Origin of the sequence: Kitasatospora sp. NPDC127067, from assembly GCF_042724755.1 — a bacterium.
In the GTDB taxonomy this organism is placed as follows: domain Bacteria; phylum Actinomycetota; class Actinomycetes; order Streptomycetales; family Streptomycetaceae; genus Kitasatospora; species Kitasatospora lactacystinica.
This window is the reverse complement of record NZ_JBHXEM010000058.1, coordinates 2,203-52,556: the sequence shown is the minus strand read 5'-3', so window position 1 is coordinate 52,556 and position 50,354 is coordinate 2,203. Positions and strand designations below refer to the sequence as shown.

Here is a 50,354-nt window from a genome sequence, read left to right as displayed (position 1 = left end):
CGTTCGAATCCGAAGCAGCGAACCTGTTCTTCCAACTCGTCTCGAACCGCTACGAAAGGGCCAGCGTCATCGTCACCTCGAACAAGCCCTTCGGCCGCTGGGGAGAGACCTTCGGCGACGAGACCGTCGCCGCCGCCATGATCGACCGACTCGTCCACCACGCCGAGGTCCACTCCCTCAAAGGCGAGTCCTACCGCATGCGCGGCCGCAACGAACTCGGCCGCACCCCGACCAGCAACGACTGACAAGATCAACAGAAGACGCGAGGGTCAGAACTCAACCGACGAGAAAGGGTCACCGTTCAACCGCCGCCGACACCACGGCGTGGAGACGCATCCGAAGCGGATCGCCGCCTGCCCGGCCGAACGCTGACGATCGAGGTCTGGACGTGTCCTGAGGACACTCGTGCCGAGCGGCGTCGGTCGGCACGTCAGGAGATTGCCCTGTCCATCCAAGTCCGGTCGCTGAAGAACCTGCCAGGGGCGCGGGGAATCGGTGCTTGGGTCGCTGAGTCGCTGGCCGACATGTCGTTCATTGAACGACACTCCCGGGGCGAGGGAAGGGAGCCGATAGCCCGGCCTGGTTCAGCACCTGACGTACAGGCCGGAGCAGCGACCCAAGCGACTGTCGACCGGGGTCACTGCTCTACCTGGGACGACGCCCCTCTTCGGGGCCGGCTCTGCACAGGTCATCCCCCGAGAACGGTCGCTGGAGCTACCGAAGCGACCCAAGCGACTCGCCCCTGGCCTTCGGCCGGTCCTGACACGCCCGACACGCCGGGCAGAACGCCCCGAGAGACTCAGTCGCTTTCGGTCGCTGGGCTTCAGTCGCTCCACAAAACACCAGGTCAGAGGCCATTTACCTGCTCAAACAGCGACCGAAGCGACCCAAGCTCGGGTATATGAAGACATTCCCGTGTGCGTGTGTGCGTCATAGACCCGGGCTACAGTCGCTTCAGTCGCTGTTTGCTGTAGGAATCGCTCCTGACCTGCGAAAACGTCAGAGCGACCAAACCAGCGACTGAACGGGCTCAGTCGCTCCCCCAGGACTCGGTCGCTGAGTTTGTTCGCAAGCCCCCGTAGTAACGGTTCGCACGTCCCCGCTCGGCTAGTCTGTGTGAGCTATCTTCTGAACTTCGGTCGCTTCAGTCGCTGATCTGGGTCCTGCCAGTGCCCTGACCTGGCTTTTTGCCCTCAGCGACCGAACGAGCGACTGAAGTCCGAGCAGCTACCGAACAAGGGGAAGGGACCAGCGTGACGGCGCCGATGGCCGTGGGGAGCGACCGAGCGGGCCGCCAGCCGGATGCGCTGGCCGTTGCCCGGTGGTGTGCCGCCCAGGGATGGCCCGTCCATCCGCTCGCCCCCGGACGCAAGACCCCGCCCGCCAACTGCCGCCCCTGCCAGGAGTCCCCCCACTCCCCCACCGACTGCCCCTGCCCCGCCGCAGGCCGCTGGTGCCACGGCTTCCACGCAGCGACTCTGGACCAGGACGTCCTCACCGCCTGGTGGCGGATCAACCCGGACTTCGGCACCGCAGTTGCCTGCGGCCCGGCCGGCCTGGTGGTCATCGACGTCGACAGCCACACCGACGTAGTCCCCGCCCGCGACCGCATCCTGCCCGGGATCCCGATCCACGAGGACGTCGACCTCGACGGGCTGGAGAACGGTTACCACACCCTGGCCCTGCTGGCCGCCCTCCGCAGGGCTCCAGACCCGACCACGGACGAGGGCACCCTGCGCGTACGCACCCCCTCCGGGGGCCTGCACATCTGGTACCAGGACCACGCCGACCGCCGGTTCGCCTGCTCCACCGGATCCTCCGCGGGCCGCGCCCTGGCCTGGCAGGTCGACGTCCGGGCGCACGGAGGCTACATCGTCGCCCCCGGGACCGCGACCGCGGCAGGCACCTACACCCCGCTCCCCGGAGCCAGGACCCCTGCCCCACTGCCCGAGTGGCTCGCCGAGGAACTCGTCCGCACCGGACACCTCCAGGACCGGCCCGGCCGACCGAGCGTGCCTCAGCCGGCCGTCCCCGACCGCGCCCGCCAGGCCGTCGTCGCCGCGGGCGGGGGCAAGAAAGGCGCGGAGAAGGTGCTCGACACCGTGCTCCAGGACGTCACCGACTGCGCCAACACCCCCGAGGGCGCCGGCTTCACCGGCAAGCTCAACCGTGCCGCCTACACCGTGGGAGGCCTGGTCTCGGCCGGCCACCTCACCCACGCCGTCGCCGAGCAGCTCCTCCTCGACGCGGCCCGCACCGCCCGTCCCGCCCAGGACAGGCACAACTCCGCCGTCATCCGTTCCGGCCTGGCAGCCGGCACCCGGCAGCCCCTCCACATCGGGAAGGTCCGCGGATGACCGACAGCACCCGCCGCAAGAGGACGGTCTTCGACCCCGTGGCCACGGCGCAACAGATCCTGGACTACCCGCCCGTCCCGGGCCCCGCCCACCCCCCGTGGCACGGCACCGCCGTCCAGGAGAGCCTCCTCGACCCGGCGCCGACGACAGCGGCTCCCGTGGTTCCGCAGGCGGCGCCGGAGCCCGCAAAGGCCTCCGCGGCAGGCCCGCAGGCGACCGCCCACGGCCTGCTGCCCGACTCGCTCTCCGACCGCGGCAACGCCAAGCTCTTCGTCCACCTCTACGGAAGCGACTACCGCCACGTCCCCGGCCTCGGCTGGTACCGGTGGTCCGCCCACCGCTGGCAGCTCGACGAGGACGACACCGTCCTGTGGGCGGCCGGCGAGATGGCCGAGAGCATCGCCACCCACGACTCACGCGGCCTCTACACCAACACCGACCTGCGCCGGCACCGCCGCCGGGCCCTGTCCACCTCCGGCATGAACGCCATGCTCACCCAGGCCAAGTCCGCCCCCGGCATGGTGCTCAACGCGGCCCTCCTCGACGCCGACGCGTACGCCCTGTGCACCCCCGGCGGCGTCGTCGACCTGCGCACCGGCGCGATCGTCCCGCCGGACCCGAAGGTCCACCACCACTCGCGCTCCACCACCCTGGCCCCGGCCCGGATGCCCACCCCGCGCTGGAACCGCTTCCTGACCGACACCTTCGGCGACGACAAGGAAGGCCGCCAGACCCGCGACTTCCTCCACCTGCTGCTCGGCTACTCCATCAGCGGCGACGTCGGCGCCCAGGTCATGCCCTTCCTCTACGGCCAGGGCAAGAACGGCAAGTCCGTCCTGCTCGACGTCATGATCCAGCTCCTCGGCGACTACGCCGACGCGGCCCCGCCCGGCTTCCTCATGGCCAAGACCTTCGACGGCCACCCCACCGACCTCGCCGAGCTCCACGGCCGCCGCATCATCGTCTGCTCCGAGCTCAAGCCCGGCGACCGCTTCGACGAGGCCCGGGTCAAGCTGCTCACCGGCGGTGACAAGATCAAGGCCCGCCGGATGCGCCAGGACTTCTTCTCCTTCGAGCCCACCCACAAGCTCTGGCTGCTCGGCAACCACCGCCCCGAGGTCGGCACCGGCGGCTTCGCCTTCTGGCGGCGCATGCGCCTGATCCCGTTCGAACGGGTCGTGCCCGAGGAGCGCAAGATCGACAACCTGGCCCACGTCCTCGTCGCCGAGGAAGGACCCGGGATCCTGGCCTGGCTCATCGAGGGCGCCCGCCGCTACTTCGCCGGGGAGAAGGACCTCGCCGGCCCCCAGGCCGTCCAGACCGCCACCACCGCCTACGCCGAGACCGAGGACCACGTCGGCCGCTTCCTCAAGGAGGCGTGCGTCACAGGCGAGGGCATGCGTGCCGAACAGTCCCAGCTCTTCGGTGCCTACACCCGTTGGTGCGGCTTCGAGGGGGCCAATCCCGTATCCGGGCGTGCCTTCGCCGCACGAGTTCGAGAGACACTGGGTATGACATCTCCCAAGGAGATGGTCCTGTCCAACAGCCGCAAGTACTACCCGGGCATCGGCCTGATCACCGACGACACAGAGGAGCACAACGCGTGAGCGCGCTGATCGACCCGGCCGAGCTCGCCCACGAAACCGACCTCGTCTGGCTGGAGGACACCTCCGACCTCGACTACGTCCGTCAGTCGCTGGACCGCCTCACCACCCGCCGCGGCCGCCCGGCCTACCACCGCGACGGCCGCATGGTCGGCTACGCGATCCTCGGCCCCGACGCCAAGTCCTCGCGGGCCTCCGGCACCTTCCGCCGCCGCGTCTTCTGGCTCCTGCCGCACGACCGCGACCAGGACCCCGAGGGCCTCTACACCACCGGCGCCCCCTCCGAGGCCGTGGACCCGCGCACCGTCGCCCCGGGCGTCAAGGGCTACAAGACCGAGCGCTCCGAGGGCGGCCCGGCCTCCCCCGCCATGCTCGAACTGGGGATAACGCTTCCGAAGGCCTGACGGCCGGCCCGGCGACGCGGGGGCGGGAGAGGGGCGGCTCGATTCAGAGCCGCCCCTCTGCCATGTACCGAAGCGGAACTCGGCGGATCGGACTCGGCGGCCGGCCCACGAGGGCAGGTGCTGGGAAGCCGCTCCCCGCGGCGAGAGGCCGCAGTTCGGTTTATGGGAGGCCGTGCCGGTGTCCCGCTCCTGCGTCACCGAGTCGTACTGATCGCCCGCCTACGCCGTCGGCACACGGGCCGACCTGCCATCGACCCGGGATGATCTCCGCCTACGAAAAATCTTGCCAGAGCCGCAAACATCCTCATCACGGCACGTATGACGACCGTACCGGCGCCCCGATCCTCGATGGCCGACGCAACGGCCGGCGGTTCTACTGCTCCGGCGGTACGACAGGCCCGGGCAGGTCGAGGACCCGGGCGAGGGCTGCGGTGACGGGAGCCCGGTGGCCGGGCGGTAGGTGCCGGTGGGTCCAGTCGGTGGCCAGCGTGAGGAAGCCGGCCAGGTCGCGTTCGGCATCGGCGAGCAGGCGGCGGAGTTCGGTGACGGACAGTTCGATCACGGGGCTGTCGCTCTGCTCGGCGTCGACCGTGAGCCGGACGGTGTCGCCGAAGCGCTCCGCGACCGGTGACACGGGGTCGTGGCCGAACCAGAGCACGCCGTCCTTGTCGACGAGTTGGTGCCAGGTACGCCAGTCCTCCAGGCCGTCGCAGCAGCCCGGCAGGAACGTGGTGCCGGTGGAGTCGTCGGTGACCCGCAGGCCGCCGGCTGCGAAAAGGGTGTCGAAGGTCAGCAGTCCGTGGAGGAAAGAACCAAGTGGATCGGCAGGCCGGGGCGGGCGGTCGTTGTCGGTTCCGTCCTCGGGGTCGATGTCGTTGCAGCCGGCGATGCGCATCACGGCCGTCCCGACTTCGGCGGGCAAGAGCCCGCCGCTGAGGGGCAGGAAGGCGCCTGGCCCGACCTCGGCGACGGGCCAGAGGTCGAAGCCGTCAGGGACGCGGGTCTCTAGGACGGGCTGTATCACGATCACCCGGCGAAGTGTGCCGCATCACCTGCCCGTGATGCCTCCCGATTACGCCGGGCCGCTTCGCATCCGGCGAGCGTGAATCAGCACGGGAACTGAGCCCTTTCGGGGCCCGGACCATCACGACGGGACCGGACGCATCGACCGAGACCACCGACACATCGGCCAAGCGCGGCAACAGCGGAAGCAGTTCAACGGAACACCGTCAGAGGCTGCCCATCACCGGCAGGAAATGATCTCCGGCTACGAAAATCCTGCCAGAGCCACGTTCAGACGTCCGCTGACACCGACCACTGCTCGCTTGGGGCGTGGGGCAAAAGCGCTGGCTGCGGGCGCAGGAGGCAGCGACTCCCGCGCCGTTGCCGGGGACCAGCAGGTGCCTCCCGTTCTCGTGACGAACTGACTTCACGACTCGGGTTCTGGTCCAACTTCTGGCCGACTTCTGTGGTCGGTTGCGGTGAGTGATCTGCTTGGTTGCTCCCGGCAACTCCCCCTGGACCAGCGTGCTTCAGCTCCTTCCGCAGGCCGACAGCCAGTCGACAACGACTCCTTGACCCGAACACCGAGCTCGCACCCGCAACCGCGAAGGGACGGTCAGGGGCGCTGGGATGGTCCCGAGCGGCCCCCCCACATCGCCTCACGGGCGCTCACGACTGGTACGCGGCGTGGTGATACCGGCGCAGCCGGGGGCTACGGATCGTGGGCAGCCGGACCAGCGTGTGCATAAACGCGTCGTCATGGGGTTTCAGGGGGTACCAGGGGCGCGATGGCAGTGGGTAGTCGTCGCGCAGGACTCCCTCCGGGAGTACCCCGGTGGCGGGTGTCGGTGAGGTTTCCTCCCCGGGGCCGGCGAGGTACGCCCAGACTCCGCTGTCCAGCGGCACTACCGTGGCCTCGCGGTCGGGTGGGCGCCACGGCTCGCCCGTGCCGGGGTGGCGGGGGACGAGGAGGACATCGGGGCGGAGCCGGGGCTCGGGGATGCCCGGACCGGCCAGTCCCACCGAGCGGGGGGCGGGCCCGGATGGGAGGTAGCGGGCCACGGCGTGGCCGAGCAACTCGGCGACGGGGCCGGCGGGGAGGATCACCGGGTGGTTCTCGGTGGCCGCCACCAGGTGGGCCAGCGCTACGCCGATTGCGGCCTCCCAGCGGCGGCTCCACGACCCGTCGGGTTCGACGGGCGGGACGCGGTGCTCGGCTCGCTCCAGGTCTGCCCAACCGGGAAGCGGGCCGTCCGGGAGCCCCGAGGGACGGCGGACGACCGTGTCGGGCTCCAGCCACACGCTCTGCCACGAGCCGCAGTCGTCGATCCGGGTCGCCACCGCCCGTCCGCACCCCGCACAGGCCAGATTCGGCCCGGCCCGGCCGTCCACGCCCAGGCAGTAGCCGTCGCACTTCTCCAGGATCAGAATCATCGACCGGGAGTCACCGGGCGCGATGACGATCCTGCCCCGCGCGCCGAAGGAGATGGAGTACACCGGGGCGTACACCCCCTGCCGGGCAGCCGCTTCCTCTCCGACGTCCTGCCACAACCGCCAGGGCGGCCCGGTGGGCCGGGGGTGGACGGCGTACGTCCCCGGCTCCATCAGCGGAGGATGAAGCTCCTCCCAGGCACCGTGGTCGGTGTGGACGGGGAGCGCCACCCGGGACACCGGTGCCGTCAGCCCGGTGCCGCAGCCAGCACACGCGAACACGTCCAAACAAGCTCCCCCCGCTGCGGCCCACCCGGATTGTGCCTCGCCCGCGGCAGAGGATCCAACCGATTTCGGAGCGGCTCCAGGGCTTCCAGGGGCGCTTCGTCTCCGCGTTGATGACAGGTGGTCGGCGCCCCCGGGCCGACGAACGCACCAGGCCGGAGCACCAGGTGGCTCCTTCGACGTCCTGCGAGGCCTTCAGTTCTGTCCGATACCCGCGTCGCGGAGGCGGCGTTCGGTGAGCCTGATCACCCCCCGAGTTCGGTTTCCATCGCGGCGCGGACCGGCTCGTCGGTGGGTAGGTGAGGGCTCATGGGTTCTCCGTCTTGGTGTCCGGGTCGATGCTGGCCGTCGGAGGCGGCCCGGGCTCGCGCACGTTCGTGTCGGTTTCCCGCCGGACAACGGTTCCACCTGCTGGTTCTCTGAGGGGCATGTCCAACGCAAGCAAGTCCTCGCTCTTCCGATCCCTCCACACGCCCGCTCGCCCACTCGCACTGGCGAACGCCTGGGACGTCGCCAGCGCCCGCGTCATCGAAGCCGCGGGGGCGACCGCGATCGCCACCACCAGCGCCGGGGTGGCCTGGTCGCTCGGCGCCCCGGACGGGGACCGCGTCCCCCGGGGCCCCGTGCTGGACGCCATCGCCCGCATCGCGTCGGCGGTCACCGTCCCGGTGACCGCCGACATCGAAGGCGGCTACGGACAGAACCCCGCCGAGGTCGCGGAGACCGTCACACGGGTACTGGAAGCCGGCGTGGTGGGCATCAACATCGAGGACGGCACCCGCTCCCCCGGCACGCTCGTCGACCGGCTCGCGGCCGCCCGCGGTGCAGCGCAGAGGGCGGACGTCGACCTGTTCGTCAACGCCCGCATCGACACCTACCTGCTCGGACTGGGCGACCCCGCCACCCGGCTGCAGGACACGCTGGAACGGGCGCGCTCCTACATCGACGCCGGCGCCGACGGCATCTTCGTCCCCGGCGTCACGGACCCCGGCGTCATCAAGGACCTGGCCGCAGGGCTGACGGTCCCCCTCAACATCATGGCGGGTCCGGGCACCGTGCCGGCGGACGAGCTGGGTGCCCTCGGCGTGGCCCGTGTCAGCCTCGGTTCGAGCGTGGCGCAGGCCGCCTACGCTGTGGCACGGCATGCGGCACTCGAACTGCACCGCGTCGGCGGCTACGACCACCTCCGGCAGACCATCGACTACCCGGAGCTCAACAGCCTGTTCACCGCGACCCGCTGACCACCCCCGGCTGCACGCCCGTGGCAGCCCGGAACCTTCCGCCCCCGGCACGACGGACGCGGTGCGCCCGGTCCCGCGGACTGACCGCACCCCGCCCCCTGTCCCGATGGCAGGGCGGAAGTGCTGCCGCTCCCGGTCATGGACCTGCTGCTGACGATCAGGTCCAGTGCTCCCGACGGCAGCGGCCGGGATCCCGTCGAAGACCGGGACACCCACGAGGACACCGGCATCCGGATCGGCCGGAGCTACGACTCACAGCTCTGTCGCTGCCCCGTCCCGTTCGACCACCCGCACCGCAAAGTCGTGCCGTACAGGCCGGGGGTTCCTCGGGCCGCCGCGCTCCTGCCCGCTGGGCGCCCGCGCGCGGCGAGGGCCGTGCACCGGATCGATGCCCTGCTCCCTCGGCTCTCCCCGCGAGTGAGTGCCGTCAGCCGGCAGTGGTGGTTTTGGGGAGTGCGCGGTGGGCGTACCAGGCCTCGCGGGCCTGGGCGCGGGTACCGGTCGGGTTCGTACGGTGCCAGGCGCTGGTGAAGCGGTTGAACTCGAACTGCTCCCCGATCTCGCGGGGCCGGAGCGTCTCCGGGCGCGTGGCATGCCAGTGGGCCACCGCATCGGCCACGGGCAGGCCGGCTCCCCGGGCGATGAAGTCGCGCATGAAGGCGTCGAAGTGGAAGCCGGGGCCGATCGTGCCGACTCCGTCACCTCTCCCCCACCGGTTGCAGGCGCTGCTCCGAGGCCGAGGGCGGACGATTTTCCGCGGAAAATTCCACGGCCCCCGGAGAGACGGCGTCGTCGGTGCACGCAAGGACGCCCGCGTCTGGCCCGCGGTCCGTCCCGGCGGTGCTCGACTCGGGCGTGCGCGGCGTAGAACTGTGGGGCCCGCGTGCGTTCGGTCTGCGGTACCCCACGGGCCGAACCCGGTTCCGTCACCTTCACTCCGGAAGGGGAGCGAAGGAGGGCGACAGCCCGCTGAGTGGTTCGCGTGATGGTCTGCCCGTCAGGCCTCGGCGCGACTTTCTCCTGACAACAGCAGGGCCTTCCCCGGCTGCCACCCGCGGCACCGAGGAAGGCGTTCCGTCACACGTCCCGTTCACCGAACACGCGGACCACCCATTCGTCGAGCCGGATGCCGAACGCCACCGCCGAATCGATCCCCGAAGCCGGAAACGTCCCGGCGTCGTCCATGCCGGCGAGATAGTCGACGTCGGCCCAGCCGCCTCGGAACAGCACCACCGACAGCTGGGTCTCCTCGGGACCGGAGACAACAACCCCCACCGAGTCGGGATCGGCCACCCGCGTCCTGTCCGTCTCAAGGCGCTGCGGCCACGGCGCCGTCCCGTCGCGCCACGTCATCTCGCCCACCACCAGACCAGCGGCCCGCCAACCGGGCGTCCGCGCAGCCACCTCCGCAGCCGCCTCGTCGAGATCCACGATCGTCTCCATGGCATGGATCATGGCCCGACCCAGTCGCGGTCCTCCACCGAATTTCGCTCGTACGACACGCGGGTGCTGCCATGCATGACTGGTTGACGGTCAGATCTGATGCCCCGGGTGCCGTGCATTCCAGGCTCGGACGATGGCGGCTCGCTGGTCCTCAAGACCGACGACGTCTCCGGGCTCGGCCGGGGCGAAGATGTCGACGATCTCAGGGGCCTCGCCTTGAAGGTCCGGAAAGCGGACGTACGCCTGCCGTCCGTTACTGAACTGGCGCAACTGTCCCGACGGATGAACGTCAGGACGGGAGCCCTGGCAGCAGAGCAGGCGGCCGTCGCGCTCCAGCTGCCGCCGGGCCTGGGCGAGGCAGTCGAGGTAGTCGGTTCCGCTGATCTCGGTGAGAACACCGTCGTCGAGGAGCGCGATGAGTGCGCTGGAAGACGGACCGATGCGAAGGACGACAGGTCGGAGGGAGCCGTCCGGGTCCACGGTCCGAAGGCGCACTTCTTCGATCCAGCTCGCCGGGGAGATGCTGCTGTCCGAGGTGCGGTCCTTGCCGAGCCCACTGTTCATGCCGACCATGATCGCCGCGGGAAGCCGACTCGGGAAGGGTTGGGCAGTCGGGAGGAGGAGGACCCCGGATCCGCTCCTCGGCCGGCGGTGTCGCTCCGCGGATGCAGCCGGACGATTTTCCGCGGAAAATTCCCAGCCGCAGAATGCGCACCGTCAGCGCCGGACTGTCGAACCGATCGGCCGGGCCAGCTCCCCGTTCACCGGCGTCCGACCGTGGGAGTCAGCGGTGCTTCGGTGAGTCGTGCGCTTCCCGGCTCTACCGTCCGGTGGCGACCGGTCATGCCTCCCCGGTACACCTCGTCGGCCCGAACCCCGGGACTGCGCGACCGCTCGGTGCCCCTGGACCGGCGGATCCATCCGGGACCGGCGGAACGGCCGGGAGGCAGCGGACCCGCTGCACCGCTGCCCCGGTCGGCCTGGTCATCGGGGACTGGTGGAGGATTCCGATTTTCCGCGGAAAATCCTGCATCACCCTCGAACCCTCCCTGGGGCGAGGGCTTCCGGGGCGCCGAATTTTCCGCGGAAAATTCGGCGCGCGGATCGCGGGTCACCCTCGGCGGACCTGAGCCGGTACGGAGAGGTGGGCCAGGCGCGCCGACGTCCCCTCGGATGTCACGGGTGTGTGGTCGCGGGAGCGAGTACCCGTGCTCAACTCCGGGACCTGGCCCCACTCCCCCGGCGGTGTCAGCCGAGCATCCGGCGCGCCGTCTCGCGCAGCTGGTCGTCACGGTGCCGCCGGGCCGGGTAGCAGGTGCCGTACTCGCGCAGCAGTCGGCGTTCGCTGGTCGCCCAGTGCAGCAGCTGCGGCTGCAGGTCGGACGGATAGGGAGGCCCGATCCGGTGGACTGCCTGGAGGGCCCGCACACCCACGGGGCGGGACGGATCCAGCAGCGAGGTCAGAACCGGGAGCGCGACGGACGGATCGCCGGTGATCCGCCAGTGGGCCTCGGCGGCGTGCAGTCGGGTCCAGTCGTAGCCGTCGTCGAGGTAGCACTCGATCAGCGGCAGCAGGGGAGTGGCCGCATCGCCCAGGCGCCCTGCCTCCTCCAGCCGCCGACTGTCCTCGGCGAGCTGGTGTGCCAGCAGGCGCAGGACGGCACCCGGCTCGTCGGTGAGGAGGGCGGTGGTGACGGCTGCCGCGGCCGCGAGCTCGTCATCGGTTGCGCGGGCGAGGGCTTCCAGAGGGCCGAGGAGCCCGGCGTCCCGGATCGCCCAGTCCCCGAAGCGGCGAACGAGGGTCTGGGTAGGGCGGTCGCGCAGCAGGCGCGTGAGGTCGGGCAGATGGGTGCGGACCTCCTCGACGGAGAGAGCGTCGTAGAGGCTGTCCAGGTGGGTGGCGTCCCGGTGCCGCAGGGCGAGGCGCTGGTGCTCGGGGTCGCGGGTACGGAGAGCGAATGCGGCCAGTGCCTCCGGCGCCGGTTCGGGAACGTGGGTGAGGAGCCGCGGATCGCCGAGCTGACCGAGGATCGTCTGGGCGCGGCGGCCGGCGAGGGTGTCGGCGTGGACGTGGGGGAGGAGGTTGTCGGCGAGCGCCGGGTCGGGGCGGGAAGCCCCGAACAGGCACTGGGAGATCACGTCGAGCAGGCCGCCGAGGTCCCAGAGGTCGTGCTCGTGGCGGAGGGCTTCGGTGAGCAGACTGACGGTCTCGTCCTCGCGGTCGCGCCACATCGCCGACAGGTGTCGGGCTCGGCGCGTGCCGCGGCCCTGGTGGTCCCCGTGGGTGATCCAGCCGCGGGCCACTGCCGCCAGAGCGTCCGCGTCCTCGGTCAGGATCCAGGTGCGTTCGTCGGTGTTGCCGATCCCCGGGACGAACTCACCGGCACTGAAGTCGAAGCCGGGGTCGCCCCCGGCCTCGGCCAGGACGGCGACCACGTCGGCCGGGTAGGGCGCCTCTGAACGTTCCAGCAGGGCCAGAGCGCCGGCGGCGCGGACGGCCGACACAGGGTCCGTCAGGGCCGATCGGAGGCGGCGGCGGGCGGCATCGCCGTCCGGGTCGAGCAGCGTCAGGACGGTGAGTGCCTCGGCGCGGACAGCGGCGGCAGGGTCGGAGGTGTAGCAGGCGGTCAGCTCGCGCAGGACAACGGGGACGGTGTCGCCGGTGGCACGGCGGGCGACGCGCACCATGTTGCGGCGCACCACCGGGTCGTCGTCGCGCAGAAGATGCAGTAGCCCGGCCACCTCGGCCGCGATCCGGGCACACCCCTGTACCTCGTCGTCGTACTCCGGCTCGGCCTCGGTGCCGCCGCACCCGGCCAGGGCGGCGAGCAGGTCCGCCCGTTCGTGGCGGCTGTGCGTCGCTGCGTGGGCGAGGAAGGGAACGGCCTCCACCGCGGCCGGTGACACCGACCCCTGGTGCAGTGCCCGGCCGAAGAACGCGGACAGCGCCTTGTCCGCCTGGTGCCGGTCGTCGGAGTACAGGGCGCGTATCCAGCCGGGGACGTCGCTGCCGTCGCCGAAGGCGTGTCCCAGCGACGGCCAGTCGATCATGTGCAGCTCTTCAGGTGATCTCACATCGGCACACTCTAAGGACGGGCACGGACAGTGCCCGCAGACCGCGAATCCGGCCGTGATTCCGGCCGTGATTCCGGCCGCGACGAGGGCCCGACGAGGGCCCGGCGAGGGCCCGGCGAGTGCGGCCCGGATCGGCTCGACGCGATTCCACTCCCTGCGCCGAGGGGCCGTCGGTTTCGCCGCCTCACCGATTTTCCGCGGAAAATTCTGCGGCCCTCCTTCGGCCGAGGTCGTCCGTCCCCGTCATCGGTCGGCCCGCCGACCGGCCATCAGGAGAGCCAGCCGGCACCCGGGGGATTCATCTCGGGAGCCTCCAGACGGTTGAATGCCCGGGTGGTGAACTGGACAGGGATGTATGACTGCCGGGGGAACGTCGATCGCGTTCCCGAGCTTCTGGACCGTGCGGAGCGCGAAGGCGGTGCCGAGGCGTGGACGGAGCTCGGGTACCGGCTGTGCCTGGAGGACGACCTCGTCTTCCCCGCGAGCTTCGCAGCGCTTCCCCGCCTCGTGCGGCTCGCGTCGAGCGATCAGCGGGCGCGCGCACTGGCCGGCACGATCGTTCGGCGCGCGGCAGGGCACCACGGCTGCGACGATCTGTTCGCCGACTGCGCCGGGACGATCGCCGAGTTCCGCGTGCTGCTGGACCGGTACCTGACGTCGCGGCCGGACGACTACCTCGCGGCGTTCCTCGACCTGCTGGCGGTCAACGCGCAGTACCACTGGAGCGCCGCCCTAGGGGACTTCACCGACGACTTCTACCACCTGGCCTGCCCCCACTGCGGTGCGGAGGTGACGATCGCCATCGGCGACTACGGGCGCTACGCGGCGATCCGGGACTGGAACCTGGGCGACGTGGAGCGACGCGACCTGCGGCCGGCGGCAGGTGAGGAACTCTCGGGGACCGGCCGCTGGATGCACGACACTGCCGTCCGGGACGGGCAGGAGGAACTCGCCGCCGGGATCCGGTATCTGTTCGGCCGTGCCGAATGCCCACGCTGTGCCAGCGTGTTCAACATCGCGGACGAGTACACGTCCGCCGAGTGCCCCGCCCCGTAGCGATCGGCCGTCCGAGCGCCGGGTCCTCACCGGCGCCGGCAGAACGACAGGGGCAGGCGGCAACAGCAGCGAGAGCCGTGCCGAACAGTCGCCCTGCCGGGCAGCTCACGGCAGGCGGGCACGATTTTCCGCGGAAAATTCCTCGCGCCCAGTGCTGCCACGACAGTGACGTGTCCGGCCTCCATCCGCACGGACGCCTCAACCGGGACCCGGGCACCCCGGCTCTGCCCGGGGCCTTCCGGATGCCTTGGAATTTTCCGCGGAAAATCCTGAGGCATCCGAAGGGCAGCGGGGCAAGGCGATCCGAGCAGCCGCGGAGCACTGTGCGGATGCTCAGGGTCGAGACGCGGGAGCTTCCGTCGCAGCCGGTTCCGCGGGGCGTCCACCGGGGCGGGCCGATGCACTCCTGGCCCGGGCTACAGGCCCCGGACCTCAGACGTCACGGCGCCATCGGTCGCCGGCGAACCGGCTCAGCGCGACCTCCAGATCGAGCGGCACCACCTCGGTGGGGCCCAGCTCCCACACCCGGACCCAGCCGTCCGAGGTGGTACGGAACCGCGGCGACTCCCGTCCCGGCATCGGCCTCATCACGAGGTAGTACGAGCTGATCAGACCGAAGGAGCCGGACTCCCTGTTCCTGTGGGCCCGGATCCTGAGCACCCGTACCTCCGCCACGTCCTCCCACCGCAGCCGCAGCTTGCGGCCACCGTCGAGCTCCACGCCCGTGCCGTCGATGCGCAGTCGCGTCGCGACAGCCCGCAGGGCCAGTGCCCCCAGGACCAGGACGCAGAGCGCGCCGAGCAGTACAGGCCCTTGGCGCACCAGCAGCAGCCAGGTCCGATACCAGTCGTCACGGAAGCCCGATCCCGAGGACATCGGGGAGACCACCAGGAGGAACACGACGACCGGCGTCAACAGATCGAACGCCAACGCCCGCAGAGCCCCGAGGCTCCGCACGCTGCTCCTGAGCACCACCTCGCGCGGTCCTGCGGAACCGGCGGGCGCACGGTCCGGCGCCCCGTTGGTGAGCCGCGAGAGCAACTCGGCGTGCCGGAACTGGTAGACCCCGCCGACTCGCCGCAGCACGCCCAACCGACGGCCGTCCTCAAGGAAGCCCAGCAGGTCCCGTGGCAGACGTCGCCCACCCGCCAGGACGAGGCACGTGGCGGTCCAGCGGCCCCATCGGCTGAGGGCCATCAGCACCGCGGCCGAGCACGACCAGCTGATGACGAGGCCGCCACCGATGAGCAGCGGATCGCCGTCGAGCCAGTGGAAGAACGCCACTGAGGTGCCTGCGACGGCCGGCGCGACCAGTGCGGATTCGACCAGGGCGATCCTGCGCTCGTCGCGCAGCAACTGCTTCGGCCTGGCCGCCATGTCGAACTCGGTCGACCGCGTCAGGAGCACACCGGAGAGGAGGGGAAGCAGGAAGACGCACAGGCTTGCCGATGTGGTGCCGGGCAGGGCCACACCGACGGCTGTCGAGGCAGCGGCCGACGCGGCCAGGAGCACCCGGCCGCCGATTCCCGCCGCCGGCCTTCGTGGGCGGTTGTCGAAGCCGCTGAACAAGTGCCTGGTGATGACCCGTCCGAACGCCGTGGCGATGATGGCGACCGCGGCGACGGCCCCGAGCGCCTGGCCCACCCCCGGGATCCCGAGCCCGGGCCGCGGGGGAGCGGCCCCCAGGAGGGCGGCCAGTCCCGCGATCGCGTAGCCGGCCGCAGTGCCGCAGACGCCCACGACGATGAGGACGACGGCGCCCCAGACGCCCGGCTCGGTCAGCAGGCTCCGCAGCTGCCACCACGCGATGTCCTGAGTGCGCCGGCGGTGGAGGTCATCGGCCAGGAAGCGGAAGTACGCGGGTGCGCGGTCGGGCCTCCAACGGCGCACCGGCCCGGGGAGGTAGGACGGTCGCGGCCCCTGCGCGCAGACGGCCGGGATCAGCCCGTCCAGGAGATGGCCCTCGATGTCCGCCTGCGTGGGCAGCAGCGTCGCATCGAGCAGCTCCCGAGGATCGGACTCCTTCGGTGCGTACACCGTCGCCGCGAGCCAGAGCATCAGCGGAGAGGACAGAGCGACGGCGACCGGGCCCTCGGGGTCGCCCTCCATGGCGTCGAAGAGAGCCTGCCAGGGGCCGAGACGGTCCTGATGGCACATCTGGGCGAGGTAGGCCCTGCCGGCCTGCGGCGGGACGGGACGGGCACGCAGAACGGGCACACCGCGCAGCACCGGCGAGGAATCCACGGCATGCCGGTACGCCTCCGGCCGGGACGTCAGGACCAGGGGGTCCTTGGTGCCGAGCGCGCGCTTCAGTGCGTCCACCGCGTTCGTGCGAGCCAGCGGCAGCAGTTCGTCGAAGCCGTCGAGCACGGGAACGATCCGCCGACTCCGCACCAGGGACTCGACGGTGGGCCGATCCAGACCTGCCACGAGATCCCCGTAGTCCTCGCCGATACGCCTGATGACCCAGTCCTGGATGCTGATCCCCGGCTCCCAGTCGGACATCGACAGGATCACCGGGACGCTCTCCCGCGAGCCGGGGACCCTGGCTCTGGCTTCCAGCAGCTCGACCACGATCAGGACGACCAGGGAAGACTTCCCTGCCCCGCCAGGCCCGGTGACCACCAACTGGTGCGGTGCGAGCGCCCGGAGCCGAGAGACCACGTCCTCGAACCCGAGCTGCTCGGGCAGCCCCCTGCGCGAGTCGCTCCCGTGAGGTTGCTCCAACTCCCACGGAACCAGCATCGGAACCCGCTCCCGCAGACCGCGGACGTTGGCCTCGTCACGCCATTGCTCCAGGACCTCGCGGGCCAGCCCGTCCAGGGCGACTTCCTCTGCGCCGGTGAGGGCTGGCCCTTCGCCTCGGGGAGCGGGGGCAGAGCCGAGATAGACGGCGCCGATGTTCCTCGCCTGGATCAAGTTCCGAGGCGATCCCTCGTTGTGGTTGTGCACCTCTTCAGTCACGCCGACATGCTGTCAGGCCGGCGCCTGTGCACGAGGGGCTTCCTGCGGCTCCTCGATGGTGCCGAGGACCGGTTGGAGGCAGATGACCTCGGCTGACTGTGGAATTCCACGCAGGGCGAATTCCGCAGCCAACGCGGAGAACACAAAAGACTCATGTAAACGATCTATAGACATCGCGTGGCCGGGCGTGCCCTCGACGTCGTCGGGTCCGCGGCCACGGGATGCGGAGCACTCGTGCCGGTCCGCCGGGACTGATGCGCCGGTGTCGACGAGCGGCTTCCGACCACGGTGTACGTGCGGTTCGCCTGCCGCGAGCGCGACCTCCACCCGTCGGGCGACGGGGAGGAACCCCCGCGAGCGCGGGGCCGACTCCTTGACCAGGTTTCCGTCCCCGACTCGTAGCTGTCGCAGCGGGTCGAGCTCCGTACGCGCTTCGGGGTGTCCCTGCGCGGGCGGGAGACGAGCCGGAACGGACGGTAGCCGCGCCGGGGCAGTCACAGGCAGCGGAGCAGGGCCGGACGGTTCCTCGTGCGGACGGCGGGGAGCCAGGCGGTGGTGGGTCCTGGCAGGCGGATGCGGCACCAGAGGGTGGAGAGGAGGTCGGCGTCGCGGCCGCTGGTGTGGTAGTCGTCGGGAAGCAGCACGTTGACGGCTGGGTCCCAGCCGATCTCGGCGGTCCGGAAGCGGTAGTACCACATCCGGGCGTCGCCCTCGTTGCGGTCGGAGATGTGCAGGCCGAAGCCGTCGTCGGCCGCGTGAGCGGCAGAGGCAGTCGCGAGGACGCTCGCGCCGCCGAGCGCCAGCGCGGTGCCGAGCCCGCCGGCGGACTTGAGGATGCTCCTGCGGGTGGGGTGGTTTGCGGTCACCGTGACCCCCTGAAGGCGCGTGATGACGGCCCGTCCTGCGGTCCGGCAGGCTGATCCGCTGTTCGTGTGGTGTCAGAATGGGGGCTTGTCATCCCGTCATCCCAGAAGCCGGGCACAACCGCGTCACGGCCAGGCCGTCGCCCGGCCGCTGAGCGCCTACGACCACCGACCGACTTCGGAACCACTCGACCGGGCCTTCGGGGCCCAGGCGTTCGGGAGCGGAGAAGGGTCAAGGAGATCGAGTGAGTGGAGGAGGCTCTTTCCGGTCTCGTTGAGCTGGGGTAGGTTGCCGCGGTCGAAGGGTCGGCGATCGGCCGGATTGCGGGCCAGTGCGGCGGGTGAGGTGGCTGGGGAGAGCCGGTAGTGCCGCCAGCGGACGAGCTGCCCGCGGTACGTGACCTCGAGCAGGTCCGGCTTGTGCCAGGCGACGAAGGACCAGTGGCCATCGTCGTGGCAAGCCCAGGCACCGACCGGGCCTGCCAGGCCGGTGCGGCCGAGGGCGTCCAGGGCGGCCCTGGTGGGGCTGGACCAATTGCCCCGGACGGACAGCAGGTTGGTGGCGTGCTGCTGCGCGACGACACCTGTCCGGTCGTCGCTGAGTTCCCGGACGGCCTTGGCCACCGGGTCCTGGAGGAGTTGGTTGGCGAGTTCCAGGACGTGGTCCGGCTCCACCATGACGCCGAACCGCCCTGCCAGTTCCGGTGTGACGTATCCCGCGATCCGCTCCTCCGTCGCGGCCAGGAGCAGCTCGGCCAGCGCCGAGGCCAGCCGCTTGTACTGGCCGGTCTCGGCCTCGCCGACGGCCTGGTACTCCAGTACGGCCAGCACCAGCGCCGCCAGCGACGCCGCCGATTCGGCCTCCTCCGGCAGGAGCTGGTACGGGTCGAGCCGGTCCAGCGGGGTGGTCACGTCGGCCAGTGTGCTGTACCAGGACCGGTCGTTGGCCGGCCACGCGTCCTTGGCCAGGAAGTCGAGCAGTACTCGGACCAGCAGCAGCCTCGGAACGAGCGGCAGATCCGCCCGCGCCCGCCGGAGCCGTGCGGCCATCTTCCGTCGGCTGGCCCGGAGGGCTTCCTCGGCGTTCTCGGTCGATTCGTCCGCTGGGGGCTGCTCCTCGGTCTCGACGTCGTCGCTCTCCAGGCCGGCTTCCTCCTCCGGGGTGAACACCTCGAACCAGGAGCGCCCGCCCGGGTCGGCCTCCGGCGCGTCCGGCTCGGGCGACGCGTCCAGGGGCCCGTCGGCGGCCTGCCGTCCGAGGGCGAAGAGGGTCAGCGGGAGTCCGAGCTCCGGTTCGCCCGAACCCGGGCCGGCGGAGACCGGTGCCCCCGAGCGGGTCGGGGAGCCGCCGCCGGTGGAGGGTTCGGGCTGGACGTCGAGCAGACTGTCGAGAAGTTCTTCCAGCAGCGCGTGGTGACGGAAGAGGTTCCCGGGCTGGGGCGGCGCGGGTTCGCGCTTCTCGGCCGCCGGCCGTTGGACGGTCTGCGCGACGTCCGTCACGGGGACGCGGTCCGGGCTGCCGAGGATGCCCACCCGGCTGCCCGGCTCGGCGTCCACCGGGAAGCGGTGCTCCGTGGCTCCGGCCGGCACAGTGCCAAGGGCTGTCCATTCCTCGGGTGGCCGGCTGTAGTGGGAGAGCCGCAGCTCGACACCCCGCTCGGCGGGCCGGGCCAGCCAGACGCGCAGGCCGCCCTGGTCGCGGACTGCGCCCAGGAGCCTGGGCAGGCGGGCGGGCGGTGCGTCGTCGGCTGCCCGCCGCGGCGGGGCGAGGTGCACGACGGCCTCCGGGGCGACCGGCTCTCCCGGGGGTGCGAGCGACCGATCGGCTGGTGCGATCACGCCGATCTCGCAGTTGCCTCCGTCCGGCACCGCGCGCAGCAGGGCGGCGGCGGAGAGGTTCGGGCTGCCCGTGAGCGCCCAGCGCTGCCCGTCGACGGCCCACTCGATCAGCTTCCCGTGCCGGTACCGGCCGTCGAACGGGCTCCTGCGGGCCTCGCGCCGCAGCTCGCCTCCGTGCTGCCGCAGGAGCGCGCTCACCGCCGGTCCGTCCAGCTCGGTGCCGTGTTCCTGGTAGCAGACCGTCAGCCGGCGCGGCTTCAGGTGAGCGACGAGCCGAGCCAGTGCGGTGGCCCCGGGGTCGTGGAACGGAGCCGAGACGGTCAGCTCCGCCACCGGCCCCTCCGGCAGCTGCTCGATGATCGGCCGGTGCAGCGAGGAGACGAACCGGGCCTCCTGCTCGACCACCGGGGCGGCCGCGACGCGCTGGTCCAGCAGGTCGGCCGTGCGGTTCAGAGCGGTGGCGAGGGGCGGCATCATCGCGACCGGGCTGCACGGGAGTTCGCGCAGCCAGGCGGCCAGGTCTGAGAAGAGTGCGGGGGTGCCCTGGGCGGTCGAGCGCAGCACCGTCCACAGCTCGTGGTTGGTGCACCAGCCCGCCACGGTCGTGTTGCCCGAGCCGATCGCGACGGTGGCCCGCTCGGGCCCGGCCACGACGAAGAGCTTCGGGTGGAAGGCGGCAGGGGCGGCTGCGGGCCCGGCGAGGTAGTCGCGGCCGGGCAGGCGCGCCCAGCGCGGGTCGAGCACCAGGTGGTCGGCGTCCCCGAGGACCGTCACGCGGGCCCCGGCGGCCCTGGCCGGGCCGAGCGCGAACTTCTCCAGCAGCTGCAGGTCGACGGTGTAGCTGAGCAGCAGCAGCTCACTCGCCTGGCAGTCGCGATGGTCCTCCTCCTCGTGTATGAGCTCCAGCGGCGAGGCGATGGACGTGTCGGCGGTGGACGTGTCGTCAGGCACAGAGTTCCCGCCCGAGCTCGGTGACGCGCCAGCTCTGCGCGTCGACGGTCAGAACGCCGCAGCCGGCCAGCACGTAGGCCAGGCGGTTGAGGCGCAGGATCACCCGTGAGGTCCCCTCGGGGCCCCGGGTGAAGAGGAAGGAGTCGCGCTGCTGGAGCTTGGTGGGCAGCCTGAGCCGCCCGTCGGGCGCGGGCCGGGACTTGGCCAGCGCGACCCGGGCGGAGCGGCGCAGCAGGATGACGGCGAGTTCGCGGGCGCACTCGGCGAGCGGGAGGCTGCGGCGGTCCGTCAGGTAGGCGGCGAACCAGCGCGGGTGGAGCTCCTGGCCGTGCTCGTTCGGCGGTCCGTTGTACGCCCGGGCGGTGTCCCCGGTGAGCTCCTCGGCCCAGCGCGCACCCTGGGCAAGCACCGCGAACTCCTTCTCCGGCCGGATCTCGCTCCCGGTGGAGCCGAAGCGGGCGGTGCCGGAGTTCGGTGTGGCACCGATTCCCGGGGTCGGCAGCGCATCCCAGAACTCGCCGACCGTGCCCGGCGGCATGGCCCGCGCGAACCGGTCGGCCCACTCAGCCTGGTGGACGCCCTCCGCGGCCTGCCCGACCAGCCAGGACCAGAGCCTGCGCCAGGCCGTCACCGAGTAGTTCCGCAGCGCCAGCCCGCGCCAGTCGGCCGCGCAGACGTACCCGGCCAGCTCGCCGCCCTCGCTCATCCGGGGATCGAGGGCCAGGAACTCACCCACTGCCTCCTCCACTGGACGCTCCGACGGGTGACCGTCCAGGACCCGCGTGAGCAGCCGGACGGTCTCCCGCCGCCGGGAGGCGACCTCGTCCGAGCCGTCCTCGGACGCTCGGCACAGCAGCTCCGCCAGCCACCGCCCGTCCGGCTGCGCGCCGCCCCGGCAGACACAGAGCTGCTCCACGTAGGGCTCGACGTCGGCCATCCGCAGCTCCTCTCCCCGGGCCAGATCCAGCACCGGTTCGAGGCCTTCCCGGACGGGGCTGCGGTCCAGCCGCGGCCCGGGCGCGGGGCGGCCCGCGGAGCCACGGACGGCCGTCAGGATGCCGAGTTCACGCTCGGAGGTCTGGTACGGCGGCAGGAAGCCCCATTTGCTGCGGGTGTAGCCGCCTTCGGCGGGTCGGACGGCCGCCGCGAACTCCACCGCCGAGGCGGTGAAGAGCCCACGCAGCCGGCCCTCGCCATGAGCCTGCGGGAGGCCGTACAGGCCGTGGTCCTCCCCGTGAAGGTGGGAGGCGGCGGCGAGCACCACCTCGCAGCGGCGCAGCAGCTCCTGCGTTTCGGTGTTGCCCAGCGCTCGTTCCTCGGCCTCGGTGGCGACGAGGGCGTGCAGCGCGTAGTAGCGGGCGTGCGGGGTCACCGTGGTCACCCCGGGAACCAGGCGGGCGACTTGCCGCAGCACGTACCGCTCCACCGCCAGGGGGTACTTCCCGTCGATGAGCCGCAACCCGCTCGCCGACCAGGCCGCGCCGACCCGATGCGCCTGCTCCTGCACCGCCACCTCCCTGACACGGCAACCTTCGCCGCGTGTTGCTGTGTGATCCTATGTCCGGGCTGTCCGACGGTTAACGGCCGGGCCGGAGGACTGTGCTCCACTTCCCAACTGATGTGGCCTGCGCCCTGGCCTTCGCCCTTGCCACAGCGGCCAAGGGCCGGAATCCCGCGATGATCGCACTCTTCACGGCCAGCCTGCTCATGACGGCTTCTCGCGACAAGCACCGTTGCAGCGAGCGATGGCCCAGCGCCGACGGCGCTGGGTGACTTCCTTCGTCAGATGCTTCGGCTGCTGATTTGTGCGGCGACGAGTTCGCTCAGGGGGCGCAGAGACTCGGGAACCAGCCGCGGCAGCAACGGGATCGCCTGGGTCCAACAGCCGTCGGCGAGCAGCTCCTGGAGAAGGCCCTGGGCTGCCGCCCTGTCTGTGTCCGTGCGGCCGTGACGGCCTCCCCCAGCGTGAGCGAGCGTGAGGCAGAGCTGAGCAGTGCTGTCCCGGGGCTCCTCGACGGGCAGGACTGCGGGCGCCTCGGCCAGGACGTGGGCGGCAGCAGCCAGCGCAACGGCACGCGCCGTCGGTGTCGGTGCTGCATTCGCGATGCGCAGGGCATCGGCGGCACCGCCGTCCAGGGCGCTGAGCAGGGCGAGTTCGGCGTGGGGAGCCCGTTCGGGGCGTAGGGAGCGCAGCCATTCGTCCAGTTCACCTGCGGCGCGTCCCGGTGCGGGTGCATAGTCGAGTCGCCGCAGCAGGGCCAGGAGCACCGTCTCCTCCCGGTCCCAGGTCTGTCGAGGCCCGTTCACGAACTTCGAGGCGAGCCGGATCGCTTCGCTGAGCTCCGGATCCGGTCGCGTCGGATCGGGGACTGCGAGCAGCAGTTCTGCCAGCGCCGGAAGTTGGCCGACCGGGCGGCCGGCGCCGATGCGCCGTCGTACCAGCTGGATCGCTGGCCCGATCAGTTCAGCGGCCCGTTCCGGATCGTGCCGTGCCACGCCGGCGGCGACGAGAACCAGCGCGCGTCGAGCCCGCCTGCCCCGCACCGAAGAGGAAGCCTTGGCGTCCGCCGACTCCTCCATCCGGGCCACCAACAGTGCCGCTTCCGCGTCCCCTGCATGGGCCAGGGCCTGTGCGACGACTCCTCGCACGGCGAAGTGCGGAGTGCGATGGGTCAGCCGGGCGGCCTCGTGGGCGTACGCAACCGCCTCGGTCGAGCGACCGCCGAGAGAGCATCCCATGGACAGCGCGGCAAGATGACGAGTGCGGTCGCCCGGCTCCGTCGAGAAGCTGATCAGCTGTTCGGCCTGTCCGAACTCACCGGCCGTACCGAGCGCCCGGACCAATTCCTCGGTCGAGCGGGCGCTCAGAACGATCGGAGTGTCGGGGAGCGAGGAGCGGACAGCGGCCTCCACCTGCTCGCGCCCGAGCTCGACGTTGCCGTCGTGCACCAGCTGTTCCGCGTACTGGAGCCGGGTGACCGGACCGATGAGGGGTTCGTGGTTCCCGAGCGCCGGGTTTCGGCCCGGGAGGGTGGACGGCGGGGGTTCTTCGTTCGCTTGGGCACGAGGCCGTGCACTTCGGGTCGGGGGAGCCTGAGCGAGGTTCCGTTTGGTCTCCCGCTCATCCTTCAAGGCCTTCGCGCTCGCTTCCACCTTCGCCCGGTGGACCCGTCGTTCCTCCTTCTTCGCCGCGAGGTGGGCGGCGTGCTCTGCTGCCACCTGTTCGTCGACTGTTGAGAGAAAGGCCTCCGCCCGCTCCAGTTGGTCGTCGCCTAGAACGCCGGTGCGAACCCCCTGGCCAAGGGCGGTCACCAGCAGCTTGGCGTCCAGGTGAGGTGTGAGGCCGGTGCCGGCCGCGGTCTCGGCGCGGACCATACGGTCCATCGTGCCGGAGAACTCGCGTCCCCGGTGGGCCCGCTCGGCTGGCGAGTCCAGCCTGACCAGGGCAGTGTGCAGTCGGTCCCGCGCGGTCTTGAGCACGTCCCAGGCCTTCGACCGGCGGCCCATGGTCGCCAAGGCCTGGGCCGCGATTGCGAGAACGTCCACCACGATCAGCCCGTCGGACAGGTCGATGGCCTCACAGAGCTCTTCGATGCGGTTCAGGTTCGCGACGTTGCGTGAGCTGGAGGCGCGGGCGATGGTCGCCCAGATGTCCACAGCCATGGCCTGGGCCCGAGGGTTGGCCTCGCTCAGCTCCTCCGCGTGCTCTTCCAGGGCTTCCACGAAGCGTTCGCAGCCGCCTGCGGAGAGGAGGACCGATCCGTCGGCGAGCGCGTCCATGTCGGCCGCGTCGCTGAGCACCACGGCTCGGAACAGCGTCTTTGCCTCATCCCTCCTGCCGATCGTGTCCAACGCGCGCGCTGCCTCGGCCACTTCCGCACAGGCGTCCTCGAAGAAGCCACCGGCCCGCGGAGTGAACCGGCCCGCCCGGACCATGCAGTCGGCTGCCTCTCGCGCGATCGCCGTGGCATCGGGGTGCCAGGCGCGTGCCGCTTCGACGGCGACTTCGGCCAGCCGGGCGGCCCGCACCACGAGTTCCGGCTCCGAGCGGGCCACACTGCAGGCGCGGGCGACGTCCCCCAACCGTACGAGAAGCACCGGAGCCCGAGGCGGGACCGGTCCGACCCGGCGCTGCACGAGGTCCAGCGCCGCGGCCAGCCGGACGGCGGTCCCGGCCTCCTGCTGTTCAGGGTCCGATACCTCGACCGCCTTGAGCTCGGATTTGAGACGACGTAGTTGGTCGAGCATGACCTGAGGGCCCAGCGCGTCCTCCACCCGCAGCAATCGCAGCGGGTCGAGCAGGAACCGTCCGCGCTCACCGACCGTGTCCAGAATCTGCGGATACTCGGTCAGCAGATACGTCGGAGAGCCCTCGGGCCAGCCGGCCTCACGCCAGCGCTCCGCCCACGCGTGCAGCCGACGAGTGCAGCGCTCTACGGTGGCCTGGTCCCACTCCCGCCGGATGGCGTGCGGCATGTCGGGGTGGCTCAGCAGGTGGGCCCCGGCCGATTCCTCGTTCGTGACGATGCAGCGCTGCTCCCTGCTGTGCAGCAGGCCGGTCACGTCCTCGACGGAGGCCCCGGTCAGCTCCGCAAGGTCGGCCGCGCGCAAGCCGCTCCCGTCGTCCGTGATGGCGAGCAGGTCGGTGACGGCCCGGCCCAGGTCGGTTGTACGCAGCCGCTCCAGGTCCGCGAAGCCTGCCTGCTCGACATCCTCCGACCAGTCGCCGGCGGTAAGCGGGCGAAGGCACTCGCGCCCGCGCAGCGGATGCCCTTCGGGGACGTCGGCGGGCAGCGGCCCGCTCCGCCGACTGGAAACGATGACACGGACGTTCGCAGGGGGAATGGCCGGGAGAAGTGCGGCGATGCTCGACACCCCGGTTCCACCAGTTGCCCCAGCCGTAGGCCAGGCGCGGTCTTCGTCCAAGCCGTCGACCACAAGGAGGAGCTGCCGCTTCTGCTTTCGACTATGACTCGCGGCCTTGGTGAGCAGGCGAGTGAACTCCGCCTCGTCGGACGACTTCCTCCGGGGCGCGGGCACCTGGAGCTGTCGGCGCAGGGCGGCGAGGAATCCGGTACGGGTGTTCCTCCCGTGCTCCTCGGACAGGACACAGAACAAGAGGTCGGCGTCCTTCGGTGGCTGCCTCGTGTAGTCGGTGAGCAGCGCTGTCTTTCCCACGGGAAGCTGCGCGTGCCACCACAGATACGAGGCCGCCTGCGGACTCCGATCGCGGACGAAGGCGTCCATAGCGGCGCGCTCGCGCTTCCTGCCGCGCTTCTCCGAGTCGGCTCTCCACTCGTGCCGGCCCCTGGCAGTCTCCCCTTGGGCAGCACGGAGAGCCGCTTCCCACTCGTCGCGCGGCTGGAGGTGCTGGCCGTCCGGGTCCTGCAGGTGCTCGATCAGGCCCCAGAACAAGTCTGTCGCGTGAGGAGCGGCCTCACCGCGGCACCAGCGCCGGAGGACCGACTCCTGCAACGCGCCGTCCGGGACGAGTTGCGCGGCGGCCCGCCTACTGATGCCGCGGGCCTCGATCAACTCCTGCAGCATCGCACCGAGGCGCCTACGTGCCGCCCCGGGCGCCGTACTACTGACCATTTCTGCTCCCGCGCTGGTGAATAAAGGGCCCCTGACCAGCGGAAACCCCGTCCGGACGTGGAGGCGCACCGGCACGCCGTCAGAAGCTCGGCCCATCGACCGCGGGCCACAGACGGCCCCCGACAGAAGGATCTCCCCATGAGCGTGCTTTCCATGCTGACCCAGGACGCAACCGCGGCCGCCGTGCTGGCCGCCGCAGCCGGCCTGCTGTACGGGGTCGTCCTCGCGATCGTGGCCCTCGCCTCGGTCCTGGCTCGGACCCCGGACCGCCGCCGCGACGCCCGCTCCACTCTGGTCATTCTCGCCAGGCGCCGCCAGACCAGGTGAGCGGGCGCCCGGAGCGCGCGGAGGGGCGCCCGCTGCCCACTGCGCGCGCCCGGCGCGGTGCCAAGTGCCATTTCCTCTGCATCTGTGGGGGCTGTCCGGTGCCCCGCCATCCCGGACCGGGATGGCGGGGCAATCCGGTCGATCGAGCCACACGATCCGATCCCGGGTGTTAGCGTCGGGCTCTGCGCGGGAGTGACAACTCCCTTGCCAGAAAACGGCGATCATATGAAGTGATGGGCAGAGCCTTGCCGCCAACGCACCCTCCGGCCGCAGTCGAGCAGCGCCTCAGCTGGGACCCGCGGCGAGAGCCGTGCATTCCCTCCGTGACGCCCGAAGGTGCCAGGGTTGCGCTCTCCTTGTGTGAACTCCTCGATCGAGCAGATTATTTGACGACGATCGACTGTCCGACGCCGGGCGAGACTGTTGCTGTCATCGAGTTCGTCATGGCCATCTGCTTCGCTTCCGGTGCGTGTCCGAACACGCCCGAGGAGTGGCGGGAGTGGATCCGTGACGAACGCAGCCTCCGCTCCGCGGCCGAGTGGCTGGTTGCTGAGCCGGACCAGCACTGGGACCTGTTCCACCCCGATACGCCTCTCGGTCAGAACTCCCTTCTGGCCTCCTCCTTCGAAGAGAGCGGCACGGGGACAGCACAGTTGGTCATCGAGCGGGCCGGTGACTACAACCAGTTCTTCGACCACCACCACCTCGAGGACGGCGAGCCGCTGCCGGCAGCGGACGCGTTCCGGGCCATGCTCGCCCAGCACGTGTACGGCACATACGGCAGGGCGAGGATCACCGGCCGGATCCTCGGGCCTACCGTCACCAACTTGTCCACCGGGCGGTTGCAGGGACGGATCCGGGTCGTCCCCCTCGGCCGTACGTTCGGCGAGACCCTGCGGCTCAACCTCTATCCGCCAGAAGGAGAACCGGGCCGGCTCAACACCTCCTGGACCAGTGGTTCCGTCAACCGCCGGAACTTCGCCGTGCGGGCCCGCCCCCGAGTGCCGGAGAGCCCCGCCGACCTGCACAGCGCCCTCGGCCGCTCCGTCCTGCTGCGACCGAAGCGCGATGCGGACGGTGGGATCGTCGTCGACCGCGTGCTGATCGGAGCCGGCGAGGTCCTCGAACTCGATCCGGGAAAGCACATGCAGGACGCCGTGTTCAGCCGGACCACCGGGGGAGAGCTCAAGCCCCTGTGGCCGTCGCCCACGCGTGCTCTCTGGCAGGAAGCACACGCCCTGTACAGCGCGGTGAAGGACGCGCAGCCCGGCCTGTACGCACGACTGCGCTCGCTGCCGCGCAAGCGGGACTCCCAGGGCGCGCCCTACCACCTGTGGGCTGTCGGCCTCGTCTCCAACAAGACGCTGCCGGTCTCCTGGACGGACGGCTACTTCCCCTACGCCCCGGCGATGGAGGCGCAGCTCTACCGTGCGTCCCGGCGGGGCTCACGCATCGCCGAGTACCTGGCGTGGAGTCTCAAACGGGCGGCGATCCTCGCCTCGGAGAAGGTCCACTCAGCGGCGCGGCCGGCCGACGAGGCCCGCCACATGTCCCGGTTCGACGCGCGGTGGATGTTCTGGCCCGAGGCTGCCAAGCCCTTCGACCAGTTGCTGGAGGCAGTGATCGACGAGGGGTACGACAACCCGGGAGACCCGGTCGCGGCCCTGCTCCTGGAGTACACGCAGACCCTCACCGACGTGGCCCGCACCCACCTCGTCTACCGCCTCGACACCCTCCCGCCCAACGAGCGGGGCTTCCAGGCCAGGGCCGCTGCCCTGAAGCGTTTCGAGGACGACATCAGCCATCCGACGAAGGCCCCGGCCGAATTCCGGGGGGAGACCGCCCATGACTGAGGACAGTCCTCGAGACGGGTACCCCGTCGAGGACGCTTTCCCGCACGACAGCACCGCACTGGTGGCCTGGCTCACCACCCTGGTGCGCAACCGCGAGTACGGCACTCTGGCCAACCTGCGCCGTGCCAGGGGCCGGACGAACGCGCACATCCGGGCCGGCTGGTACGGCGGTGAGAACCACCGCGATCTGTTCGAGCGGATGGCCTTCCTCTTCGCGCTCTACCACCAGGGCCGTTCGACGCCGGCCTACGGCTACGGAAGTCTCGGTACGGCGGCCGCGCGCATCGGTGACAGCGTGGGGCGGGGACCGGGCGACCCGGGCGCGCAGCGGCTCGTGGACCGGGTGGTCGTCAGCCGGAGGGTGCCGTGGCGGCACCTGCAGCACACGATCGTCCGGCTGCGGTCCTGCGACCAGCTCCCACCGTCCTGGACGCAGCTCACCGATGACCTGATCCTCTGGAACGACCGCCAGGCGCGCATCGCCTACCAGTGGTCGGTCGACTTCCACGCCCCGGTCCACCGGGGCCGGACGGCCGACGGCACGCGGCAGAGCCGGTAGACCCGGCAGGACCGGCAGAACCAGTAGGCCGAGCACGACACGTACACGATCCCGACCGACCATAAGGACACGACCGCGTGACCGCAGACTCCCAAAGCCCGTTCCTCTCGCTCCACCTCCTGGAGACGCTCGTCGCCGTCCTCCCGGTCAGGGACGAGAACGGTCAGCCCAAGTCCCTCGTGTACGGCGGGTTCGAACGGCACATGATCACCAGCCAGGCCCGGCGGCGCGCGGAGCGGGTCTACGCCCGCAACCGCGCCAACGCCGGCATCGGCGCTCTCAAGGGCCGGAGCATGGGTACCCGGACAAGGGAGTGGGCACTGCTCACGGCGGCCGAACTGTCCTCCGAGCACGGCTGGGAGAAGGAGGAGGCCCTGATCACGGCCCGCGCCGTGATCGAGGCGAGCGGCCTGAAGTTCGGCGACCCGGCCAAGAAGACGGTGGCCAACCTGACCAAGGTGCTGATCTTCGCGCCCGCCGACGCGGGCACCAGGATCGCCCGGCACATCGCCGAGAGCGCCGACGAGCTCCGGCCGTGGCGCGACAGCTACCTCGCCGGCCAGCAGAAGACCGCGAAGAAACCCCGCCGCGGAGCGGCGAAGAACGGCGAGGAGCAGGAGAACGACGACGCGCAGGCAGCCACGGAGTCCGGCAGCACGAGCCTCCCCCCGCTCCCCAAGAGCACGCGCAACGCCGTCCTGCTCGCCATCGCGCCCCGTGACGCCGTGGACATCGCCCTCTACGGGCGCTTCCTCGCCGAAATCGCCGACTCGCCCAACGTCGACGGGGCGGTGCAGACCAGCCATGCCTTCACGGTGCACGCCGCGGAGCAGATCGAGGACTTCTACGCGGCGGCCGACGACGCGAAGCTCGACCGCAAGCGCAACGCCCTCAGCTTCCTCGACACGGCGGACGACGCGGGCGCGGGCATGACCGGTTACCAGTCGTTGATCTCCGGGACCTTCTACCGGCACGCCGTCCTGGACCGCCGACAGCTCCGCGCCAACCTCCAGCAGGCCGGAATGGACGCGGAGGAGGCAGAGGAAGCGGCGCCCGCCGCCGAGGCGGAGTTCGTCAACGCCTTCGTCGAGGCCGTCCCGGAGGCGAAGAAGAACTCCACCGCCTCCACCGGCTCGCTGCCGGCACTCGTGCTCGCCTTCGAGGGCGAGCGCCCGTACAACTACGCCGCCGCCTTCCAGAACCCGGTGGACGAGAACCCCGAGAGCAGCGGCGGCGAGGGCCCGGCCGGCCAGGCGGCCGTCCGCCGTCTGATGCGGCACCACCTCTTTGTCAGCAAGCGCCGCGACGACCTGCGGTCCGCGCGCGTCCTCACCTACGCCCCGGAGATCGAGGACCTCCTGGAGACGGTCGACCTCGCCGGGGCCGTGGATGTCGTGGACTCCATCGAGGACCTCACGCCGTGACCGACGCCCCTGCGACGACCGCTCCCACCGTGACGACCGGTTCCACCGCGACCACTGATGCACCGCAGCACGTTCTGCTCATCAGGTTGGCCGGGCCGCTGCAGTCCTGGGGCATCAAAGGCCGGTTCGCGCAGCGCGACACCCACACCCGGCCCACCAAGTCCGGAGTCATCGGCCTCTGTGCGGCAGCCCTCGGCCTCGACCGGGAGGATCCGCTCGACGAACTCGCGTCCGTCCTCTTCGGCGTCCGCGCCGACCGCCCCGGAACGCCCATGCGGGACTACCACACCGTCGGGGGCGGAAGGTATCCCGTCCGCCCCCGCGACCTCGTGACCGACCACCGCCGGGCCGCGGCCGTCGAGGTGCTCGGGGAGCAGAGGGAGGGTACGACCGCATCCTTCGGCAGCCACGCGCTGGCATCCTGGTACGGCGCGCCGAAGCGGATCGCGGCGGACGCCGGTTCCGGGGCGCTGGTCGCAGGTGACGTGAGCCGCCACGCCATGATCACCGAGCGCTGGTACCTGTCCGACGCGGCCTTCCTCGTCGGCCTCCAGCACTCCGACCGGGCACTGCTCGAACGGATCGCCCACGCACTGGAGCACCCGAAGCACCTGCTCTGGCTGGGCCGCAAATCCTGCCCACCCTCGGGCGACCTCTTCGTCGGCCTCGCCCCGGGCACCCTCTCGGAGGTCTTCGAAACCCGGGCGTTGCTCCCGGCGGCCGACGACGGGCAAGCGCCGCCGAACGTCGCCCGGACCCGGTGGGCCTGGATCGAGAGCCCGCACCCGCTGCCGGGCGTCGGGCCGGTCCGCGACCAGCCCGAACGGTTCCTGGCGAGCGGCCCCGTCCACCGGCAGCGCTGGGAGTCCCGGCATCGCATCACCATCGCCCCGCACGCCACCGAATGGGACATCATCCCGTGAACACCCCCCGCACCACCGAGCCCCTCCCCGCCAGCGCGGCAGCCAGATTCGTCGCCACGCACACCCTGATCACCCTGGACGCCAGGCACCCCTTCACCGCCAAGTCGCTGATCGACGCCCAGGACATGCACCGGATCGTCATGAGCGGCTTCCGCGGCTGGGTCGACGACGGAAGCCGGGACGCCCGCGCCCAGATGAAGGTGCTCTCCAGCTGGACCGTCGACCTGAGCACCGCCCGACTCTCCCTGGTCGTCCAGTCCGCCGTCCCCGGCGACTGGAGCGGCCTGCCCCGGGCGGCGCTGGTCGAACCGCCGCACAGCCTGGTGGTGGACCGCACCTTCCGCACCGGGGAGCGGCTCGACTTCCGCACGGTCGTCAACCCGGTCAGCAGCCGGCCGTCCGGGTCTCCCACACCCGGACGCGGCAGTGGAAGGGGCGTGCGGGTGCCGCACACCCGCCCGGAACACGTGAAGGCATGGTTCGCCCGCCGCCTCCAGCCGGCCGGCGAACCCGCGGTGGCCCCGGACGGCGTCGTCCGGCTCGGCGTCGACTCGGACATAGAACGACTCGCCCTCCGCATCCTGCCGAAGGTCTCCAGCCACGGCCCCCACCGGGGCCTGCTCATCAGCCGGGCCGAGATCCGCGGCACCCTGACCGTCACGGACCCACAAGCACTCACGGCCGCCCTCACCCACGGCTTCGGCCATGCCCGCGCCTACAGCTGCGGCCTGATCCTGGTCCGATGACTGCCTGGTTGGTGCTCACCGTCCGGTCGGACTCGGCGCCGGAGCAACCAGTTGTCATGACGGCCGGTCGATCCGTGGGTCGACCGGCCGACCTCCATATGGCCAACTGAGGTCGACGCTGCTCACCATGGGCTCGAGAGCATCCGGATCGTCGAGCGCGAACGGACCAGGCCCAGGACATCTGCGAGCCGCTCAAGCGATGGAATCGCGTCACCCCCTGAGATCGTGGCTGAGGGGATTGTTCCATGGGCCGCCAGCATCTCCGCAGGACAGCACTGCAACCGCATCTGGGGTCGCGCCGGTGCCTCCGAGTGCCGAATCCGTCCGATACCAGCCCCCGGGAGACCTCGTGCGGGCGACCCGGGCCGGCCTACCGTGGCGGGGTGAGCGACGAGACGAACGGGTGCACCGGGCGAGTCCTGGTCCTGGTGCTGCCCGAGGTGAACCTGCTGGACCTCGGTGGTCCTGTGCAGGTGTTCGACGCCGCGGCGCATTTCGGCGGCGGCTACCGGCTGGAGTACGTCGGCGAGGCAGACGGTCTGCGGTCCGCCCAGGGCCTGCGGCTGGCCGGTCTGGCACCGCTGCCGACGACCCGGCCGACGGCCGGCGATCTGGTGCTCGTACCGGGGCCCCGGTTGACCGGATCCGACCGGCTGGTCGAGCCCGCCGTGGTGCGCTGGGTCCGCGAGGCCTACGACGCGGGTGCCCGGGTGGCGTCGGTGTGCAGCGGTGCCGCCGTCCTGGGGGAAGCGGGACTGCTGGACGGCAGGGCGTGCACGACCCACTGGTCGCTCACCTCGGCGATGCGCGAGCGGTACCCGCGGGCCCGGGTCCGCGAGGCCGCGCTCTACGTGCACGACGGGCGGATCAGCACCAGTGCGGGGATCTCGTCGGGGATCGACCTCGCGCTGTCCCTGGTCGAGCGGGACCGCGGCCCGGAACTGGCCGCGCGGGTCGCCCGCGAACTGGTGCTGTACCTGCGGCGGGACGGGGACGCGACGCAGATCAGTCCGTTCCTGCTGCACCGCGACCACGTCCAGCCCGCGGTGCACCGGGTGCAGGACCACCTGGCCCAGCACCTGGACGCCGCCTTCACCCTGCGGGAACTCGCCGGCCTCGCCGGGCTGTCCCCGCGCGGTCTGACGCGGGCCTTCACCGCGGTCACCGGCATCACCCCGTTCGCCTACCAGCGGCAACTGCGGCTGGAGCGGGCCCGCTCCCTGCTGTCCGGTACCGATCTGACGGTGGAGGCGGTCGCGGCCCGCTGCGGCTTCCGCGACGCGCGGCAGCTGCGCCGGGTGGTCGCCGACGCCTTCGGAGCCCCTCCCTCGCGGCTGCGCGCACCGCTGCGGCCGACCGCCTGACGGACCCGGCCCTGCGTGAGGGCCGTCGCCCTCCCTCCCCCGGCCTCTTCCGCTTTCGCGTTTCCACGGGTTTCCCCGTTTCCATGAAGTCGTTTCCACGAGGGCCGGCGGCACCACGCTGCCGATCGGTGCCCGGATTGTCGAGGTATGTGTTGTCCGAAGTGAGTTCCGAGGTGGGTTCTGGTTCCGAGGCGCGCAAGGGGCACCGGGCCCTGCGCCGTATCGGCTGGGTACTGCTGGCCACGGCGCTGTCTGCGGCGTCCTTCGCGGGGATCGCCTTCGCGGGGGTGAGCGCGTCGATGGCCGACAGCTTCGCCGCCGCCCCCCGCGGATCCGGTGCCAGGGCGTGGCCGGCCGCCCGGCCGGTGCCACCCGGCCGGATCACGGTGGCGGTCGCGGTCGGCAACGCGGGCTCGGTGGCCACCGACGTACTCGCGCCCTACCAGGTGTTCGCCGAGTCGCGGGAGATGTTCGTCTACACGGTGGCCGCCGAACGCCGTGTCAGCCCGCTGTCCGGCGGCGCTCATTTGCTGCCCGACCACACGCTGGCCGAGGTGGCGGACGGCACCCTTCCGGAACCCGACGTGGTGGTCGTGCCCGCGGTGACCGACCCCACCGGCGCGGGCGAGGAGGGCCTGCGCCGGTGGATCGTCGAACGCCACCGCAAGGGCGCCTGGATCCTCGGGGTGTGCGCGGGCTCCGAGCTGCTGGCCGCCTCCGGTCTGCTCGACGGCCGCGACGCCACGTCGTTCTGGTCCAACATCGGCTCCCTGGAACGCAGTTATCCGAAGGTCAACTGGAAGCGCGGGCAGCGCTACGTCGAGGACGGGCGGGTGACCACCACCGCGGGCGTCACCTCCGGCACCGTGGGCGCCCTGCGGGTGGTCGAGGAGCTGGCCGGCGAGACGGAAGCGACCCGTATCGGCACCGGGCTGTCCTACCCCGGCTGGACTCCGGACGGACCGACCGCGATACCGGCCAACCACCTCACCCTCGGCGACCTGCCGTACGCCCTCAACGCCGCGTTCCCGTGGCTGCGACCCACCACGGCCATCGGCCTGGTCGACGGGGTCGAGGAGATCGACGCGGCCGCGGCCGTCGAAGGGTACGGCGGAGTCTCCTTCGCCACCCGGACGGTAGTGATCGGCGCCGGCGACACCGTCACCACCCGCCACGGTCTGGTCCTCGTCACCCGGCCGGCGACGGGGGACGCCCACGGCGCGGACCGCTTCGTGGTGCCCGGCGTCAGGGACGCCTCCGGCCTCGGCACCGTGCTGAGCGGCTGGGCCCGCCGCAACGGGCTCACCGCCGAACTGCCCGGCGGGGGAAGGCGGTCCGGGGAGTTCGGCTTCGATCCCGTCCTGCGGGACCTCGCCGAGCACAGCGACCGCCGTACGGCGCTGGCCACCGCGAAGTTCTCCGAGTACCCCTCGGCCCATCTGGAACTGACGGGCGCGCCCTGGCCCTGGCGGTCCACCCTGCTGGCCGCGGCGACGGTCGTCCTGAGCGTGGGAGTGGGGCTAGCACCGACGGCGACACGCCGGGCGATGCGACGGCGACGCCTCCCACGGCGTCCGGCGGCGTAGTCCCCGGACGCCGTGAGCACGCTGGCGCGCAGCGGTGCTGCGGGAAAGGGGCGTGGTTCCGGTTCTCGTCGGGAGGCGCACTCCGCCGGGCGGTTCCGGGGTTGGTGGGCGTCCGGGGCCCGCCCGTGACACCTTGCCGATCACGGAAGCCCGGGCCTGCCTCGGGACGCTGGTGCGGCGTGCCTCCCACGCCCGCGAGCGCATCACCATCACCGACCATGGCCAGCCCGCCGCGGTCCTCATCAGCCCCCAGGAGCTGGCCGACCTGGAGGACGCCCTCGCCCTGGCCCCGTACCGGGCCCGGCAGGCGGCCGGCACGGCCACGGCCGGGCCCGTCGAATCCCCGACGGGCCCGGCCTTCGCCGTCGCGGAGAAGAACGGTCGGCGGCGGATGGAGAACCCTCCGTCCCGGAAACCTCGTCGCCGAGGTGCGCGCCCTCCTGCAGGCCTGCGACCGCTCGGCAAGGCGAGCGCAGGGACGGTCCTGGAGTTCGGGGCCCAGGGGTAGCGGGCGTCACCGGTGACATCCAAGGGGGTGGCGTCACCGGTGACGCCACCCCCTTGGATGTCAGCCGGGTGTCGGTGGTTGGTGTGGGGAGCCCGGCTGGGGCTGGTCTGGTGCGCGGCTCAGGTGTTCAGGTGGGGCGCTGGTCGATGATGATGCGGAGTCGGGGCCGGTCGGGTTCGGGGGTTTCGGTGGTAGCGGTGACCGGCTGGGTTTTGCGGACCTCGTGGGCGATGGCGGTGTAATAGGCCAGGGCCAGGGCGCGGTCTTCGATACGGGCCAGGTCGCTGCCGGCGAGCCAGTAGGCGCTGTAGAGGGCCTTGATGACGGCCATGAGGCTGGGGCCGGGCAGCAGGACGACGACCATGTCGGTCTTCTCCTGGGTGATGCCGGCGGGGAACTGGAAGTGCGGGCTGGCGGCCGCGGCGCGGGAGCCGATGAACTGCCAGGCGTGGGGGTGGCAGACCAGTTCGGCGGAGCCCACGCACGCCGCGCTGGTCAGGGTGTGGAAGAGGTCGGCCTCCAGGCGGCTTGTGCCGATCAGGGTGTCCGGCGCAGGCGCCGTGGTGGAGGCCGGGCGGGCGGTGGTTGCCTCGGTAGCGGGCAGCAGGTCGCCGACGGCCGCGGTGAGTTCGGCGACCATGCCCGCCTCGGACGTGGGGCCGACCGGCTCGTTGCTCGGCTCGTCGGCGATCTGGTCGGGCACGGTGGTCTCCTTCATGGGCAAGGTCGGCTGGACGGTGCGGTCGGTGAAGGTCGGCTGGCCGGCCGCAGTGACGGCCTGCCCGTCGGTGGCGGTCGCGGCCGGCTCCTGGCCGTTCCAGGCACTGTCGCGTCCGGGCAACGGGCCAGGGCCGGCGGGAACGGCGGGTGTACTGCTCCCGTGGAAGAACGGCGGCGGATCCGGGTCCCGGCCGGGGTCGGCGGCCCGCTGCGCCGACCGCCCGGCGCGGGCGTCGTCCAGTTGCCGGCGCAGGTCCCGAATCTCCTGGCGGGCCTCGAGCAGCTCCTTGCGGTCGCGGCCCACAGCGCGGCGCAGCTCGTCGCGGACGTCCTGTAGCTCCCCGGTGACGGCGGCTGTGAGCTCGGTGCGCAGTGCGGTGTGGTCGGCCCGCAGGGCCGCGTTGTCGGTGCGCAGCTCCTTGAGGCCTTCGCGCAGGATCTGCCCGACTTCGGTCCGTAGGAGCTCGACCTGCCGGGTGGTGCCCATCATCTGCCTCCCCCTTTTCGATGTGGCACGGCGCTGACCGTGCCGGGTCAAGAGTGGCGGCCGGCCGACGGGGTGGTGGGTGCTCGGGCGAAGGTGACCCGATCCAAGGCATCACTGTCCGGAACCAGATCGTCACACTGTTCGACGGGTGTGACGGAGCGCCATGGTTTTGCGGGTGATCGTTTAGAACCACTCCCTGGTCAGCGCGGTGGCGGTGAACCGCAGTTTGCGAGGGCGGAGCACGAGACCTTGCGAGGGTCCGCCTCCCCGTACACCGGGGAGGCGGGCCCTCTTTGCATGCCCCGGACCAAGGAGGGGCCGATGCCGGTGCAGGTCCGGGCGCAGATCAACCAGTCGAGAGTTCGCCCGAGGTCGGCCCGGCCGGATGGATGCCTCGGCCGTGCATGCGGTCGAACCATGTCGGATCGATTGCCGGATGAAGTACGGTGGCGCGCAGGCGGCGCCTGGTGAACCGTTGGCCGGCGTTGGGTTGGGGGGCAACGTGTCGTTCACTGTGGCAGCTTCTGCGGTGCTCCTCGTGCTGGCCTGGTTGTGCCTGGGCGGATTACGGGGCCTCAGGCGCCTTCTGGGTCGGCCTTGGCGGGCCTACCGTTCCTGGAACCATCGCCGCTACCTTGCCGGCCTTCCCGCTCCTTCGGTTGTTCCGGAGCATGTGCCCGCACGGGCACGTGAGCTGTTCTCCGTCATCTGCGCACGCACCGGTCCCCAGCGGCACGTCTCTCTCGGGGACTACTTCGCCGCCCGCGGCTGGAACGAGGCGGACGTTCGCCTGGTCACACGCGAACTGCTCAACCGGGGGCTGGTGATCGGTCACCCGAGCTCCCGTCAGTACTACGCGCCCACGCCCCTGGGCGCCGACTTGTACGGAAGGGATCTCATGAGCGACCCGCAAGGCATCAACATCCACGCCACCCACGGTTCTACGGTCTTCGGGGTCAACGTCCACAGTGAAGGCGCGACCGTCCAGGTGGGCGCCGGAAACCACGCGGCCCCCCGACCGTTCGACTTTCCCACCCTGGTGGGGGCGCTCCGTGAGGACGCAGCCACTGCCCAGGAAATCGAGGCGCTCGCCGCCCGCGGCCACGCGGACGACCTCGAGGAGGCCGTCGCGACCAACGACCCGGCGCGTATCGACCGGGTGATCGGCCGTGTCAACGCCTTGCTCGTCGCAGCCACCTCCGCCTTCGCCATGACGCGAGGACTCCTGCCGCCGCTCTAGCCGCCGAATCCGCCGACGGCGGGCTACTGCTGTTCGCCAGCCCTCCCGGCGCCCTCGCCCGGCCACGCCTGAGCTCGACCGAGGCCCCCGTAACCGTGTAGCCCGCAGGAGCAGGGCGCGGAACGTCGTGTCCTGCTCCTGCGGGCTACGACGCGGCCCGGTGGCGGCGTCCGGTCTGTTCGAGGGCGTGCTGGAGCTCGTCGCGGGTCATGGTGGAGCGGTGGGGGATGTCGAGGTCGGTGGCGCGCTGGTAGAGCTCGGCTTTGGTGAGCTGGGACAGCTGCCGCTTGCCGGTGGCGCTGGTGCGCTTAGCCGCGGTCTTGTCGGAGGTGGAGCGGGCGCTGGTGCTCTTCTTGCCGCCGGTCGGCTTGGGAGTGCCGGCGGCTGACGAGGCCCGGGCCTGGCGGGCGGGCTTCTTCTCCGCCGGCCCGTCGCCTTCGTTCTTGCGTGCGCTGTCGAGGCTGCGGCGCAGGGCGTCCATGAGGTCGACGACGTTGGTGGCCTCGGGGGCGGGCCCTGCGGAGAGGGCGATCTCGCGGCCGGCAAGCTGTCCTCGACGAGCTTCCTGACCTGGTCCTCGTAGGTGTCGTGCCACTCGTCGGGCTTCCACTCGATGGAGAGCATGCCGATGAGCTGCTCGGCCGTCTTGACCTCCTGCGCGGTCGGCTTGGCCTTCTCCGGCAGGTTGTCGACTTCCGTACGGGGGTCGCGGACCTCGTCGGCGAAGTGCATCGTGTGGAGCTCCAGGAGGCCGTTCTCGGAGCGGACGGCGGTGAGGTACTCCTTGCCGCGCATCGCGAACATGGCCAGGCCGGCCTTGCCGGCGTGCTTCAGGGCCTCGACGAGGAGGGCGTAGACCTTCTGGTACTCCCGGCCGCGGGGGCCGAGGTAGTAGGTGCGGTCGAAGTAGATCGGGTCGACGTCGGCGAGGTCGACGAAGCCGGCGATGTCGATGGTGCGGGAGCGGCCGGGGGAGATCTGTTCCAGCTCGTCCGGCTCGACGACGACGTACTCGCCCTCGGTGACCTCGAAGCCCTTCACGATGTCCGAGAACTCGACCTCCTTGCCGGTGCGCTCGTTGACCCGTTTGTTGCGCACCCGGTCCGAGGTACCGCGCTCCAGCTGGTGGAAGCGTACGTCGTGCGAGGACGTCGCGGTGTACAGGGCGACGGGCACGGTGACCAGGCCGAACGTGAGCACCCCGGTCCACATGGGCCTGGCCATGGCGGTCTCCTTCGAACGCCGGGAATCGCCCGCTCGGCGAACACCGGACGGACATCGCCAGCCTCCCCGCCGCCCCGCCGACGCGCATGCGGTGTTGGGCCGCCGGACACCGCCGCTCCGCTGGGCCCCGTTCGGAGGCGACACGGCGCCCTACCGGGCATCTGGGCGGCCTCGCACACCCGAACCGGTCCCCGGCCAGCGCACCGTCCGCGTCAGCCGGACCGCGCGCCGGCGCCGTTCTACCCCTCGAAGCGGTGCAGCCGCTCAGCCGCCTCCCGCACGGCCTCGCCCGCCGACGCGGCCTCGCGGCCGGCCGCGCCGACGGCGGACCCGGCCGTGCGCACCCGCTCGCCGGCCCGCGCGAGCGCACCCTGCGCGTTCGTCGCGCTCTCGCGCCCGGGCGAGCGCGGCCCCTGCCCGATCGGCCTCACCCTGAGCCCGCTCCCGGGCCGCCTCGGCGTCGTGCAGTTCCTGCTCGGCGTCGGCGGCCTCGACTTGGGGGTTGTGGCCGACACCGTCGAGGACGGCGGCGGCCATCCGCGGGTGGTGGTCGAGCAGGGCGAGCTGATCGCGCCAGCCGACCAGGGCGTCCTGGCGGGTGGTGACCAGCAGGTGGTGGCCGCGGTGCTGCGGATCCCGGTGCTCGGGCCGGTGCGGCAGCAGGAAGTCGGCTTCGAGCTCGGCGGCGGCCGCCCGGTCGTGCGCCTCCCAGCCCGGCCGGACGCACCGCGCGAAGAGCTCCCGACTCGCCTCCGTGCGACGGGCCATGACGTACCGGAACACCTCGCGACGGCGACCGGGGCCCCGCCGGTACCAGCAGCGCCGAGCCCAGCACCTGTTCCCACCCGGTGGTCGACGGTGCGGCCGTGGGTCAGGACGATCGGGGTGCCGTCATCGAAGGCGGTGTGGTGGGGGTCGGCCGACCGGCTCCCGATGCGCGGGCTTCGGGGAGCACCGGCCGCACCGGGGCTCCCGGAAGCTCCTGGACCGGCCGCGCCGAAGGCGGGCTACCGTCCCGCGCCCAGGGCCGCGACGAAGCGGTCCAGCCGGGAGGTGACCTGCCGCAGGGCGTCGATCGAGCCCACGGGGTCGTCGGGCAGTTCGAGGCCGTGGTCGGCGGCGGGCAGTTCGAGGACCTCGTGGCCGGTCGCGTCGGCGGTCGGGCGGCTCCACAGCCTGTCGGCGGCGCCGCCGACGAGCAGGGTCGGCGCCCCGGTGCGGTGGAGGGCGCGGACCACGTGGTCGACGGTCAGGACCGGGGTCAGCCAGGCCGCCGGGAGGCCCCGGTCGGCGGCGACGGAGGCGGCGAAGGAGCCGAGGGACTTGCCGACGACCAGGCGGCAGGCGCCGTGCTCGGCGTCGACGGCCCGGACCGCCTGCCGCTCGACCCAGGCGATCCGCTCCTCCGGCTCGAACTCGCGGAACCCGTCGGGAAGTTGCCACCACAGTTCCTGGACGGTCCAACCGTGCCGGAGGAGCACCGCGCGGGCGAAGTGGAGGAGGGGCCTGGCGGGTGTGTACCCGACTCCGGGAAGGACGAGCGCGACGCGGTCGGGGGCGCCCGCGAAGCGGGTGGGGGCGGCGAGCGCAGAGGGGTCCGGCATGGGCGCAGACTACGGGGCCAGCCTGTGTGACGCGCTGTCAACCCCGACCATCGTCAGGGGCCCCGCTTGACTTTCGGGTCGGGTGGAAAGGGCTCTTCGGCTTCTACCGTCCGGACCATGACGTACACGGACAGGAATGCGGGGAAGACCGGCACGACGAGGGCCGCGGCCAGGCCCAGGCCCAGGCCCAGGCCCAGGCCCGTCCTCGCCGCGGCCATGCTCGGTGCGGGGGCCGGGGTGGTGGCGTGGCTGGCGCCGGCGCGCAGTGGCGGGGCGGGGCTGGCTCGGGCGTCGGCCGGGTGGTCGGCCGACGGCTACCGGCGGACGGTGGAGGCCGTCGGCGACGCCCCGCATGCGGTGGCCTCGCTGCCGGGGCCGGCCACCGAGATCGGGCTGCTGGTACTGGGGCTGCTGCTGGCGTTCTGCTGGTGGACGGCCCGAACCAGGCGGGCCACCGGGGCGGTCGCGGGGGTGGCGCTGGTCGGGCTCGGCACGGTGCTGGCCTACGGGGCGAGCGAGGTGCTGAAGGTGCTGCTCGACGAGGAGCGGCCCTGCCGGGCGCTGGCCGGGTTGCCCGGCACGGCGGTCGCCGACTGTCCGCCACCGGGGGACTGGTCGTTCCCCAGCAACCACGCCACCCTGGCGGTCGCGCTGGCGACGGGGCTGGTCCTGCTGCGCCCGCGCTGGGCGCTGCTGGTCATACCTGTCGGCGGTGCCACGGCCGCCCTGCGGGTGGCGGCCGGGGTGCACTACCCGCACGACGTGCTCGCCGGTGCCGCGCTCGGCGCCACGGTCACGGCGGCCGCGGTCCTCGCCCTGCGGCCGGCGGCCACCACCGCGGTGACGGCCCTGACCGGGGTGCCGGTCCTCGGGCTGCTGTTGTCGGCACCGTCGACGCCACCCGCGCCCCCGGTGCCGTCGGCGCCGGACCGGGGCGCGGCACCGGGCACGGCGGGCTCAGTCCCGCGGGCCGCCCGCGCAGGTCGCGCCGAGGGTCAGCCCGGCCTCGTGGGCGAGGACGGCGGCGGCCGCCCGGTTGGCCACCCCCAGCCTCGCCAGGATGGAGCTCACATGGGCCTTCACGGTGCCTTCCACCACCCCCAGCCGACGGGCGATCCGACCGTTGGACAGCCCGGCGGCGATCAGCGTCAGCACGTCCCGTTCCCGGGTGGTCAGGGCGGCCACCTGTTCCCGGGCACCGGCACGCCGGTCGGCGGGGCGGCCGGCCCCGGTGGCGGCCAGGTGGGCGACCACCCGGGCGGCCACCTTGGGTGAGAGGTAGGCCGCTCCTGCCGCCACCGCGTGCACCCCGGCGAGCAGTTCCTCGGGCTCGCCGGACTTGATCAGGAAACCGTTCGCACCGCCGCTGAGCGCGCGCAGGATGTAGTCGTCCTCACCGAAGGTGGTCAGCATGAGCACTCCGGAGGCCAGGCCGTTCCGACGGATCTCGGCAGCTGCCGTGATGCCGTCCGTCCCGGGCATCCGGATGTCCAGCACGGCGACGTCAGGCCGGTGGCGTCGGACCAGTTCGACGGCCTCCCGGCCGTCCCCGGTCTCGGCGACGATCTCGATGCCCGGGTCGGTGGTGAGCACGGCGCGCAGTCCCGCGCGGATCATGGGCTCGTCGTCGGCGAGCAGCACCCGGATCGGTGCGGTGGTCATCGGCGGCTCCTGTCGGTCGCTCGGTACGGAGGTGGTGCGGGGAAGGACGTCGTGGGGGAGGTCAGGAGACGAGCACATCACGCGAGACCAGCCGGGAGTCCCGGAAGCAGATCCGGTAGGCGTCTCCGGCCCGGTCCACGAACAGCTGGGCGGTGATGGCGTAGTACGTGCACGAGACCCCCTCTCCCGTTGGCGGTGCCGGCGTCGACGGCCCGCTCGGCGGGCGGTACGGCAGCCGATGGCCCGGCAGCAGCCGCTCGACCGAGGCCTGGTCCTGCCCCACCTGGAGGGAGGCGAAGACCCCCGGGTCCAGCACCGACAGGCTGACCACGTAGAGCGTCCATACTCGCAGCGCCACGGTGAGCAGCACGGCCGTCGTCAGCGGGACGAGCACCACGGCGGCCAGCGTCCGGCCCACCCTGCGCCGTGCCTGCCGCAGTTCGCGGACCGGTGACGGCGGAGCGGGGGGCAGCGGCGGGACGGGCCCGGCGGCATGGCGCGGCAGGTCGGCCACGATCTCGAACCCGCCGTCCGCGCGGGCCCCGTGGGCAAGGGTGCCGCCCGCGAGCCGGACCCGCTCGGTGAGCCCGACCAGGCCGCGACCGCCGATGGGCGGCGCGGCGGGAGCCGCTGCGGGAGCCGCGACAGGGGTTCCGGAGAACGCTCCGGTGGGCGTTGCGGTGGGCATTGCGGTGGGCATTGCGGTGGGCGTTGCGCCGAGCGGGGTTGACGCGGGTTGCGGCGACGCCGCTCGGCGGGCGACGGGCGCGGGTGCGGGGGTGGGTCCGGGCACTGTCGCAGGCGCGGGGCCGTTGGCCACCCGTACGCGGACGCCGTCGTCCGAGTACGCCACCTCCACGGTGACGGACGCTCGCGGTGCGTGCTTGGCGGCGTTGGTCATGGCCTCCTGCACCACCCGGTACGCGGCGTGCTCGGTGGCGCGCGGGATCCCTTCCGTCTCCCCGCTGATCTCCGAACGGACGTCCAGTCCGGCGGCGGCCGCCTCGGCGACGAGCTGCGGGATGTCCGAGTCGGCCGGCCCGTGGGCCGCGGAAGTGCCTCCCTCTCCCTCGTCTCCGTCGCGCAGGATGCCGATCACTTCGCCAAGCCGGTCGACGGCGGCGGCCGCACCCGCCCGGATCTCCTGGACGGCCTCCCGGTGGGGCGGGGCCAGGCCGGGGGCGAGCTTGAGGGCCCCGGCGCGCAGCGCGATCAGGCTGAGGTCGTGCCCGAGGGCGTCGTGCATGTCCTGGGCGATCCGGGCCCGTTCGCGCAACCTGGCCTGCTCCGCGACGAGTTGCCGCTCGCGCTCCAGCCGCTCGGCCCGCTCCCACCCGGCGCGCACGAGTTCCTGCGACTGCCGCCAGAACCGGCCCAGCAGCCACGGGCCCATCCCGGTGCTCACGGCGAGCGCGACGAACCGCAGGCCCAGAACGATCCAGGAGGGCACCGAGCCGACCACCAGCACCCCGGCCGCCACCAGGACGGCGAACACCACCGCCGCCGGCCGTACCCGCTCCATTCGCAGCCCGGCCAGGAAGGAGACCCCGATCGCGGGCAGCGCCCACCAGAGGCTCGTGACACCCAGCCCGATACACACCGCCGCCACCACGGGCAGCGCCGCCCCACTCATCCGCATGCCCACGACCCTACAAAAGCCGTTGCCGCAGCGGATCTGTCGAAAGTCATGCCCGAGTCGCCTCGGGCCCGACCTGGGTCGGCCTGGCCTCGGGCGACTTAGAACTCCTAACGAAATGATCTTCGAGGTGGCTGGATCGTTCTGGAAGTGATGATCCGGGGGTGTGGGGTGGCTCGGCCGAAGCCGTGGCATGTTGACGACGAATTGTGGGCGGTGATCGAACCGCTGCTGCCCAAGGTTGAGCGGCGCGTGCGGCATCCAGGACGGAAGCGGCATCCGGACCGACTGGTGTTCCAGGGCATCCTGTTCGTCCTGCACACCGGGATCAGCTGGGAACATCTCCCGCAGGAACTCGGCTTCGGGTCGGGCATGACCTGCTGGCGCCGCCTGGCCGAGTGGACGGAGGCCGGCCGTCTGGCCCCGGCTCCACGAGGTCCTCCTGGCCAAGCTCCGCAGCGCGAACGCCCTCGACTTCTCCTGGGCGGCGGTGGACGGCTCTCACATCCGGGCGTTAAAGGGGGATCCAAGACGGGACGAAGTCCTGTCGACCGGGGCAGGACGGGCAGCAAGCACCACCTGATCACCGACGCCACCGGCATCCCGCTCGCCGTCACCCTGACCGGCGGCAACCGCAATGACGTCACCCAGCTCATTCCACTGCTTCAGGCAGTGCCGTCCGTTCGCGGCAAGCGCGGCCGGCCCCGGCGCGCCGGCCCGACGCCGTGCTCGGTGACCGCGGCTATGACCACGACAGGTACCGCCGCCTGGTCTGGAACCTCGGGGTGAAGCCGCTCATCGCCCGCCGGGGCATCGAGCACGGCTCCGGACTCGGCACTCAACGGTGGGTCGTGGAACGCGCCTTCGCCCACCTGCACTGGTTCCGACGCCTGCGTATCCGCTGGGAGATCCGCGATGACATCCACGAGGCCTTCCTGGCCCTGGGATGCGCACTCATCTGCTGGCGCCGGCTCTCACGGCCGGTCCGGGACTCCCCTGCTCAGTAGCCATTCCCTGACGCTCGGGGAACTGTCCAGGAGCTGACTGACCTGCATACCCTCGGCCCGTGAGGTCACTCTCGCCAGAGGGGCGAAGCCACCAGGCAGGACGTCCAGCAGGCTCATCACGCGCTCTCCCGAGCGAAGCGTGATGAGCAGTTCGCACCGAATCTGACGCGGGATGCCGGGGCGATGCGGCAGGCTGTTCCACAGGGCTGGCCACAGATAGTGGGTTCCATTGGACGCCGCATTCGCCTGCACCCATACCGGGTCCAACCGCTGGTTGAGACCGAGCTCGCATGCCCGCTCCTCCAGCCTGACCAGCGAGGTCGTATCGAGGACCTTCAACTCCCGGGGCACCGGCTCATCCGAGTTCATCGCCCCATGCTGCCCGATAGCACCCCAGCGACTGGAACCGACTCATCGAAGATCATTTCGTTAGGAGTTCTAACAGCACTTCTGCCGACATCACACAGCCCGGGAAGCCGCTTGATCAGCCTTCGGACTCGTGACGAGCCCGCTGCCACACTTCCTCAAAGTCACCAGGGCCGATCTCCATGGACACATACTGCGGATCACGAAGGTCGAACGGCGGGTTGAACGGCCAATCCTCAATGCCCGTCTTGACCGAACCACCGTCCGGGCGGATCTCAACCTGCCGCAACCGCCGTCCGTCCGGCCCGAGTTCCATCAGGAAGACCTCTCCTTCCTCGCCTTCAGGCCAACGCAGGCATACACGGTCCCGTCCCGCCAGGACACCGAATCCCGGCTGACCACGCTGGGCATCCCGCTGAGCGCGGAGGCTGGACAGCGGATTCGAGTCCGGATCGTCAAGACGGACCTCCTTCAAACCCCACGTCTCGGCACGTCTCACGGCATCCGGGTCCGCGATCACCTCAACCTCGGCGCAGGCACTGACGATCTCCTCGGCCGAGCCCGCCCACACCCACCACCACAGACCGCCCATCCCATAGTCATGAAGGACCAGATAGCGGGTCTTCCCGACCTCATCCTGTTGGCTCACAACCCATGAGCCTACGTCGCCCTGGGGCCCAGCCCAGATTCCCCACGACGGTCCCGCCATCACTCGGCTCGCAGCCCACCCTGGATTCCGCGGAAGCCAGATGCACTGAGAATCCCGCGCCGAGCGTTCTCACTCGACCTGGCAACCTTGCAGCTCAGTGCAAGATCCACAGACAAGCTCAACGCGACAGGACATCGCTGTCCACAGCAGGTAGTTTGCGGAGGACAGAGAGAAGAGTTCACATGGACTCCCGGATCGCCCGCATCCGACGCAAGCTCGCCAAGGTGCCCTATGCCGCGCTGCGAAGCTACTCCTTCGGCGAAGAGAAGCACGGGTTCCGCCTCGAACCCCCGTTGCCGGACGCGAAGGTCGCCGAGTTCGAGGCCGACCGCCACATCGAACTGCCCGACCCCTACCGCAGCTTCCTGACCACGCTGGGCGGGGGCGGCGCATCGCCTTTCTACGGCCTGCTGCGGTTGCAGTCATGTCGGCTGTTCACGATGGACCCCCACGGCGAGCCCGGCCGCCCTCGGGGGTTCACGTTCGCCGGCGGCCCGTCTCGCCGAAGTGACCTGTTCCTGCACATCATCGAGGCGGGGTGCTCCGACCTGGTGCTTCTCGGCATCACGGGTTCCCTGGCGGGCCGCGTCGTCACCGGAAACGCCGACGGCTTCTGGGGCCCCAACGTGTCGTCGGCCACAGACTTCCTGGCCTGGTACGAACGCTGGCTCGACCACATGCTAGCTGGGCGCGACAACCGCGACCTGGAACTGACCTCACCCGCCCTGCGAGCGCCGGTTGACCGCATCGAGAGGCAGCACCGCGATCGCGAGGATCTGTCACGACTCTGAGAATCCGAAGCCGCGTCATCCGGTTGAGAATGGGGACGAAGCCGCAGGTCGCATGGTTGCCCGTATGACACGGACGCCGAGACCCTCCACCCCCGCGAGCGCGAGCCCGATAGGTCCCGCACGACGGTCCAGCCGCCCTTGCCGGGGTCATCCTCGTACGTGCGGGGAGGACCCTTCGTGGACCTGCATCGTTCTGTCGGCTTTGCCATTTCTTGACCAGCCTGCCGAGGAGTAGGAGGCGGCTGGCCTGTTGAGGTGTCAAGGAGCAGCGCTCATCGTGGCAGACGGCCACGACATCGTGCTCCGCGATCACGATCGAACGCCCGGGCAACGCCTGGGTCAGCGTGGACTGGGATGGAGCCGGGGGAGGTGTCATCGTCAAGGACTGCAGCACCGTACGACGGTCGGCCTTGAAGCTGACCGCTGCGCTTATGGGGAGGACGCCCTCGCCTCGACCGGGAATTGAGGTCGAAGGCCCGGGACGGCCGCCGGCGAGTTGCTCCAGGCGAGAGCTGGCAGCAGCGAAACGGACAGCGGCCGAGCGAGATGGAGCCTGGGCCTAACGCTACAGCGCGCTCGCCCCTCATCTTCCCGCGGTGCCGGGCTGACCCTGGCCCATGCTGCCCAGCACGAGATCGACCGGTGGTTGGACGGCGGTCGTATCACCCGGCCGAGGTCCGCGAGTTCCTCCCTTGGTCCGTCCACCGCGGCCACTGCCGCGATCTCGACGTTCCCCGCCCGGCCCCCGACTCTGTTGCCCTGGACGATGACTCCCATCGGGAGACCCTCCAGCAGTGCCGTTCGTGCGGCGGACGCCGCCCTCTTTCTCTTCGGGCGGAACGTCACCCGGCTCGCCGCCATGTCCGCCGACATCGTCGACGTGCGGAACGCCGAGTCCGTTCTCGTCCTGGACCGCGTACCCATCAGCCTGTCCGACCCGGCCAGATGACACTGACCAACTCTTCCGCGAGGACTGCGTCCGCCCCGACCCGGCGCCTCTCAGAGCGGGGGTGACCTACCGTCGGCTCACGACCGGGTGATCCCGAAGCGACTTGCGCCGCCGTCCGAAACGTCGAGCGACGGAAGGGGGCGAGTGTCAGCTGGCGAGTTGGTTCTGCAGATTCGGTGCCGCCGTGGTGGGGAGCGGGTGATGATGGACACCGGCGAAGACACGACCGGAGAGCGGATGACGCGCGACGAGAACGCCGGGCAGACAGGCGTACCGCAGGAACGGGTACCGCAGTCGCCTTGCCCCATTGCAGTGTCCAGTGATCCCGGTATCTCATCGCCCGGCTCCATCGATCCCTCTGAAGAAACCGGTAGGGCCTCGGTCAGCAACCGGATCAGTGGCGGTGTCGTTCACGGGAACGTGATCCAGGGCGGGGTCGTGCACATTCACCCCGGGCCCGTCCGGGGAAATGCCATCAATAGCGGGCGCCAACTCGGGAAACCGATCGGGGAGTGGGACGCTCACGACCTTGAGGTGCACCCGGCCGGCGCCGTCCGGGAAGGGACGGGGCGGCGGGACGGACGACACGTCGGCGACATGCCGGGATATGTTCGTCGAGCCCACGATCAGGAGTTGGCCGAAGCCGTACGCGACGTCACCGAAGGCCGCAGCCGGATGGTGGTCCTGGTCGGCTCGTCGTCCACTGGCAAGACCAGGGCGTGCTGGGAGGCGGTCCAGCCGCTCGCCGAGGAGGGGTGGCGGCTGTGGCACCCCCACGATCCGACCCGGGCCGAGGCCATGCTCGCCGACCTCGACCGTGTGGCGCCCCGGACGGTGGTGTGGCTGAACGAGGCCCAGCACTACCTCGGCCACCTCCAGGAGGGCGAGCGCATCGCGGCCGCCGTTCACACCCTCCTCACCCATCCCGACCGCGGGCCGGTTCTGGTCCTGGGCACCCTGTGGCCCGAGTACGCCAACGCGTATACCGTCCTGCCCCGCCCCGGCGGGCCCGACCCGCACAGCCGAGTCCGTGAACTCCTGGCCGGTCACACCCTCACCATCCCGGACACCTTCGACCAAAACGCACTCCGGGCCGCCATCACCCTCGCCCGGGACGGCGACCAGCTCATGGCGGATACCCTCACCCGCGCTCTCACTCACGGACGGGTCACTCAGGACCTGGCCGGCGCCCCCGAACTCCTGCGCCGCTACCAGCAAGGCAGCCCAGCCATCAAAGCCGTACTGGAGGCCGCGATGGACGCCCGCCGCTTCGGCGTCGGTCCCGGCCTACCACAGACCTTCCTCACCGACGCCGCCACCGACTACCTCACCGAGCACGACTACGACCAGCTCACCGACGACTGGGCCGAATCCGCCTTCGCCGACCTCGCCCACCCCGTCCACGGCAAACAAGCCCTGCTGCGCCGCACTACCACCCGCCCCGCGCACCGCCCACCAGGCGTTGCGGAACTGGCCACGATGCCCGCACCGACATCAAACCCAGTCCTGCGACTCGCGGACTACATCGAACAGCATGGCCGCATCACTCGCCGAAGACTTTGCCCGCCCGCCTCGTTTTGGTACGCCGCCCACACGCACCTGACCCATCCCGACGACCTTAACAACCTGGCCACCGCCGCTGATGACAGGCACCGCCTACAGTGGGCCCACCACCTCCGGCACCGGGCCGCCAAGTTCGGCCACCTCACCGTCCTGTCCGCCCCGGTGCACGTCGCCGCAGAACGGGAAGACACCGAAGCCCTCGTCCTTCGGGCTGCGAATGCGGGCCGTCAGAGTGCGTTGATCGTCCTGGCGTGGATGCGAGAGAAAGCCGGGGAACGGGAGAGCGCCGAAACCCTCGCCCGGCAGGCCGCCGACGCGGGCTCCCCCGGTGCGTTGATCGTCCTGGCGTGGATGCGAGAGAAAGCCGGGGAACGGGAGAGCGCCGAAACCCTCGCCCGGCAGGCCGCCGACGCGGGCTCCCCCGGTGCGTTGATCGTCCTGGCGTGGATGCGAGAGAAAGCCGGGAGACGGGAGAGCGCCGAAACCCTCGCCCGGCAGGCCGCCGACGCCGGTCATCCACACGCCGTTGCCCACCTGGCGTGGATACAGGAGGGGGCCGAGGAACGCGTCCGACGGGCTGCCGAGGCCGGTCGCCCCGATGCCCTGGCTCGCCTGGCATGGATCCGAGAGGACGCAGGAGATCAAGAAGGTGCCGAAGAGCTTGCCCGCCAGGCCGCCGACGCCGGCCATTCCGATGCCCTGGCCTACCTGGCATGGTTGCGGCTGGAAGCCGGAGACTGGGACGCTGCCGAAACTCTCTACTGGCGGGCCGCCAACGCCGACCGCGCTGACGCCCTGGCCCGCCTGGCATGGATCCGACAGGACGCCGAAATTCGAGAACGTTCCGAGGACGGAGAGAGTGCTGAGGAACAGGCACAGCGGGCGGCCGATGCAGGTTACCCCGATGCCCTGGCTCGCCTGGCATGGATCCGAGAGGACGCAGGAGATCAAGAAGGTGCCGAAGAGCTTGCCCGCCAGGCCGCCGACGCCGGCCAC

At 71.3% G+C, this 50,354-nt stretch carries 39 protein-coding genes and 3 pseudogenes; 22 read left to right on the top strand and 20 right to left on the bottom strand.

The window, feature by feature from the left end:
• From ACFWJ4_RS23110 to ACFWJ4_RS23095, 4 genes are all read left to right on the top strand, one after another.
• Window positions 1-245, top strand: a 245-nt coding sequence (locus ACFWJ4_RS23110) for an ATP-binding protein (protein WP_380546570.1), incomplete at its 5' end; no start/stop codon positions are given.
• 1,008 nt (window positions 246-1,253) lie between these two features.
• On the top strand, window positions 1,254-2,357 hold the full coding sequence (locus ACFWJ4_RS23105) for a bifunctional DNA primase/polymerase (protein WP_380546568.1): 1,104 nt from the start codon (window positions 1,254-1,256) through the stop codon (window positions 2,355-2,357).
• Window positions 2,354-3,964, top strand: a complete 1,611-nt coding sequence (locus ACFWJ4_RS23100) for a phage/plasmid primase, P4 family (RefSeq protein WP_380546566.1) — start codon at window positions 2,354-2,356, stop codon at window positions 3,962-3,964. Before ACFWJ4_RS23105 ends, ACFWJ4_RS23100 begins: the two co-directional genes overlap by 4 nt.
• Window positions 3,961-4,365: a DUF6009 family protein gene (locus ACFWJ4_RS23095; protein ID WP_331768794.1), complete on the top strand. Its 405-nt coding sequence runs from the start codon at window positions 3,961-3,963 to the stop codon at window positions 4,363-4,365. The genes ACFWJ4_RS23100 and ACFWJ4_RS23095 overlap by 4 nt, the downstream gene beginning before the upstream one ends.
• Before the next feature lie 373 nt (window positions 4,366-4,738).
• On the opposite strand, the gene ACFWJ4_RS23090 is transcribed toward ACFWJ4_RS23095, so the two are convergent.
• Both ACFWJ4_RS23090 and ACFWJ4_RS23085 read right to left on the bottom strand, forming a co-directional pair.
• Complete coding sequence (locus ACFWJ4_RS23090; protein ID WP_380347670.1) at window positions 4,739-5,395, bottom strand: hypothetical protein; 657 nt, start codon at window positions 5,393-5,395, stop codon at window positions 4,739-4,741.
• Between the two features lie 641 nt (window positions 5,396-6,036).
• The gene (locus ACFWJ4_RS23085) at window positions 6,037-7,086 is read right to left on the bottom strand and encodes a hypothetical protein (RefSeq protein ID WP_380546565.1); all 1,050 of its coding nucleotides are present in this window, start codon (window positions 7,084-7,086) and stop codon (window positions 6,037-6,039) included.
• Window positions 7,087-7,511: 425 nt separating this feature from the next.
• On the opposite strand from ACFWJ4_RS23085, the gene ACFWJ4_RS23080 reads away from it, so the two are divergent.
• Window positions 7,512-8,324 carry an isocitrate lyase/phosphoenolpyruvate mutase family protein gene (locus ACFWJ4_RS23080; RefSeq protein ID WP_380546563.1) on the top strand — a complete coding sequence of 271 codons (813 nt, stop codon included), beginning with the start codon at window positions 7,512-7,514 and terminating at the stop codon, window positions 8,322-8,324.
• Between the two features lie 427 nt (window positions 8,325-8,751).
• On the opposite strand, the gene ACFWJ4_RS23075 is transcribed toward ACFWJ4_RS23080, so the two are convergent.
• From ACFWJ4_RS23075 to ACFWJ4_RS23060, 4 genes are all read right to left on the bottom strand, one after another.
• Entirely contained in the window at window positions 8,752-8,979 is a 228-nt protein-coding gene (locus tag ACFWJ4_RS23075; RefSeq protein WP_380546561.1) for a hypothetical protein, read from the bottom strand.
• A 422-nt stretch (window positions 8,980-9,401) separates the two neighbouring features.
• Window positions 9,402-9,767, bottom strand: a complete 366-nt coding sequence (locus ACFWJ4_RS23070; RefSeq protein ID WP_380546559.1) for a hypothetical protein — start codon at window positions 9,765-9,767, stop codon at window positions 9,402-9,404.
• Between the two features lie 90 nt (window positions 9,768-9,857).
• Entirely contained in the window at window positions 9,858-10,331 is a 474-nt protein-coding gene (locus ACFWJ4_RS23065; RefSeq protein WP_380546557.1) for a hypothetical protein, read from the bottom strand.
• A 684-nt stretch (window positions 10,332-11,015) separates the two neighbouring features.
• On the bottom strand, window positions 11,016-12,842 hold the full coding sequence (locus ACFWJ4_RS23060) for a hypothetical protein (protein ID WP_380546555.1): 1,827 nt from the start codon (window positions 12,840-12,842) through the stop codon (window positions 11,016-11,018).
• A 333-nt stretch (window positions 12,843-13,175) separates the two neighbouring features.
• On the opposite strand from ACFWJ4_RS23060, the gene ACFWJ4_RS23055 reads away from it, so the two are divergent.
• Window positions 13,176-13,898 carry a hypothetical protein gene (locus ACFWJ4_RS23055; RefSeq protein ID WP_380546553.1) on the top strand — a complete coding sequence of 241 codons (723 nt, stop codon included), beginning with the start codon at window positions 13,176-13,178 and terminating at the stop codon, window positions 13,896-13,898.
• A gap of 432 nt (window positions 13,899-14,330) precedes the next feature.
• Here the strand turns inward: ACFWJ4_RS23055 and ACFWJ4_RS23050 are convergent, their stop codons facing one another.
• The 5 genes and pseudogenes from ACFWJ4_RS23050 to ACFWJ4_RS23030 form a co-directional block, all read right to left on the bottom strand.
• Window positions 14,331-16,862 (bottom strand): hypothetical protein, encoded by a 2,532-nt coding sequence (locus tag ACFWJ4_RS23050; RefSeq protein ID WP_380546551.1) that lies wholly within the window; start codon window positions 16,860-16,862, stop codon window positions 14,331-14,333.
• A 608-nt stretch (window positions 16,863-17,470) separates the two neighbouring features.
• Window positions 17,471-17,728, bottom strand: a pseudogene (locus ACFWJ4_RS23045) (esterase); the annotation flags it as partial.
• 156 nt (window positions 17,729-17,884) lie between these two features.
• The gene (locus ACFWJ4_RS23040) at window positions 17,885-20,515 is read right to left on the bottom strand and encodes a hypothetical protein (RefSeq protein WP_380546549.1); all 2,631 of its coding nucleotides are present in this window, start codon (window positions 20,513-20,515) and stop codon (window positions 17,885-17,887) included.
• Complete coding sequence (locus tag ACFWJ4_RS23035; protein WP_380546548.1) at window positions 20,508-22,022, bottom strand: hypothetical protein; 1,515 nt, start codon at window positions 22,020-22,022, stop codon at window positions 20,508-20,510. Before ACFWJ4_RS23035 ends, ACFWJ4_RS23040 begins: the two co-directional genes overlap by 8 nt.
• A 275-nt stretch (window positions 22,023-22,297) precedes the next feature.
• Entirely contained in the window at window positions 22,298-26,062 is a 3,765-nt protein-coding gene (locus ACFWJ4_RS23030) for a hypothetical protein (RefSeq protein WP_380546546.1), read from the bottom strand.
• A gap of 186 nt (window positions 26,063-26,248) precedes the next feature.
• Between ACFWJ4_RS23030 and ACFWJ4_RS23025 the strand changes: the two genes are divergently transcribed.
• From ACFWJ4_RS23025 to ACFWJ4_RS22985, 9 genes and pseudogenes are all read left to right on the top strand, one after another.
• The gene (locus ACFWJ4_RS23025) at window positions 26,249-26,437 is read left to right on the top strand and encodes a hypothetical protein (RefSeq protein ID WP_359896702.1); all 189 of its coding nucleotides are present in this window, start codon (window positions 26,249-26,251) and stop codon (window positions 26,435-26,437) included.
• A gap of 233 nt (window positions 26,438-26,670) precedes the next feature.
• Window positions 26,671-28,290: a type I-E CRISPR-associated protein Cse1/CasA gene (locus ACFWJ4_RS23020; protein ID WP_380546544.1), complete on the top strand. Its 1,620-nt coding sequence runs from the start codon at window positions 26,671-26,673 to the stop codon at window positions 28,288-28,290.
• Window positions 28,283-28,849 carry a type I-E CRISPR-associated protein Cse2/CasB gene (gene casB / locus ACFWJ4_RS23015; protein ID WP_380546542.1) on the top strand — a complete coding sequence of 189 codons (567 nt, stop codon included), beginning with the start codon at window positions 28,283-28,285 and terminating at the stop codon, window positions 28,847-28,849. The genes ACFWJ4_RS23020 and casB overlap by 8 nt, the downstream gene beginning before the upstream one ends.
• Before the next feature lie 77 nt (window positions 28,850-28,926).
• Window positions 28,927-30,273, top strand: coding sequence for a type I-E CRISPR-associated protein Cas7/Cse4/CasC (locus tag ACFWJ4_RS23010; protein ID WP_380546541.1), 1,347 nt, complete (start codon window positions 28,927-28,929; stop codon window positions 30,271-30,273).
• Window positions 30,270-31,196 carry a type I-E CRISPR-associated protein Cas5/CasD gene (cas5e, locus tag ACFWJ4_RS23005; protein WP_380546539.1) on the top strand — a complete coding sequence of 309 codons (927 nt, stop codon included), beginning with the start codon at window positions 30,270-30,272 and terminating at the stop codon, window positions 31,194-31,196. The genes ACFWJ4_RS23010 and cas5e overlap by 4 nt, the downstream gene beginning before the upstream one ends.
• Complete coding sequence (locus ACFWJ4_RS23000) at window positions 31,193-31,942, top strand: type I-E CRISPR-associated protein Cas6/Cse3/CasE (protein ID WP_380546537.1); 750 nt, start codon at window positions 31,193-31,195, stop codon at window positions 31,940-31,942. The genes cas5e and ACFWJ4_RS23000 overlap by 4 nt, the downstream gene beginning before the upstream one ends.
• A 383-nt stretch (window positions 31,943-32,325) precedes the next feature.
• On the top strand, window positions 32,326-33,306 hold the full coding sequence (locus ACFWJ4_RS22995; RefSeq protein ID WP_380347698.1) for a GlxA family transcriptional regulator: 981 nt from the start codon (window positions 32,326-32,328) through the stop codon (window positions 33,304-33,306).
• Window positions 33,307-33,479: 173 nt separating this feature from the next.
• Window positions 33,480-34,892 (top strand): DJ-1/PfpI family protein, encoded by a 1,413-nt coding sequence (locus tag ACFWJ4_RS22990; RefSeq protein WP_380546535.1) that lies wholly within the window; start codon window positions 33,480-33,482, stop codon window positions 34,890-34,892.
• 139 nt (window positions 34,893-35,031) lie between these two features.
• Window positions 35,032-35,226, top strand: a pseudogene (locus ACFWJ4_RS22985) (type II toxin-antitoxin system Phd/YefM family antitoxin); the annotation flags it as partial.
• 301 nt (window positions 35,227-35,527) lie between these two features.
• On the opposite strand, the gene ACFWJ4_RS22980 reads toward ACFWJ4_RS22985, so the two are convergent.
• Window positions 35,528-36,610: a hypothetical protein gene (locus tag ACFWJ4_RS22980; RefSeq protein ID WP_380546533.1), complete on the bottom strand. Its 1,083-nt coding sequence runs from the start codon at window positions 36,608-36,610 to the stop codon at window positions 35,528-35,530.
• Window positions 36,611-36,992: 382 nt separating this feature from the next.
• Here ACFWJ4_RS22980 and ACFWJ4_RS22975 point away from each other — a divergent pair, with 382 nt between their 5' ends.
• Window positions 36,993-37,847, top strand: coding sequence for a hypothetical protein (locus ACFWJ4_RS22975; protein WP_380546532.1), 855 nt, complete (start codon window positions 36,993-36,995; stop codon window positions 37,845-37,847).
• Between the two features lie 207 nt (window positions 37,848-38,054).
• On the opposite strand, the gene ACFWJ4_RS22970 is transcribed toward ACFWJ4_RS22975, so the two are convergent.
• From ACFWJ4_RS22970 to ACFWJ4_RS22955, 4 genes are all read right to left on the bottom strand, one after another.
• Window positions 38,055-39,071 (bottom strand): Ku protein, encoded by a 1,017-nt coding sequence (locus ACFWJ4_RS22970; RefSeq protein WP_380546530.1) that lies wholly within the window; start codon window positions 39,069-39,071, stop codon window positions 38,055-38,057.
• A gap of 264 nt (window positions 39,072-39,335) precedes the next feature.
• On the bottom strand, window positions 39,336-39,839 hold the full coding sequence (locus ACFWJ4_RS22965; protein WP_380546528.1) for a hypothetical protein: 504 nt from the start codon (window positions 39,837-39,839) through the stop codon (window positions 39,336-39,338).
• A gap of 239 nt (window positions 39,840-40,078) precedes the next feature.
• Complete coding sequence (locus tag ACFWJ4_RS22960) at window positions 40,079-40,675, bottom strand: alpha/beta hydrolase (protein ID WP_380546526.1); 597 nt, start codon at window positions 40,673-40,675, stop codon at window positions 40,079-40,081.
• Between the two features lie 314 nt (window positions 40,676-40,989).
• A complete protein-coding gene (locus tag ACFWJ4_RS22955) occupies window positions 40,990-41,169 on the bottom strand; it encodes a hypothetical protein (RefSeq protein WP_359896845.1) in 180 nt (59 codons plus the stop codon).
• Here ACFWJ4_RS22955 and ACFWJ4_RS22950 point away from each other — a divergent pair.
• A pseudogene (locus ACFWJ4_RS22950) lies at window positions 41,147-41,428 on the top strand (phosphatase PAP2 family protein); the annotation flags it as partial. The gene ACFWJ4_RS22955 and the pseudogene ACFWJ4_RS22950 sit on opposite strands and share 23 nt — an antisense overlap.
• Before the next feature lie 204 nt (window positions 41,429-41,632).
• Here ACFWJ4_RS22950 and ACFWJ4_RS22945 read toward each other — a convergent pair.
• Both ACFWJ4_RS22945 and ACFWJ4_RS22940 read right to left on the bottom strand, forming a co-directional pair.
• The gene (locus ACFWJ4_RS22945) at window positions 41,633-42,337 is read right to left on the bottom strand and encodes a response regulator (RefSeq protein ID WP_380546524.1); all 705 of its coding nucleotides are present in this window, start codon (window positions 42,335-42,337) and stop codon (window positions 41,633-41,635) included.
• Between the two features lie 61 nt (window positions 42,338-42,398).
• Window positions 42,399-43,976, bottom strand: coding sequence for a sensor histidine kinase (locus ACFWJ4_RS22940; RefSeq protein ID WP_380546522.1), 1,578 nt, complete (start codon window positions 43,974-43,976; stop codon window positions 42,399-42,401).
• 168 nt (window positions 43,977-44,144) lie between these two features.
• Between ACFWJ4_RS22940 and ACFWJ4_RS22935 the strand changes: the two genes are divergently transcribed.
• Together ACFWJ4_RS22935 and ACFWJ4_RS22930 are read left to right on the top strand one after the other, a co-directional pair.
• The gene (locus ACFWJ4_RS22935; protein ID WP_380546573.1) at window positions 44,145-44,762 is read left to right on the top strand and encodes an IS5 family transposase; all 618 of its coding nucleotides are present in this window, start codon (window positions 44,145-44,147) and stop codon (window positions 44,760-44,762) included.
• Window positions 44,699-44,980 carry a transposase gene (locus ACFWJ4_RS22930; RefSeq protein WP_380546520.1) on the top strand — a complete coding sequence of 94 codons (282 nt, stop codon included), beginning with the start codon at window positions 44,699-44,701 and terminating at the stop codon, window positions 44,978-44,980. The genes ACFWJ4_RS22935 and ACFWJ4_RS22930 overlap by 64 nt, the downstream gene beginning before the upstream one ends.
• Here ACFWJ4_RS22930 and ACFWJ4_RS22925 read toward each other — a convergent pair.
• Window positions 44,948-45,349 carry a hypothetical protein gene (locus ACFWJ4_RS22925; RefSeq protein WP_380546518.1) on the bottom strand — a complete coding sequence of 134 codons (402 nt, stop codon included), beginning with the start codon at window positions 45,347-45,349 and terminating at the stop codon, window positions 44,948-44,950. The genes ACFWJ4_RS22930 and ACFWJ4_RS22925 overlap by 33 nt on opposite strands.
• 115 nt (window positions 45,350-45,464) lie before the next feature.
• Entirely contained in the window at window positions 45,465-45,995 is a 531-nt protein-coding gene (locus ACFWJ4_RS22920) for a hypothetical protein (protein WP_359896674.1), read from the bottom strand.
• Window positions 45,996-46,237: 242 nt separating this feature from the next.
• On the opposite strand from ACFWJ4_RS22920, the gene ACFWJ4_RS22915 reads away from it, so the two are divergent.
• From ACFWJ4_RS22915 to ACFWJ4_RS22905, 3 genes are all read left to right on the top strand, one after another.
• Window positions 46,238-46,846 (top strand): SMI1/KNR4 family protein, encoded by a 609-nt coding sequence (locus ACFWJ4_RS22915; RefSeq protein WP_380546516.1) that lies wholly within the window; start codon window positions 46,238-46,240, stop codon window positions 46,844-46,846.
• 766 nt (window positions 46,847-47,612) lie between these two features.
• Window positions 47,613-47,795: a hypothetical protein gene (locus ACFWJ4_RS22910; protein ID WP_380546514.1), complete on the top strand. Its 183-nt coding sequence runs from the start codon at window positions 47,613-47,615 to the stop codon at window positions 47,793-47,795.
• A 201-nt stretch (window positions 47,796-47,996) separates the two neighbouring features.
• On the top strand, window positions 47,997-50,354 hold a 2,358-nt coding region (locus tag ACFWJ4_RS22905; RefSeq protein ID WP_380546512.1), incomplete at its 3' end, for a hypothetical protein.

Bases quoted from the DNA above. Each gene is read 5' to 3' on its own strand.
- ACFWJ4_RS23100 (WP_380546566.1), top strand. From the start codon at position 2,354: ATGACCGACAGCACCCGCCGCAAGAGGACGGTCTTCGACCCCGTGGCC.
- ACFWJ4_RS23080 (WP_380546563.1), top strand. From the start codon at position 7,512: ATGTCCAACGCAAGCAAGTCCTCGCTCTTCCGATCCCTCCACACGCCC.
- ACFWJ4_RS23075 (WP_380546561.1), bottom strand. From the start codon at position 8,979: ATGCGCGACTTCATCGCCCGGGGAGCCGGCCTGCCCGTGGCCGATGCG.
- ACFWJ4_RS23070 (WP_380546559.1), bottom strand. From the start codon at position 9,767: ATGGAGACGATCGTGGATCTCGACGAGGCGGCTGCGGAGGTGGCTGCG.
- ACFWJ4_RS23065 (WP_380546557.1), bottom strand. From the start codon at position 10,331: ATGAACAGTGGGCTCGGCAAGGACCGCACCTCGGACAGCAGCATCTCC.
- ACFWJ4_RS23030 (WP_380546546.1), bottom strand. From the start codon at position 26,062: ATGCTGCAGGAGTTGATCGAGGCCCGCGGCATCAGTAGGCGGGCCGCC.
- ACFWJ4_RS23025 (WP_359896702.1), top strand. From the start codon at position 26,249: ATGAGCGTGCTTTCCATGCTGACCCAGGACGCAACCGCGGCCGCCGTG.
- ACFWJ4_RS23020 (WP_380546544.1), top strand. From the start codon at position 26,671: ATGGGCAGAGCCTTGCCGCCAACGCACCCTCCGGCCGCAGTCGAGCAG.
- casB (WP_380546542.1), top strand. From the start codon at position 28,283: ATGACTGAGGACAGTCCTCGAGACGGGTACCCCGTCGAGGACGCTTTC.
- ACFWJ4_RS22980 (WP_380546533.1), bottom strand. From the start codon at position 36,610: ATGATGGGCACCACCCGGCAGGTCGAGCTCCTACGGACCGAAGTCGGG.
- ACFWJ4_RS22975 (WP_380546532.1), top strand. From the start codon at position 36,993: ATGGATGCCTCGGCCGTGCATGCGGTCGAACCATGTCGGATCGATTGC.
- ACFWJ4_RS22970 (WP_380546530.1), bottom strand. From the start codon at position 39,071: ATGGCCAGGCCCATGTGGACCGGGGTGCTCACGTTCGGCCTGGTCACC.
- ACFWJ4_RS22965 (WP_380546528.1), bottom strand. From the start codon at position 39,839: ATGGCCCGTCGCACGGAGGCGAGTCGGGAGCTCTTCGCGCGGTGCGTC.
- ACFWJ4_RS22960 (WP_380546526.1), bottom strand. From the start codon at position 40,675: ATGCCGGACCCCTCTGCGCTCGCCGCCCCCACCCGCTTCGCGGGCGCC.
- ACFWJ4_RS22945 (WP_380546524.1), bottom strand. From the start codon at position 42,337: ATGACCACCGCACCGATCCGGGTGCTGCTCGCCGACGACGAGCCCATG.
- ACFWJ4_RS22940 (WP_380546522.1), bottom strand. From the start codon at position 43,976: ATGCGGATGAGTGGGGCGGCGCTGCCCGTGGTGGCGGCGGTGTGTATC.
- ACFWJ4_RS22925 (WP_380546518.1), bottom strand. From the start codon at position 45,349: ATGAACTCGGATGAGCCGGTGCCCCGGGAGTTGAAGGTCCTCGATACG.
- ACFWJ4_RS22915 (WP_380546516.1), top strand. From the start codon at position 46,238: ATGGACTCCCGGATCGCCCGCATCCGACGCAAGCTCGCCAAGGTGCCC.
- ACFWJ4_RS22910 (WP_380546514.1), top strand. From the start codon at position 47,613: ATGACTCCCATCGGGAGACCCTCCAGCAGTGCCGTTCGTGCGGCGGAC.